At 69.1% G+C, this 57671-nt stretch carries 49 protein-coding genes and 3 pseudogenes (2 of these 52 cut by a window edge); 28 read left to right on the top strand and 24 right to left on the bottom strand.

Annotated features, from left to right (window positions below; translation table 11 throughout):
• The 7 genes from ACTVZO_RS04645 to ACTVZO_RS04615 form a co-directional block, all read left to right on the top strand.
• On the top strand, positions 1-252 hold the 3' portion of the coding sequence (locus tag ACTVZO_RS04645) for a flavodoxin domain-containing protein (protein WP_443297125.1). It extends 249 nt beyond the left edge of the window; only the last 252 of its 501 coding nucleotides appear in the window; its start codon lies beyond the left edge, outside the window; it ends in the stop codon at positions 250-252.
• Positions 253-363: 111 nt separating this feature from the next.
• Positions 364-891: an Rv1733c family protein gene (locus ACTVZO_RS04640; RefSeq protein ID WP_443297124.1), complete on the top strand. Its 528-nt coding sequence runs from the start codon at positions 364-366 to the stop codon at positions 889-891.
• A complete protein-coding gene (locus ACTVZO_RS04635) occupies positions 884-3562 on the top strand; it encodes a cation-translocating P-type ATPase (protein WP_443297123.1) in 2679 nt (892 codons plus the stop codon). Before ACTVZO_RS04640 ends, ACTVZO_RS04635 begins: the two co-directional genes overlap by 8 nt.
• Positions 3563-3580: 18 nt before the next feature.
• Positions 3581-3865, top strand: a complete 285-nt coding sequence (locus tag ACTVZO_RS04630) for a DUF1876 domain-containing protein (protein WP_443297122.1) — start codon at positions 3581-3583, stop codon at positions 3863-3865.
• A gap of 399 nt (positions 3866-4264) precedes the next feature.
• Positions 4265-5413 (top strand): ThiF family adenylyltransferase, encoded by a 1149-nt coding sequence (locus tag ACTVZO_RS04625; RefSeq protein WP_443297121.1) that lies wholly within the window; start codon positions 4265-4267, stop codon positions 5411-5413.
• Entirely contained in the window at positions 5410-6027 is a 618-nt protein-coding gene (locus tag ACTVZO_RS04620) for a GNAT family N-acetyltransferase (RefSeq protein ID WP_443297120.1), read from the top strand. Before ACTVZO_RS04625 ends, ACTVZO_RS04620 begins: the two co-directional genes overlap by 4 nt.
• Positions 6028-6328: 301 nt before the next feature.
• Positions 6329-6724 (top strand): recombinase family protein, encoded by a 396-nt coding sequence (locus tag ACTVZO_RS04615; protein WP_443303045.1) that lies wholly within the window; start codon positions 6329-6331, stop codon positions 6722-6724.
• 1135 nt (positions 6725-7859) lie between these two features.
• Here the strand turns inward: ACTVZO_RS04615 and ACTVZO_RS04610 are convergent.
• Complete coding sequence (locus tag ACTVZO_RS04610) at positions 7860-10220, bottom strand: phosphoketolase family protein (protein WP_443297119.1); 2361 nt, start codon at positions 10218-10220, stop codon at positions 7860-7862.
• Between the two features lie 238 nt (positions 10221-10458).
• On the opposite strand from ACTVZO_RS04610, the gene ACTVZO_RS04605 reads away from it, so the two are divergent.
• Positions 10459-11334, top strand: a complete 876-nt coding sequence (locus ACTVZO_RS04605; RefSeq protein WP_443297118.1) for a universal stress protein — start codon at positions 10459-10461, stop codon at positions 11332-11334.
• 60 nt (positions 11335-11394) lie between these two features.
• Here ACTVZO_RS04605 and ACTVZO_RS04600 read toward each other — a convergent pair whose 3' ends face one another.
• Positions 11395-12102, bottom strand: coding sequence for a response regulator (locus tag ACTVZO_RS04600; protein ID WP_443297117.1), 708 nt, complete (start codon positions 12100-12102; stop codon positions 11395-11397).
• Positions 12103-12356: 254 nt separating this feature from the next.
• Here ACTVZO_RS04600 and ACTVZO_RS04595 point away from each other — a divergent pair, with 254 nt between their 5' ends.
• Together ACTVZO_RS04595 and ACTVZO_RS04590 are read left to right on the top strand one after the other, a co-directional pair.
• Positions 12357-12683, top strand: a complete 327-nt coding sequence (locus ACTVZO_RS04595) for an STAS domain-containing protein (RefSeq protein WP_443297116.1) — start codon at positions 12357-12359, stop codon at positions 12681-12683.
• 127 nt (positions 12684-12810) lie between these two features.
• Positions 12811-13272 (top strand): annotated as a pseudogene (locus ACTVZO_RS04590) (pyridoxamine 5'-phosphate oxidase family protein); the annotation flags it as partial.
• A gap of 50 nt (positions 13273-13322) precedes the next feature.
• Here the strand turns inward: ACTVZO_RS04590 and ACTVZO_RS04585 are convergent.
• Positions 13323-15005 carry a sensor histidine kinase gene (locus ACTVZO_RS04585; RefSeq protein ID WP_443303044.1) on the bottom strand — a complete coding sequence of 561 codons (1683 nt, stop codon included), beginning with the start codon at positions 15003-15005 and terminating at the stop codon, positions 13323-13325.
• 228 nt (positions 15006-15233) lie between these two features.
• On the opposite strand from ACTVZO_RS04585, the gene ppk2 reads away from it, so the two are divergent.
• Positions 15234-16037, top strand: a complete 804-nt coding sequence (gene ppk2, locus ACTVZO_RS04580; protein ID WP_443297115.1) for a polyphosphate kinase 2 — start codon at positions 15234-15236, stop codon at positions 16035-16037.
• Positions 16038-16049: 12 nt separating this feature from the next.
• Here the strand turns inward: ppk2 and ACTVZO_RS04575 are convergent, their stop codons facing one another.
• From ACTVZO_RS04575 to ACTVZO_RS04550, 6 genes are all read right to left on the bottom strand, one after another.
• Positions 16050-17042, bottom strand: coding sequence for an Acg family FMN-binding oxidoreductase (locus tag ACTVZO_RS04575; RefSeq protein ID WP_443297114.1), 993 nt, complete (start codon positions 17040-17042; stop codon positions 16050-16052).
• Positions 17043-17066: 24 nt separating this feature from the next.
• A complete protein-coding gene (locus ACTVZO_RS04570; protein ID WP_443297113.1) occupies positions 17067-17945 on the bottom strand; it encodes a universal stress protein in 879 nt (292 codons plus the stop codon).
• Between the two features lie 34 nt (positions 17946-17979).
• Positions 17980-18654 (bottom strand): CBS domain-containing protein, encoded by a 675-nt coding sequence (locus ACTVZO_RS04565; protein ID WP_443297112.1) that lies wholly within the window; start codon positions 18652-18654, stop codon positions 17980-17982.
• 13 nt (positions 18655-18667) lie between these two features.
• Positions 18668-19300: a CBS domain-containing protein gene (locus ACTVZO_RS04560; RefSeq protein WP_443297111.1), complete on the bottom strand. Its 633-nt coding sequence runs from the start codon at positions 19298-19300 to the stop codon at positions 18668-18670.
• 270 nt (positions 19301-19570) lie between these two features.
• Entirely contained in the window at positions 19571-20440 is an 870-nt protein-coding gene (locus tag ACTVZO_RS04555; protein WP_443297110.1) for a universal stress protein, read from the bottom strand.
• A 33-nt stretch (positions 20441-20473) separates the two neighbouring features.
• A complete protein-coding gene (locus ACTVZO_RS04550; protein WP_443297109.1) occupies positions 20474-21139 on the bottom strand; it encodes a CBS domain-containing protein in 666 nt (221 codons plus the stop codon).
• 251 nt (positions 21140-21390) lie between these two features.
• Here ACTVZO_RS04550 and ACTVZO_RS04545 point away from each other — a divergent pair, with 251 nt between their 5' ends.
• The 8 genes and pseudogenes from ACTVZO_RS04545 to ACTVZO_RS04510 all read left to right on the top strand — a co-directional run.
• Positions 21391-22299, top strand: a complete 909-nt coding sequence (locus ACTVZO_RS04545; protein ID WP_443297108.1) for a universal stress protein — start codon at positions 21391-21393, stop codon at positions 22297-22299.
• Positions 22296-23156, top strand: a complete 861-nt coding sequence (locus ACTVZO_RS04540) for a universal stress protein (protein ID WP_443297107.1) — start codon at positions 22296-22298, stop codon at positions 23154-23156. Before ACTVZO_RS04545 ends, ACTVZO_RS04540 begins: the two co-directional genes overlap by 4 nt.
• 6 nt (positions 23157-23162) lie before the next feature.
• Positions 23163-25739, top strand: a complete 2577-nt coding sequence (locus ACTVZO_RS04535) for a cation-translocating P-type ATPase (RefSeq protein WP_443297106.1) — start codon at positions 23163-23165, stop codon at positions 25737-25739.
• Positions 25740-25741: 2 nt separating this feature from the next.
• Positions 25742-26017: a DUF1918 domain-containing protein gene (locus ACTVZO_RS04530; RefSeq protein ID WP_443297105.1), complete on the top strand. Its 276-nt coding sequence runs from the start codon at positions 25742-25744 to the stop codon at positions 26015-26017.
• A 79-nt stretch (positions 26018-26096) separates the two neighbouring features.
• Positions 26097-27683 carry a GAF domain-containing protein gene (locus ACTVZO_RS04525; RefSeq protein WP_443297104.1) on the top strand — a complete coding sequence of 529 codons (1587 nt, stop codon included), beginning with the start codon at positions 26097-26099 and terminating at the stop codon, positions 27681-27683.
• On the top strand, positions 27670-27954 hold the full coding sequence (locus ACTVZO_RS04520) for a transposase (protein WP_443297103.1): 285 nt from the start codon (positions 27670-27672) through the stop codon (positions 27952-27954). The genes ACTVZO_RS04525 and ACTVZO_RS04520 overlap by 14 nt, the downstream gene beginning before the upstream one ends.
• Positions 27951-28871 (top strand): IS3 family transposase, encoded by a 921-nt coding sequence (locus ACTVZO_RS04515; RefSeq protein ID WP_443297102.1) that lies wholly within the window; start codon positions 27951-27953, stop codon positions 28869-28871. The genes ACTVZO_RS04520 and ACTVZO_RS04515 overlap by 4 nt, the downstream gene beginning before the upstream one ends.
• A gap of 45 nt (positions 28872-28916) precedes the next feature.
• A pseudogene (locus tag ACTVZO_RS04510) lies at positions 28917-29156 on the top strand (ATP-binding protein); the annotation flags it as partial.
• A 14-nt stretch (positions 29157-29170) separates the two neighbouring features.
• Here the strand turns inward: ACTVZO_RS04510 and ACTVZO_RS04505 are convergent.
• From ACTVZO_RS04505 to ACTVZO_RS04495, 3 genes are all read right to left on the bottom strand, one after another.
• A complete protein-coding gene (locus tag ACTVZO_RS04505) occupies positions 29171-29869 on the bottom strand; it encodes a response regulator (RefSeq protein ID WP_443297101.1) in 699 nt (232 codons plus the stop codon).
• An 87-nt stretch (positions 29870-29956) separates the two neighbouring features.
• Positions 29957-30595, bottom strand: coding sequence for a CBS domain-containing protein (locus ACTVZO_RS04500; RefSeq protein ID WP_443297100.1), 639 nt, complete (start codon positions 30593-30595; stop codon positions 29957-29959).
• Positions 30596-30621: 26 nt separating this feature from the next.
• A complete protein-coding gene (locus tag ACTVZO_RS04495) occupies positions 30622-31098 on the bottom strand; it encodes a Crp/Fnr family transcriptional regulator (RefSeq protein WP_443297099.1) in 477 nt (158 codons plus the stop codon).
• A gap of 93 nt (positions 31099-31191) precedes the next feature.
• Here ACTVZO_RS04495 and ACTVZO_RS04490 point away from each other — a divergent pair, with 93 nt between their 5' ends.
• The 3 genes from ACTVZO_RS04490 to ACTVZO_RS04480 all read left to right on the top strand — a co-directional run bounded on the left by ACTVZO_RS04490 (position 31192) and on the right by ACTVZO_RS04480 (position 33880).
• Complete coding sequence (locus tag ACTVZO_RS04490; RefSeq protein ID WP_443297098.1) at positions 31192-31560, top strand: SHOCT domain-containing protein; 369 nt, start codon at positions 31192-31194, stop codon at positions 31558-31560.
• A 55-nt stretch (positions 31561-31615) separates the two neighbouring features.
• Entirely contained in the window at positions 31616-32089 is a 474-nt protein-coding gene (locus ACTVZO_RS04485) for a pyridoxamine 5'-phosphate oxidase family protein (protein ID WP_443297097.1), read from the top strand.
• 87 nt (positions 32090-32176) lie between these two features.
• Positions 32177-33880, top strand: a complete 1704-nt coding sequence (locus ACTVZO_RS04480; RefSeq protein WP_443297096.1) for a SulP family inorganic anion transporter — start codon at positions 32177-32179, stop codon at positions 33878-33880.
• A gap of 42 nt (positions 33881-33922) precedes the next feature.
• On the opposite strand, the gene ACTVZO_RS04475 is transcribed toward ACTVZO_RS04480, so the two are convergent.
• The 9 genes and pseudogenes from ACTVZO_RS04475 to ACTVZO_RS04435 form a co-directional block, all read right to left on the bottom strand.
• Complete coding sequence (locus tag ACTVZO_RS04475) at positions 33923-35032, bottom strand: hypothetical protein (RefSeq protein WP_443297095.1); 1110 nt, start codon at positions 35030-35032, stop codon at positions 33923-33925.
• A 465-nt stretch (positions 35033-35497) separates the two neighbouring features.
• Complete coding sequence (locus ACTVZO_RS04470; protein ID WP_443297094.1) at positions 35498-35761, bottom strand: helix-turn-helix transcriptional regulator; 264 nt, start codon at positions 35759-35761, stop codon at positions 35498-35500.
• Positions 35762-36051: 290 nt separating this feature from the next.
• Positions 36052-37247 (bottom strand): IS3 family transposase gene (locus ACTVZO_RS04465; RefSeq protein ID WP_443296327.1). Its coding sequence is split into 2 segments (ribosomal slippage): positions 36052-36995 and positions 36995-37247, totalling 1197 coding nucleotides; the frame shifts between segments, so codons are not numbered across the junction.
• Positions 37248-38375: 1128 nt separating this feature from the next.
• The gene (locus tag ACTVZO_RS04460) at positions 38376-39554 is read right to left on the bottom strand and encodes a hypothetical protein (protein WP_443303426.1); all 1179 of its coding nucleotides are present in this window, start codon (positions 39552-39554) and stop codon (positions 38376-38378) included.
• 231 nt (positions 39555-39785) lie between these two features.
• Positions 39786-40271: pseudogene (locus tag ACTVZO_RS04455) on the bottom strand (TniQ family protein); the annotation flags it as partial.
• Complete coding sequence (locus ACTVZO_RS04450; protein ID WP_443297093.1) at positions 40238-42154, bottom strand: TniQ family protein; 1917 nt, start codon at positions 42152-42154, stop codon at positions 40238-40240. The pseudogene ACTVZO_RS04455 and the gene ACTVZO_RS04450, both read right to left, overlap by 34 nt.
• On the bottom strand, positions 42151-43413 hold the full coding sequence (locus ACTVZO_RS04445; protein WP_443297092.1) for an AAA family ATPase: 1263 nt from the start codon (positions 43411-43413) through the stop codon (positions 42151-42153). Before ACTVZO_RS04445 ends, ACTVZO_RS04450 begins: the two co-directional genes overlap by 4 nt.
• A complete protein-coding gene (locus tag ACTVZO_RS04440; protein ID WP_443303043.1) occupies positions 43410-45437 on the bottom strand; it encodes a transposase in 2028 nt (675 codons plus the stop codon). The genes ACTVZO_RS04445 and ACTVZO_RS04440 overlap by 4 nt, the downstream gene beginning before the upstream one ends.
• 272 nt (positions 45438-45709) lie before the next feature.
• A complete protein-coding gene (locus ACTVZO_RS04435; RefSeq protein ID WP_443297091.1) occupies positions 45710-46453 on the bottom strand; it encodes a TnsA-like heteromeric transposase endonuclease subunit in 744 nt (247 codons plus the stop codon).
• A 768-nt stretch (positions 46454-47221) separates the two neighbouring features.
• Here ACTVZO_RS04435 and ACTVZO_RS04430 point away from each other — a divergent pair.
• The 4 genes from ACTVZO_RS04430 to ACTVZO_RS04415 all read left to right on the top strand — a co-directional run bounded on the left by ACTVZO_RS04430 (position 47222) and on the right by ACTVZO_RS04415 (position 52322).
• Entirely contained in the window at positions 47222-47620 is a 399-nt protein-coding gene (locus ACTVZO_RS04430; RefSeq protein ID WP_443297090.1) for a DUF4440 domain-containing protein, read from the top strand.
• 150 nt (positions 47621-47770) lie between these two features.
• A complete protein-coding gene (locus ACTVZO_RS04425) occupies positions 47771-48709 on the top strand; it encodes an oxygenase MpaB family protein (RefSeq protein ID WP_443297089.1) in 939 nt (312 codons plus the stop codon).
• On the top strand, positions 48691-50751 hold the full coding sequence (locus tag ACTVZO_RS04420) for a protein kinase domain-containing protein (RefSeq protein WP_443297088.1): 2061 nt from the start codon (positions 48691-48693) through the stop codon (positions 50749-50751). Before ACTVZO_RS04425 ends, ACTVZO_RS04420 begins: the two co-directional genes overlap by 19 nt.
• Positions 50748-52322: a phytoene desaturase family protein gene (locus ACTVZO_RS04415; protein ID WP_443297087.1), complete on the top strand. Its 1575-nt coding sequence runs from the start codon at positions 50748-50750 to the stop codon at positions 52320-52322. Before ACTVZO_RS04420 ends, ACTVZO_RS04415 begins: the two co-directional genes overlap by 4 nt.
• A 24-nt stretch (positions 52323-52346) precedes the next feature.
• On the opposite strand, the gene ACTVZO_RS04410 is transcribed toward ACTVZO_RS04415, so the two are convergent.
• The gene (locus ACTVZO_RS04410) at positions 52347-52793 is read right to left on the bottom strand and encodes a nitroreductase family deazaflavin-dependent oxidoreductase (RefSeq protein WP_443297086.1); all 447 of its coding nucleotides are present in this window, start codon (positions 52791-52793) and stop codon (positions 52347-52349) included.
• Positions 52794-52910: 117 nt separating this feature from the next.
• Here ACTVZO_RS04410 and ACTVZO_RS04405 point away from each other — a divergent pair, with 117 nt between their 5' ends.
• Both ACTVZO_RS04405 and ACTVZO_RS04400 read left to right on the top strand, forming a co-directional pair.
• On the top strand, positions 52911-53573 hold the full coding sequence (locus ACTVZO_RS04405; RefSeq protein WP_443297085.1) for a TetR/AcrR family transcriptional regulator: 663 nt from the start codon (positions 52911-52913) through the stop codon (positions 53571-53573).
• A 298-nt stretch (positions 53574-53871) separates the two neighbouring features.
• Positions 53872-54087 (top strand): hypothetical protein, encoded by a 216-nt coding sequence (locus ACTVZO_RS04400; protein WP_443297084.1) that lies wholly within the window; start codon positions 53872-53874, stop codon positions 54085-54087.
• Between the two features lie 114 nt (positions 54088-54201).
• On the opposite strand, the gene ACTVZO_RS04395 is transcribed toward ACTVZO_RS04400, so the two are convergent.
• Positions 54202-55776, bottom strand: coding sequence for a PKD domain-containing protein (locus ACTVZO_RS04395; protein WP_443297083.1), 1575 nt, complete (start codon positions 55774-55776; stop codon positions 54202-54204).
• Between the two features lie 158 nt (positions 55777-55934).
• On the bottom strand, positions 55935-57671 hold the 3' portion of the coding sequence (locus tag ACTVZO_RS04390) for a LamG-like jellyroll fold domain-containing protein (protein ID WP_443297082.1). The gene runs 2637 nt beyond the window's last position; only the last 1737 of its 4374 coding nucleotides appear in the window; its start codon lies beyond the right edge, outside the window — the gene reads right to left on this strand; it ends in the stop codon at positions 55935-55937.

Below are 57671 nucleotides of genomic sequence, written 5' to 3'. Positions count from 1 at the left end.
TGGATGTTCAGCAGCGGCCCGCTCGACCGCTCCGCCGAGGAACACGACATCCCGCCGGTCTCCGCCGTCGCCCGGGAGATGCAGCTGATCGGAGCGCGCGAGCACATGACCTTCGGCGGCAGCATCACGGCCCACACCCCGGGCTTCCTCGCCAAGGTGCTGACCCGCCAGGGCAAGGGCGGAGACTTCCGCAACCCCGAGCGGATCCAGAACTGGGCCCACCACATCAGCGCCGAGCTCGTCGCCGCCTGAAGGGACGGCCCGGTTCGCCATGGACCAGCACGGAGGCGTGCCATGCACCACCGGACGAAAGGGACTCGGGGCAACCCGCTCAGGCGTGGTGCCGACCGAACCCGGACCCGTATGCATGCCGTCTTCGCGCTGACCTGCCTGCTGGCCGTCATCGCCGGATTCGCCCTCGGGAGGGCCGCATGGACGGACGGCCACCGCAATGCCGAGAACATCGCGCGTCATGGACACTCTGTGACGGCCACCACGGTCGACGAGACCAGTTACCGGGCCGGAGTCCGGCCGAGCAGTGCGCCGGTCACGGTGGCAACCGCTACCTGGCAGTACCCGTCCCGCCGCCCGCACACGGAGACCATCCCTGTTCCGGCAGGCACCCGCAACGGGGACACGGTCCGCGTGTGGGTCGACGGAAACGGCAATGCGGTCGCCGCGCCACCCGGCCAAGCCGAGATCACTCTGAACGCGGTCGGGATCGGCACCGGAACGCTGGCCGGGATCCTGCTCGTCGGCGGCGCCCTCGTGACCCTGCGCCTCCGCCTCGTGAACGCACGCAGCGCACGGGCCTGGGAAGACGAGTGGGCCGACATCGAGCCTCTCTGGTCCGGCCGCCTGCGCCCCGGCCAGGGAGCCAGCGATGAGTGAGATCACCACCGGCCCGGACCTTACACCGGGCAGCGCGCCGGATCCCCTCGGACCCCTTCCCCTGCTCCGTCGCGAACTGCACACCGGCCCCCTGGGCCTGTCGAGCCGGGAGGCGGCACGCCGACTGGCCGTCTATGGCCCGAACGAGGTCCGCCGCACTGCCCAGACCAGCATCCTGAGGGAACTGCTGCGGCAACTGATCCACCCGCTGGCCCTGCTGCTATGGGCTGCGGCGGCCCTCGCCTTCACCGCCGCCATCGCCGTGCTCGGCTGGGCGATCGTCGCGGTCATCCTCGTCAACGCCGGATTCGCCCTCGTCCAGGAACGGCAGGCGGAAAAAGCCGTCGACACCCTGGCCCGCTACCTTCCCGCACAGGCCCAGGTCATCCGCGACGGGCACGCGCAGCACGTCCCGGCCCGGGACCTGGTCCCCGGAGACCTCATCACCCTCGACGAGGGTGACCGGATACCCGCCGACGCCCGCCTGACCGAGGGCGGAATCGAGGCAGACCTCTCCATGCTGACGGGCGAGTCCACCCCCGTCGAGCGTCTTGCCGGCCCGGGGCTGGAAGGCAGTTCGCTGCTGCAGGAGCCCAACCTGGTCTTCAGCGGCACCACCGCCACCGGAGGCCAGGCGCAGGCGATCGTCTTCGCCACCGGAGACCACACCGAGCTCGGCCGGATCGCCGCACTCAGCCAGCGCACCCGCCGCGATCCGAGCCCACTGGAACAGCAGGTCAAAAAGGTCGCCTGGCTGATCGCCGCGGTCGCGGTCGCCATGGGAGCCGTCTTTCTGATGATCGGCGTGGCGGTCGGCCTGCCGCTGACCGACTCGCTGATGTTCGCCATCGGTCTGCTCGTCGCCAACGTGCCCGAAGGGCTGCTGCCCACCATCACCCTCGCCCTCGCCGTGGGCGTACGGGTCCTCGCCCGGCAGGGCGCCGTGGTCAAGCGGCTGAGCGCCGTGGAGACCCTCGGATCCACCAACGTCATCTGCACCGACAAGACCGGCACCCTCACCCGCAACCAGATGCGCCTCCATTCCACCTGGACCCCGCCGCACGAGGCTGCAAGCGGTTCGGAGACCGCCGAACTGGTCCGAGCCGCTGCCCAGTGCACCACCGTCACCCGAGAGAGCGACGGGTGCCTGCACGGTGACCCGACCGAGATCGCACTGGTGGAGGGGTCCGCACAACACGCTGCACCCCTCGACCTGGCCGACCGTGACAGCCGCCGCCGTGCCTGCTTCCGCTTCGACCCGCGCCTGCGCCGCATGTCGGTGGTCCACACCGGTGACAGTGGCAGCCTTCACGTCATCGTCAAGGGCGCCCCCGAGGCCGTCCTGGCGCTACTGGCTGCAGGCGAGCCGACCGGGGAAGTCCAGGATGCCGCCGACACCCTGGCAGCGGACGGCATGCGTGTCCTGGCCGTCGCAGTAGGCGAGCTGCCACCCGGGACCGAGGCGACGCCCTCGCGACGGCAGGACATCGAGCGGGACCTGCACCTGCTCGGCCTCGTCGGCCTCTACGACCCGCCGCGCCCCGAGGTCGCCGCCGCGGTCCGGCGCTGCCACGAAGCGGGGCTCACCGTCCACATCGTCACCGGCGACAACGGAGCCACAGCCGCCGCCGTCGCCCGAGCCGTCGGCATCGGAACGCCGAACCTCCAGGTGATAGCCCAGTCCGAGGCGATCGATGACCACGAGCTCGACCACCTCCTCCGCCAGGACGGTACGGAGATCGTCTTCGCCCGCTCCTCGCCCGAGACCAAGCTGAAGGTTGCTGATGCCCTGCGGGCCCACGGGCAGATCGTGGCCATGACCGGAGACGGAGTGAACGACGCTCCGGCCCTGCACCGTGCCCACATCGGCGTGGCCATGGGGCTCTCGGGCACCGACGTCGCCCGCGAGGCGTCGACCATGGTCCTGACCGACGACAACTTCGCCACCATCGTGACCGCGATCGAGGCCGGCCGCCGCGTCTACGACAACGTCCGCAAGTTCATCGTCTACATCTTCGCGCACCTCACCCCCGAGGTCGTGCCCTTCCTCGTGTTCGCCCTCTCCGCAGGGGCCGTACCGCTGCCGCTCACCGTCCTGCAGATCCTCGCCATCGACCTGGGAACCGAGACCCTCCCAGCCCTTGCCCTCGGACGGGAGCGCGCCGAGCCGGGGATCATGTCCCGACCGCCCCGCCCCAGTTCCCAAAGCGTGATCAACAAGGACATGCTCATTCGCAGTTGGGGCTGGCTCGGCACCGTTTCCGCCGTCCTCGTCATGACCGCCTTCTTCTACGTCCTGTGGCGTGCGGGCTGGCACCCCGGCGACCCCACCGGACCCGGAAGCCCCCTGCACCACGCTTACCTCACCGCAACCACCGCCACCTTCGCGGGCATCGTCACCTGCCAGGTCGGCACGGCCATCGCCGCCCGAACCGACCACGCCGCCCTGCGCGACATCGGCCTCTTTACCAACCCGCTGCTCCTGGCCGGCATCGCCTTCGAACTCGTCTTCACCGCGGCGCTCGTGTACGCGCCGCCGCTCCAGAACCTCTTCGGCACCGCCGCCCTGCCGCTGGACGTCGTCCTCCTCATCGCGGCCTTCCCACCGCTGGTCTGGGGAACCGACGAGATCCGGCGCTGGGCCCGACGCCGACACCACCGCTACTCCTGATCCGACCGGAGGCACACCATGTCGCACACGAGCGAATGGAAGACCCACCTCTACCTCTTCGAGGAAGAGCACACCACCAAGGTCCGGGTCGAACTCGACACCGGAACCACCCGCCTCACGGGTCACGGCACCGCGCGCTGCAACCCGACGGACAAGGACGTGCCCGAGATCGGTGACGAACTCGCGGCCGCCCGGGCACTGGAGAACCTGGCAGAACAGCTCAAGCGCACCGCCTACGGCGACATGGCGGCAGCGGGCGCAGCATCGCACCACGCACCCCTCACGGCCTACGACCTTGGGTGAGCGAGCAGGTCTCCAGCAGCGGCTCAGACTGGACCCATGGGCGACGGGCCGGATGAGGTAAAGGCACGACGTGCGGTCCAGTCACCGCACCTGCATATTGCGCACGAACGTTTCGGCAAGCCGGTAGGCGCAAGGGGGAGGTGCCCGTGTTCGGCTCGGCTCTGCACACCCGCGGCATAGACCGTGACCCCTTCCCGACACGGGTCCGCTCCACCGGCCATCCACCTCCGTGGTGCAGAGGATGGACGGCCACCTCGCAGCCGGGGGCGTGCGCAGCACGATAGGGCGCATTCAAGTAGAAGATCAATTCGAGTGCGCCCCCTAGTGTGACGAAGCCCGGCCCAAGATCTTCTGGTTGCTAGCGTCCTTGTCGTGACACACTCCATGCCCTCCGGCCCGATGAGCCGGACCGGATCACGCTGCCCGGACCCCGTCAACTCGGCCGAATCGTTTCGCCCTGTGCTGTTGGACCCTTCCCGCGCTGCTGACGCGGCGGCGCTGACCACGTTGAGGGAGTCGAACCGTCCGCGCGAGGTCCACGATCGGATCGAGGAGCAGGTCGCCGAGCTGTTGGGTTGCCTGGCACCCCAGGACCCCTTCGGGGGCCGCTCCCGGTCCAGCGCCGTGGCTGATGTCCTGGGGGCCTGCTCCGATGACTACGGCAGGTGGGCCTGGTATCCGTGGTCACGGCGCCTGGTCCACCTGCTGCCCGAGGCCCAGTTCCGCCTGGTGCGCACCGACCGCAATCGCGACAAGATCAGCCGCGAGCAGCAGCAGGGCCTGTTGAGCCGACGAATCGGCGTGATCGGTCTGTCGGTCGGCAGCAGTGCGGCGTTGACTTGTGCCATGGAGGGGGTCGGTGGGGCCTTCCGGCTGGCTGACTTCGACCGGCTCGGCCTATCCAACCTCAACCGGTTGCGCGCTGGGGTCCACGAACTCGGCCTGGAAAAGAGCATTTTGTGCGCGCGCCGCATGTATGAGCTCGATCCGTACCTGGACATCGAGATCCACCGCGGCGGTGTCACCGAGGAGACGATCGAGACCTTCTTCGGCGCAGGTGAGGAGGGCCGGGGCTTGGATCTGCTGGTCGAGGAGTGCGACACCCCCTGGGTGAAGGTCGCCGCCCGCGAACACGCGCGCGCCGGGCGGGTCCCCGTCCTCATGGACACCAACGACCGCGGGGTGCTGGACATCGAGCGCTTCGACCTCGAACCACGCCGTCCGCTCTTCCACGGCCGAACCGGCGACACGACCGCCGAAGACGTACGGAGCCTCACCCGGGACGAAGCTCTCCGCTTCCTCCTCGACGTCGTCGACGAGGAGCGGCTGAGCCCCGCCATGACCGACGCCCTCACCCGCGTCGGCCACACCCTGTCCAGTTGGCCGCAACTGGCTAGCGGCGTCATGCTCGGCGCAGCCCTCGTCACCGACACCGCCCGCCGCATCCTGCTCGGCGAACCCCTCACCTCGGGGCGCCACTCTCTCGACCTCGAAGCACTTGTCCCCGCCCTGGCAGCCTTGCCCGCACCCCACGGAGCTGCCCTGTGAACCGCGTCCCCGAATTGCGCGGCGAGCACCTGCGGCTGCGCGAGCTCCACGCGAATGACCACGACGCCTTCGCGCGGATCCTCACCCATCGCGTCCTCACCCGCTACCTCGGCACCGATTGCATGGACACCGGGCAAGCCCACGACGCCTTCACCAAGAGCCTCGCCCAGCCCCACACCCAACCACGCCGCAAATTCACCCTCGCCGTGTGCGCCCCCGACGACGACACCCTGGTCGGTACCATGGGGCTCCTCGTCGAGGACTACGGCAGCAACGCCATGCTCACCAGCCTCGCCCTGCTGCCCGGCGCCCCCATGCGCGGGCACGGCCATGAAGCCGGCCGGCTGCTGATGGCCTACGCCTTCGGACACCTGGGCCTACACCGCATCTGGGCCGGCCATCGTAGCGACCACCACCACATGCCGAAGGTCATGCATGCCGCCGGTCTGCGTCCCGAAGCCACACTGCGTCAGCTCTTCCACACCCAGGGCTGCTGGCACGACGTCATCACCTACGCCACCGTCGCCCCCGAGTGGAAACGACAAGCCACCGACAGGGAATTGACCGTCCTCGACGGCACACCCGCCTCGCGCAGACCTGAACCCATCCAGTAAACAGAGGCCCGGCAGTGGTGGCTAGCTCGGGTGACGGCCCGTCGCGCGTTGTCGCGAATATCGCCTGTGAGAGTTTCGGGACAGCCACCGGCGCGATCACGATTCCGTAGATCGCGCCCCTTGAAAGTCCTCTCAAAACCAATGTGTTGTGCGACACACTTCTGGGGCCTCGTCCTCGTAGCTGCGCTCCGCGAGGGAAACGAGATATCGGAGGACGCGAGACGTCGTCCGCCCAGCGGGAGATGGCGAGCCAGCGCGAAGCCCTCCAAGGCGCAGATCAGCAACCGGGTAAAGGTGCGGCCTGAACTGGAAAGGGCCGCTCACGCTGGGCCACCAGCTCAAGGAGCCCACCCCCGAGACGCCTGTCATCCTCACGGTCCACGAGCTCGAGCGCCTGGCCAGGAACGCGACCGAGCTGATGTCGCTGTTCGCCGAGCTCCAGGCAGGCGGCATTCAGCTCGAACTCCTCACCGGTCCGCTCATCGGCATCTATGCCCCAAGAGGCGGGGGTGCCATGCTCTTCGCCGTACTCGCCGACGCCGGACAGATCGAACGCAACCACATCCGGGAGAGATCCTTCGAAGGTCAGGTCACTGCCGCCGCGAGCACGACGGATAGTTCCACAGCCTCGCCACCCGAGAACGCGAGGCCGTCCTGGTCCGCGACGCAGTCCACCTCGCCGCCCGCCGCATTCTAGAAGCACCAGCCGCGAGGAGGCCTTCAAGGAGCTCGGGATCCTGCTGGATACCCACCATGCCCGCACCGCCGTGCGCGCCTTCGACTCGGACAGGACGTGGGGGTAACTCGAACGGCCCTGACACCGTTGGATCGGCGTGACCACAACGATGCGGCCCACGTCGGCGACAGGCGTGGGCCACCCCAGAAGTGAAACGGTTCTGCGTCCTGAACTAGAACCGATCTTCAGTGAATTAGCCGAACAATGGGAGAGTGCCGGCCGCCTGGTGCCAGGCAGTACGGACGAGGGATGGACGATCCTCGCCCGCCGCGACCCTTGACCCAGCTCATGACCCCACCACGAGATCTCCGCGGCGGTATCGCCACGGCGCTCCAGGGCTCGCGGACCGGCACCGTGTTTGGGCCCCGGCCCGCGAGCCCCACCAATCCCGGCTCACGCCCCAGTTGCGTCAGCAGGAAGGCACCGACCGCTCGGGGAGAGCAGGACCTTCGACGCGGGGGGAGCTGGCATGGCTCCGACACCGCACAGGAATCGGAGCCGCGGAACGCACAGGACCCAGTGTGGGGGTCCAGTCCCGTGCACGCATCATCCCCCAACGCGTAAGGCCGCAGCAAGGACACGGCCAGGACCAGACTCCGTCTACCGCTTAGCGTTAACCGCTGACCGACGTTCCGACCGAGGCCGCTGGCACCGGGCATCCACCATGCGATACTGCTTGGCGGGGTGCTCGCCACCAGGGTCATGGGCATCGGTTTCGCCCTGTGCCTGGTAAAGCCGGCGATGACCTATCAGCAGCAGGGTGACGGCGGGCCCCGGCGATCGGTGCGGCCATCGCGATCGGGGCTGTTAGGTTCGCCGTCCACTTCATCGCACTGGCCTGGGCGCCGGCAGCCTCGCTGAGGTTCCTCAGCCCGTTTGATTTAGGAGCCTGGCGACGTCCTCACCGCAGGGGGTGCGCTCGGGCCTCGGCTCGGGGTCCTTGACGCAACGGGTGCCTGGGCACCCTACTGGCTCATCTGCTGCTCCACCGCCGAGATCTCGCGTCGTGCGAGCGCAGCCGCTGTCGATCGGCCGTGGCGACACATGCGCCGGGGAAGGGAGCGCGGCTGCTCCGCCTGCCCGGCTGCTCGCGGGCTCAGTACGGCCAGGACCAGTCTGCGACCTCCGGCAGGTCGGTGCCGTGCTCGCGGATCCAGCCGTTGTGGCGGATGCGCTCGTAGGCCATGGCCTGGCGCAGTCCCTCGGCGCGGTCGGCCAGGCCCGGGATGCGGTCGATGACGTCCATGACGAGCCGGTACCGATCGAGGTCGTTACGCACGACCATGTCGAACGGGGTGGTCGTCGTGCCGGACTCCTTGTACCCGCGCACGTGCAGGTTCGGGTGGCCGGCGCGGCGGTAGGCGAGGCGGTGGATGAGCCACGGGTAGCCGTGGTAAGCGAAGATCACCGGCTTGTCGCTGGTGAAGAGCGCGTCGTACTCGGCGTCCGTCATGCCGTGGGGGTGTTCCTCGTGGGGCATGAGCCGGGCGATGTCGACGACGTTGACGACGCGGACGGCCAGTGAGGGAAGGTGCTCGCGGAGCAGGGCCGCTGCGGCCAGCACCTCCATGGTGGGTACATCACCGGCGCAGGCGAGTACGACGTCCGGTTCGCGGGAGCCGTGGTCGGTTCCCGCCCACTCCCAGACGCCGGCGCCGCGCGTCACGTGGGTGCGGGCCTCGTCGAGCGGCAGCCAGTCGAAGCACGGCTGCTTGCCGGCGACGATCACGTTGACCTGGTCGCGGCTGCGCAGGGCGTGATCGGCCACGGCGAGAAGGGTGTTGGCGTCCGGCGGCAGGTAGACCCGAACGACCTCGGGGCTCTTGTTGAGGACGTGGTCGACGAAGCCGGGGTCCTGGTGGGAGAAGCCGTTGTTGTCCTGGCGCCAGACGTGCGAGGTGAGCACGTAGTTGAGAGAGGCGATCGGAGCCCGCCAGGACAACTCGCGGGAGGCCTTCAGCCACTTGACGTGCTGGCCGACCATGGAGTCGACGATGTGCGCGAAGGCTTCGTAGGTGGAGAGGAGCCCGTGGCGGCCGGTGAGGAGGTAGCCCTCCAGCCAGCCCTGGCAGACGTGTTCGGAGAGGATCTCCATGACGCGGCCATCGCGGGACAGGTTGCGGTCCGTCGCCTCCGTCATGCCCTGCCAGGCTTTGCCAGTGGCGTCGTACAGATCGTCCAGCCGGTTCGAGGCGGTCTCGTCCGGGCCGACGACCCTGAAGTCCCGGCGTTCGGCGGTGTCGCGCATGATCCGGGTCAGGAAGCGCCCGAGGACGCGGGTCGGTTCGTGGAGACTGCTGCCTCGCTTGTCGACGGGGACGGCGTAGGTGTCGAAGGCGGGAAGCGGGAGGGGGCGCAGCAGCCGGCCGCCGTTCGCGTACGGGCTGGCGCCCAGGCGGCGTTCGCCCTGCGGGAGACAGGCGAGAACCTGCTCGGAGGGCCGCCCGTCCGCGTCGAAGAGCTCCTGCGGCCGGTACGAGCGCAGCCAGTCCTCCAACTGCCTCAGGTGCTCGGGGTTCTCGCGTACCCCCGCGAGCGGGACCTGGTGGGACCGCCAGGTGCCCTCGACCGGCCGCCCGTCGACGGTCGCGGGGCCGGTCCAGCCCTTCGGGGTGCGCAGCACGATCATCGGCCAGCGTGCGCGCTCGCGCTGCGTACCGGTACCCGCTGTCCGGGCTTCCTGCTGGATGAGCCCGATGCGGTCCAGGGCGTGGTCCATGGCCCGGACCATGGCGTGATGCACCTGGCCGGGGTCGCTGCCGGCCACGTACAACGGGTCGTGCCCGTAACCGCGCAGCAGCGCGTCGAGCTCGTCCTCGGGGATCCGGGACAGCACCGTCGGGTTGGCGATCTTGTAGCCGTTCAGGTGCAGGATCGGCAGGACCGCGCCGTCGTGGACCGGGTCGAGGAACTTGTTCGAGTGCCAGGACGCCGCCAGCGGCCCCGTCTCGGCCTCGCCGTCCCCGATGACGCAGGCGACCAGCAGGCCGGGGTGGTCGAAGGCGGCTCCGTAGGCGTGGGCGAGGGCGTAACCGAGCTCGCCGCCTTCATGGATGGAGCCGGGCGTCTCGGGGGCCACGTGGCTCGGCACGCCGCCGGGGAAGGAGAACTGCCGGAACAGCTTCGCCATGCCGGCCACGTCCCGCGTGATGCCCGGGTAGGTCTCGGTGTACGTGCCTTCCAGCCAGGAGTTGGCGAGGACGGCCGGACCGCCGTGGCCCGGACCCCAGACGCACAGGGCGTCGAGCGAGCGCTCCTTGACCACACGGTTGAGGTGGGTGTGGACGAGGTTCAGGCCGGGGGAAGTGCCCCAGTGGCCGAGCAGCCGCGGCTTGATGTGCTCCGGCCGTAGCGGCTCGGTGAGCAGCGGGTTGTCCATGAGGTAGATCTGGCCGACTACCAGATAATTGGCTGCGCGCCAGTGCGCGTCGAGCTCCGAGATGGGGTACGAGGTCATGCCCGCTCCTGAGTACGACGGTCCGGGACGTTCGTCGACTGAGCCGACGCCTCCACCCTGCCGTCCCCGCGTCGGCGCCGCGAGGGGAGGACCGGCCCTGGGGGAGGGACTGTTGGCCCCTGTGTGCCACGGCGTCCAGCCGGGAGGGTGAGGTCAGCGGTGCCGGTCCCCCCCGGCCGGCGCCGCTCCCCCTGATGACCGACCTCGATGCCCCGGCATCGGTACGGAGGACAGACTCGTGAAGCGCACCCTGGTTGTCGGAGTGGACGGATCTCCTCAGAGCCGGGCTGCGGCGGACTGGGCCGCACGGGAAGCCGTATGGCGTGGCCTGCCCTTGCACGTGGTTCACGCCTGGTTCTGGGCGCCGCTCGCCGACCCGATCGTCCAGGACCGCGACACCGAAGCCAGGCGGGCCGACGACGTCCTGAAGGAGGTCGAGGACGAGCTCACCCACCGGTACCCGGGGCTGGATCTCACCGCGGATGTGCTCGCTGAGGCGCCGGTGCCGGCCCTGCTGCACGCGGCCAGGGACGCGGAGCTGCTGGTCATCGGCACGCGCGGGCACGGAGCCCTGGTCGGTTTCCTGCTGGGCTCCTACGGTCTGCAGGTGATCGCCGCCGCCGAGTGCCCCGTCGTCTCCGTCCGCTCCGCGCACGGCAGGCCGCTGGCCGTGCCGGAGGAGGGAGAGGTCGTCGTCGGACAACAGGGCGGCGTGGAGGAGTCCGTCGAAGTGCTGCGCGTCGCCTTCGAGGCGGCCGCGGCACGGAAGGTGCCGCTCCGTGCGGTCCGGGCTTGGAGCCTGCCCCCGGTCTACGGCTACAGCCCCGGGTCGATGTGGATCGCCGACCAGTTCGGTGGCCTGGAGCCATACGAGAAGGCCGCGCTCGAGCAGGCCCTGGAGCCGTGGCGGCTGAAGTACCCAGAGGTCGAAGTCGTCGCTCACGTGGAACAGGGCAGCGGTGGCCAGGTGCTGCTCAGCGCCGCGTCGGACGCGCAGCTGCTCGTCGTGGGCCGCCGGGTCAGCGAGTGGGCGGTGGGGGCGCACATCGGGTCCGTGGCACATGCGGTCCTGCACCACGCGGTCTGTCCTGTCGCGGTGGTTCCGCACGCCTGATCCGCCCCGGGCCAGGCGGGAGGGTCGGGCACGCGGAGGTACGGCGTTCCCGGCCGCCGGCTATTCCGTGGTCGGGACGGGGTGCTGGCTCGGCGGGATCAGCGTGTGGCTGGCGATCACGGCAGCTTGGACGCGGCGCTCCACACCCAACTTGGTGAACAGGCGCGAGATGATGTTCTTGACGGTCTTCTCGGCGAGGTACAGCCGTTTGCCGATTTCGCGGTTGGTGAGCCCCTCGCTGACCAGGACGAGGATCTCCTTCTCCCGGTCGGTGAAGCCGGGCAGGCCCGGGACCTGGTCCTCCTTGGGCACGTCGCCGCGCATGCGGGCCATCAGCCGGGTCGTGGCTCCCGGATCGAGCATGGACTGGCCGGCCGCGACGGTGCGGACGGCGGTGACCAGGTCGGTGCCGGTGATCTGCTTCAGCACGTAGCCGGAGGCGCCCGCCATCACGGCGTCCAGCAGGGCCTCCTCGTCGTCGAACGAGGTGAGCATCAGGCAGGCCAGCTCGGGCATCCGCGAGCGCAGCTCGCGGCACACGCTCACGCCGTCGCCGTCCTGGAGCCGTATGTCGAGGACCGCCACTTGGGGACGCAGCGCGGGGATGCGGATCAGGGCCTGTTCCGCCGTTCCCGCCTCACCGATGACGTTCAGGTCGGGCTCCGCGTCCAGTAGGTCGTGCACCCCGCGGCGTACGACTTCGTGGTCGTCGACGAGGAAGACCGTGATTGGCGTCCTGGTGAGGGAGGGGGCACCGCTGTCGGTCATGACGCAACTCCTTCGCCTGGCTTCGTCCTGGAAGGCCGAACCCCCGCATCCTGCCTGCCGAAGGGGCCGACCGGACAGGGCCGATCGGCCCTCATTCGACCCTTCCCGCGCGATGGGGCACCCGGGAGCAGGGACCTTCGGCCCTGCGCGCGGGGCATGTGGACCTTCCCGGGGCCGGACCGCATGCGATGAGCTGGTGCCGCACAGGGAGAGGCGCGGCTCGACCGCAGAGCCGCACGCAGCGTGGAGGTTCCATGACGACTACCTTGATCGATCTGAAGACCGCGGTGAGGAGCGACGGCGATGTGCGCGTCACCCTGGCAGGAGAACTCGACTTCCACACGGCGTGGCAGGTGGAACCCCGACTCACCGCCCTCGCCGCGTACGGTCACCGCAGCCTCGTCCTCGACCTGTCCGGGATCTCCTTCTGCGACAGCGCGGGCATCGACCTCTTCCTGCGCGTGCACCACCGCTGCTACTCGACTGGAACCCGGCTCCGCCTGTGCGGCGTGCCGCCTCTGGTGGCCAAGTCGATGCGGGTGCTCGGCGCCGACCGCGAGCTGCGGCTCGTGGTGGCTTGACCAGGGCGGTGTCCGAAACCGGTGCCTGGTTCAGGACCGTTGGGCCCTGGTTCTCGTGGTGATCGAGAGAGAGGCTGGTGACTCGGAAGCCCCAAGATTCGATCGATACCGGATGAAGGTGCGCAGCATGGACCAGGCCGGCGGCATACGGCGCACCGACGGTCAGGCCGACGACGTGACGGCCACCCGGCGCATGCGCGAGCTCGACAGGGCCGAGGCGCTCCGGCTCGTGGCGACAGTGTCCCTGGGGCGCATCGTCTTCACACAGCAGGCGCTGCCCGCCGTGCGCCCGGTCAACCATCTCGTCGAGGGCGGGGACATCATCGTGCGGATCCACGACGACGGGGCACTCGCCTCCCTCTCGGCCCCGGCCGATGTCCCCGGTGTGGTCGTCGCCTATGAAGCGGACGCCATCGATCCCGTCACCCACCTCGGCTGGAGCGTCGTCGTCACCGGCTACGCGTGCCCGGTGACCGACGCCGATGAGGCGACCCGGTTCGCTTCCCTGCTGCGCCCCTGGGTGGGACGCCCCATGACCCGAGCCCTGCGGATTCGCCCCGACCTCGTCGCCGGATTCCGGCTGAAGGCGGAGCGGACGCTGCCGGAGCCGACTGCCGGGGGAGCATCGCGTCGGGGCCGTCAGCTCCCGGTGGGGAGTGGCGCCCGCCAGACGAGCCGACTGCCACCCTCGTCGGGGGTGTCCACGGTGAAGGACCCGCCCAGGCTCCGTGCCCGGTCGTCGAGGTTGAGCAGGCCGCTCCTGCGGCCCTGGACCGGGATGCCCCTGCCGTTGTCGGAGACCGTCAGCACGACCTCGCCTGGTTCGGCCTTGAGGGCCACGGCGACCCTGGTCGCCCCCGCGTGGCGTGCGGCGTTGCTCAGGAGCTCGCCCAGCACCGCCATGACGTGGTCGGCCACGTCGGACGGGACGTCCGTGTCGAGCAGGCCCTCCATGTTCAGGCGCGGCGGATGGCCGAGGGTGGTGGCCGCGTCGCCGACCGCCCGGGCAGCGCGGGCCCGCAGACCCTGTCCGCTCTCACGGTCCTTGGTGCGCAGACCGAAGATCGTCGATCGGATGATCTTGATGGTTTCGTCCAGGTCGTCGACCGCACGGCTGACGCGTTCGGCGGCCCCTTCGTGCTCGACGAGCCGTGCGGCGCTCTGGAGGGTCATGCCCGTGGCGAAGAGCCGCTGGATGGCCAAGTCGTGCAAGTCCCGTGCGATCCGGTCCCGCTCCTCCAGCAGCGCTATCTGCTCGGCGTCACGTCGCCGTTCCGCCAGTTCCAGGGCGATGGCCGCCTGACCCGCAAAGGCGACGAGTGGCTCCAACTCGTTCTCGCCGAAGACTGGCTCGCCGGCTGCGCGCACGAGCAGGAGCACGCCCCTGCTCTCTCCGCCGGCGGTGCCCAGCGGGACCGCGACGGCGGGGCCCAGCCCGCCCTCAGTCTGGGCATCGTCCGGGTAGCGGTCGTCGTCCGAGGCGTGCACGACCGTGACGGGTTGCCCGGTCCGGTGGGCTGTCCCGGAGAGCGTTCCCGCGATGGGCACGACGAATCCCCGCCTGGCCTTGCCGTCCGCACCCGCCGCGAACTCCACGAACAATCCCTCGGCGCCGGGAACCGGCACGCAGATGTCCGCGATCCGGGCCCCCGTGATCTCCTGGGCCCGCAGAGCGATGAGCTCCAGCACCGCCGGACGGGAACTGCCCGACAGCAGGCTTTCAGTGATTTCCGCGTTGGCCTTCAGCCACCGCTGCTGGCGCTGTGACCCCTCGTAGAGCCGGGCGTTGTCGATCGCCACGCCCGCCGCCACCGAGAGGGTGGAGATCACCGATTCGTCCTCGGTGTCGAAATCGAACCCGCCCCGCTTGTCGGTCAGATAGAGGTTCCCGAACACCTCGTCCCGCACCCGGATCGGCACACCGAGGAACGTGCGCATGGGCGGGTGGTGCGGCGGAAACCCGTACGACGAGGAGTGAGCGCCGAGATCGGTGAGGCGCAAAGGCTCCGGGTGATGGATGACCTCCCCGAGCAGACCGTGACCGGCCGGCAGGGGACCGATTTGGGCGATGGCCTCCTCGTCGAGCCCCACGGTCAGGAACTGCGACAACGTGCGGCCGTCAGGGCCGATGACCCCCAACGCCCCGTACTCGGCGTCGACGAGCAGGGCCGCGGCCTCCACGATCCGCCGCAGGACCTGGGCCAGATCCAGCTCCCGGCCCACCGAGACGACGGCCTCCAGCAGACTGTGCACCCGATCGCGGGTGCCACGTACGGCGTCGATGCGTACTTGGAGCTCGTCGAGCAGCTCGTCCAGCCGCATCCGGGGCACTTGCGTCAACGGATCCCCCACACTCACGTGATTCCCCTTCGCTGCCCGCCCCGTCCGGAGCCAGCGTATCGACAGCCCGGCCTTGCGGGGCGGGGAGCGGGAACGTCGGCAGGACGACGGGATCGCGACACGCCGAGGCGTGAGCGGCGTCGTTGCGTACGGCCGCTGGCCGTGACTGACTTGATCGCAGAGTCGGACGGCAGAGGGGCGGAGACGGCCATGGGCCTCAAGAAGGCGGTCTACGAGAGAGAACTGCTGCGGCTCCAGACGGAGCTGGTCAAGCTCCAGGAGTGGACGCGCGCGGAAGGCGCCCGCTTGGTCGTCGTCTTCGAGGGGCGTGACGCCGCGGGCAAGGGGGGCACGATCAAGCGCGTTGCCGAGCACCTCAATCCCCGTGTCGCACGCATCGCGGCGCTGCCCACGCCGACGGAGCGGGAGCGTACCCAGTGGTACTTCCAGCGGTACGTCGAGCATCTGCCCGCCGCCGGCGAGATCGTCCTGTTCGACCGCAGCTGGTACAACCGGGCCGGGGTCGAGCACGTCATGGGCTTCTGTACGCCCGCGGAACACCAGCTCTTCCTGCGGCAGTGTCCGGTCTTCGAGCGGATGCTGGTGGAGGACGGGATCCTGCTCCGCAAGTACTGGTTCTCCGTCAGCGATGCAGTGCAGGAGGAGCGGTTTCGCGCCCGTGCGAAGGACCCGTTGCGCCGGTGGAAGCTCTCCCCGATGGACCTGGAATCCCTGACGCGCTGGGAGGCGTACTCGAGGGCCAAGGACGAGATGCTCGTCCACACGGACACGCCGGATGCCAGATGGTTCGTGGTCGAGAGCGACGACAAGCGCAGCGCGCGGATCAACATGATGGCCCACCTGCTGTCCTCGGTTCCCTACGCGGACGTGGCCGTACCCTCGCTGACCTTGCCGCCGAGGCCCCGCTCAACGGGCTACGAGCGTCCGTCCAAGGAGTTGCAGACCGCCGTACCCGACCATGCCGCCACCCTCGGGAAGGCTGAACCGCAGTAGGCGCCTGTCGGTCTACTCCCGGATTTCCAGGACCTCGGTCAACGGGCGGCGCGGCGTGTCGGGGCCTGCAGGGCCGTAGCCGAGGCGGAAGACCATCTGCACGTGTCCCATGGCCGCGACGGGGTCGCGGGTCGTCCAGCGCAACTCCGGCCATTCCAGGGGATGGGACGTCATCGACGTGGCGAGGCCGTCGGCAGTGGCCTGCAGAAGGACCCGCTCCATTGCCTGGCCGGCGCGCAGCCAGTCTGCCCTCGTGTCCTCCGAGGTGCTCAGCAGAGCCAGTTGCGGCCGCTTCTCGAACACGGCCCACCCGCGATCCGGTATCGGGTTGGCCCAGCCGAAGTCGCGTACAGGGGTGCGGCCGCCAGAACCCTTCGGTCCGAATGCGGCGGCGGGAATGCCATCACTACGCGTGCCCGCAGCATCCTGCGTGTGGGAGGTCCAGGCCGCGGTTTCCTCTTGGGCAAGCGGATCGATCTCCTCGCGATGTTCTGCGTCCCGTACCAGCCCGAGCACGGTGTCGACGTGCCAAGTGTCCGGGACGGTCAGCATGCAGCCTTCCAGGTGGGCAGCAGCCCACAGACCGTCCAGGAGCGCGGTCGGTACCGGCTCCTCGCTGAAGGGGTACCGGCTGGTGTGCCGACGCGGGATGGCGTCGTGCAGGGAGGCCAGCTCGCGGTCCGCGCCCGCAGTTTCGTCGATGGTCACCGTGGCAAGCAGCCATGGTTCGGCGTCGTCGGGCAAGAGCTGCACGCGGACCGGGAGACCGATCCAGGCGGCGGACACGCGCAGGTTGAACAGGGCCGCAGCGCAACCGAGGTGGAGGCTGCGGTGAACCGGGTCGGTTCGGGTCATGGCGCGTTCCGGATCGCCGTACAGGGAAAGTGCACCCGTGCCGACATGGAATACGAACTTCCACGGCTGGGCGTTGTGCATGGACGGGGCGGTGACGGCGTCGCCGACGAGCTGGATGACGGTGTCGGGGTCGAGGTGTGGTGCGGTCACGGGACTGGTCCTGTCTGTGCGGCCTCAGTCGTGCGCCACGACGGCGACCGGTGAGGTGGCGTGGTGCATCACCGCGTGGGTGATGGGACCGATGCGGGCACCGAGTGCCGGACGGCGGATGCGCCGGCCGACCACGACGAGTGCCGCGTCGGATGCGGCGTCCAGGATCTGGATGGCGGGCTGGCCGATGACGATGCGTGCGTCGACGGCGAGTTGCGGGTACTTCTGCTCCCAGGGGCTCAGCAGCTCGCGGAGCATGGTCTCGAGTCCGTCGGCCATCTCCTTCGCGACGCCGGGATCGAGGGCGGGAGCGTAGGAGAAGATCGGCGGAAGCGACCAGCCGTGTACGACGACGAGGGGGCAGGCCCGCCGGTCCGCTTCCTCGCAGGCGAAGGCGAGTAGCCGGTCGCAGTTGCTGCGCACGTCCACTCCGAGCACCACCGGCCCGGCATCGTCCGCGTGCCCGGGCGGACGGTCTTCGCCGTCGATCGAGCGCACGAGGACGACGGGCGTCTCGGTCTCGGGGATCGTCGCCGATCCGGTCGAGCCCACGATGAACCCTGCGACGGTGCCGAGACCGCGTGAGCCGAGGACGAGCAGGTCCGCATCTGCTGCGGCCGAGGCGAGGGCCTTGGAGGCCGCGAGGCCTTTGGCGCAGTGGGTGCTGATGTCGAGCGTGCCGTGTTCGCGCAGCAGCCGGTCCCGGGTGAGCGAAAGGAGGTCCTCGGCCCACTGAGGACGCGGTTCGGGGGGCGGCGCGGCGAAGGGCCCGTACTGTGCCCAGTCCTCCGCGTGGATGAGTTCCAGATCCGCGCCGCGTAGTTCGGCCTCATGGGCGGCCCAGTCGGCTGCGGCGCTGCCGGCGCTCGACCCGTCCAGACCTACCGTGATCAGGTTCGACATGGTGTTCCTCCCGGGGTCGAATGGTCGGCTTCTCTCAGCCTCTTCCGCTTGCCGTGCCCTTGGGAAGGTCCGAGCGGCCCAACCGGGGACCGTTCGGCCCCTCCTCGCCCGGTCGGCTCTGTATGACCTCAGCGCAGGTGAGTCTGTTGTCGACGTCGACGACCCCGTCGACGCTCTGGCAGAGGCGGACCACGACGGGCAGCAGTCCCGGCTGCGGCACGGTGCCACTGAGCGTCACCAGGCCGTCGTCGACTTCGGCGGTGATGGCCGAAGGCGCGAGGTGGAGTGTCCGGGTGAGGACGTCCTCGAGGATCTCTTCCTGTATCGCGTGATCGTGGCGGAGGAAGAGCTGGATCAGATCGCTGCGACTGAGGATTCCGACCAGGCGGCCTTCCTCGTCGACCACCGGCAGCCGCTTGACCCGGTGCCGCTGCATGATGCGGGCCGCGCGGACCACGCTCCACTCGGGCCGGGCTGTGACAGTCGGGCTCGTCATCAGTTCCTGGGCTGTTGCCGCACCACCTGCGGGCCGCCGGCGGAGAAGGTCGGCTTCGGAGACGACGCCGACCGGATGCCCGGTTTCGTCGATCACGGGCAAGGCGGTGATGTCGAACTCCTTCAGCAGCCTGGCTATCTCCTTGAACGCGGTCGTGCGCCGGACGGTGACGGCGGTGTGCGTCATCAGGTCCGCGACACTGCGGTGCCTCATGGCGGTGATGCCCTCATGCGGAGAGGAGGACGGTGAAGTCCGCCTTGACGTCGACGACGCCCGGTACGGTGCCGGCGGCGCGTACGACGACGTCTTCCATCGCGGGGTCCGGCAGAGACCCGTTGAGGTAGGCGATGCCGTTGGCGACGTGGACGTGCACCTCGACAGGACCGTGCGCGTGGACATGCGCCTCACCGGGAACCTGCGGGAGCAGCTGGTACATGATCAGTTCGCGGATCTCGGTGCCGATGTCCTCGTCCGGGCGCAGGAAGACCTTGAGCAGGTCGCCGCGGCTGACGACGCCGACGAGGCGGCCGTCGGCGTCGACCACGGGAAGGCGCTTGAGGTGCCCGCGGGCCATCAGACGCGCCGCGGTGGGGATGGTGGCGTCCTTCGTCACGGTCACGGCCGGGCGGGTCATCAGCTGCTCGGCAGTGGTGTCGTGGGCCGTGTCGGTGCCTTGGGGCTTGAGCAGCAGGTCGGCTTCGGAGACGACGCCGACCACCTGTCCGTCCCGGGCCAGGACGGGGAGCGCGCTAACTTTCCACATCCGCAGCGCTTCCACGATGTCCTTGAACGCGGTTCCTTCGTCGACGGAGATCACGGCGTGTGTCATGACGTCCTCGACGTTGCGCAGGTGCTTCATGGTCTTCCTCCTCGATGCAACGACAGCTACTCGTGATGGTCTGAACGGCGACCCGTCCGCGGGTAGGGCTGTCCGGGGCCCGAGGAGGTCCGGCCGGCTCTGGTGGGCTCCGCCTCGGGGTGGTTCCATGGAAGTGCGGAAAGGGTCCTTGCGAGGATGCGGAGAAGCGGCCGAGCGCCGTGCACCGCACAATCGGGATCCGCGAGAAGCGGGCGGACTCTTTCCGCCCTTGCTGTGTGCTCGCACGGCCGTTCACCGGTTTTCGGTCCTTCAGTCGTGGGCGATGACGGCCACGGGGGCTGCTGCGTGGTGCAGGACCGCGTGGGCGGCCGAGCCCAGGTGTGCGCCGAGGGGAGAGCGGCGTACATGGCGTCCCACAACGACGAGTCCCGCGCCCTGCGAGGCACGGACGAGATGTCCGCCCGCCGATCCCATGAAGACGTTCTGGCTGACGTTCACGTCGGGGAACTTGTGCTGCCAGGGCAGCAGCATGTCGTCCACCATGTGTGTGACGCTCCTGCCGATGTCCCGTTCGTTGTCCGGGTCGAAGAAGGGGACGTAGCTGTAGGCGGCCGGCATCTTCCAGCCGTGGACAGCCCGCAGCGGGCAGTTGCGCCGGGCCGCCTCTTCGAAGGCGAAGGCGAGTACCCGGTCGCAGGCCTCGTGAACGTCGACCCCCACGACGACCTCGGCTGCGAATCCGGTGCCCGGGCCGTCCGGGTCGTCGGCGACGCGAACGAGCACGACCGGCGTGTCGGTCCCGACCACTGTGGACATCGCCACCGAGCCGACGATGAATCCGACCAGGCCGCCCAGCCCGCGCGATCCCAGAACCAGCAGCCCGGCGTCGGCGGCCTCGGCCGCGAGGGCGGCGGCCGGCCGTGCTGTCAGGCAGCGTGTCGTGATCTCCAGCTGCGGGTGGCGCCCGTGCAGCTCCTGAGCGGCTTCGGTCAGGGCCTGATCCGCCCAGCGATCTACGTCCTGGCGGCCCACACCGGGGAACACCGGGTCCAGGGGCCAGTCAACGGCGTGCACGAGACGCAGGGGCACCTGCCTCAGGATGGCTTCCCGCGCGGCCCAGCGTGCTGCTGCCCGGCTCTCCTCGGAGCCGTCGACTCCGACGGTCACGTGGTTCTTCATGGCTCTGACTCCCTTCGTGCGGTCCGGCGCTCATCACCACGGCATTGCGTGCCGGGCATGGTCCGCGTGGGTTGCCGTGTCGTCGGTGCGGGCGGTGACACGAGATGCCACCGCGACGACCCCGTCGAGCCGTTCGACGAGGCTGAGAAGTGCGGGGAGCTGACTCCGGCGCTCGACCTGGCCGTCCAGGGTGACGATGCCGTCCACCACGTGAACGTCGACGTCACCGGCTGGCACACCGAGCACGTCCGTGAGGACGTCGTCGGTGACACGCCGGCGTATCTCGGAGTCCGGGCGCAGGAACACGCGCAGCAGGTCCCGGCGGGTGACGATGCCGACGAGCCGGTCCTCCACGTCCACGACGGGGAGGCGTTCGATGCTCCGGCGGGTCATCAGCCGCGCGGCGTCAGCCGCTGTCTCTTCGGCATGGACGGTGACCGCGGGCGCGGACATCACCCCGCCCGCGCACGGCGGCCCAGCTGCCGTGCTGCTCTGCCCGGCGGAATGGGAGCCCGACACCGTGTGGGCGAGTAGGTCGGTCTGCGAAACGACGCCCATCACACGATCCTCGTCGTCCAGGACAGGGACTCCGGAGACGTCGTACTGGGCGAGGAGCTTCGCGACGTCCTTGAAGGCGGTACCCGGGGCCACGGAGACGACCTCGTCGGTCATCAGGTCCGCCACCTTGAGATGCTTCATGAGGCCCTCCTGCTCCGCCGTGTCACGCGAGGCTGATGTCCGGTGTGGGGTGTGCCCCCACCATCCACCGGTGACCGCTGGTGAGCGAGGGCCGAACGGCCCCGTTCAGGGGCCCTTAGGGGTCCGGGGTGCCGGGTCGCGACGTTGGGGACCTTTGGTCCCATCTGCGGCCCCGGGCGGCCCTCTTCCCAGAGCGTCGACGCTGCCAGCGTGAGGGGTGTCCCTCATTGGCTTCTCGGTTGGGAGGAATCGTGGAAAGTACGTTCCGCACCCCGGACACCAGCTCGGTCACGGTCGGCGTGGACGGCTCGGAATCGGCGCGCTTCGCCGCCCTGTGGGCGGCCAAGGAAGCCGTCCGCCGTGACCGTCCCCTGCACATCGTCTACGGCGCCGACACCGACGGCAGGGCCTTGTACCTGTCGGCGGAGACCATCGAACGGGTCCGCGTCAACGGCCGGGCACTCCTGGACGATACGGCGAAGGCTGTGTCGGCCGAGTACCCCGGGCTGACCGTGACCACCGAATTCAGCCGTGCGGGCGCCGTGGACACCCTGCACCGGGCCGGCGGGCTCCACGGCACGGTCGTGGTGGGCAACCGCGGCCTGGGCGGTTTCAACTCCCTCATGCTCGGGTCGGTCGGGCTGGGCACCGCGGCCATCGCCATGACGCCCGTCATCGTCGTCCGCGGCATCGACGGGGCCGATGAGACCGGCACGGTCCTCGCGGCGATCCGCGATGAGCACGACCTCCTGATCGCCCGGTACGCCGCCAAGGAAGCCGAGCTGCACAAGGCCTCCTTGCGGCTGCTGCACGTGTGGAACGTGCTCCAGTCCGTCGGTGAGGTGGTCAGCATGCTCGACGGCGTGGACGAGATCGCAGGCGGGCACGCAGAGACCCTGCGGGCCGTCGCGGACGTGGTCCGCGGTGAGTTCCCGGACCTGGAGGTTCAGGCCGATGCGGAGAAGAGCATCTCCGTGGCCGGTGTCCTGGTCGAGGCGTCCCGGCACGCCGACCTGCTCGTCATGGGCGGGCGCCGGGTCCCAGGGTCCCTCGGACTCGCCCCCAACCTGAGCAAGGCCACGCACAGCCTGCTGCACCACGCCCACTGCCCCGTCCTCCTCATTCCCCGGACCGGCAGTGACTTCGGGAGCCAGTCATGACCATCCACCCCGCAGGAAGCCACATCGTCGTGGGCATCGACCCGGTCAGGGACTGGCACCTTGCCCTGGCCTGGGCTGCGGACGAGGCACAACGGCGCAGGCTCCCGCTGCGCCTGGTTCTCGCGGTACCGCCCCAGCACGACACCCATCACGTCGATGACACCCCCGGCCAGACGGCCCTGCGGCAGGCCGGCTCAGACAGGCTCGAACAGGCGTGCAACTGGGTGCGTGACCGCCACCCGGAAGTGAGCGTCACCGGCGATCTGCTCGGCGGCTTCCCCGTCCCGGTCCTGGGCGCCTCAGCGAGAGAAGCCCGCATGATCGTCCTCGGATCCCGGCACCTGAGCCGCACCGCCGAGTTCTTCAGTGCCGGCTCGCTCGTGGTCCCCATCACGGCTCAGGCCCATTGCCCCGTCGTCGTCGTGGGCGACGCCGAGCACATCAGCCAGCAGCCGCCCTACGTCGTCGCGGGAATCGACGGCAGCGCGTCCGCCACTGCCGCGCTGGCCTTCGCCTTCGACGAGGCCGACCTTCGGGGGGCAGCGCTGCGGGTCGCCTGCGTGTGGCAGCCGTCGCTCATCATGCTCGACGACGAGGAGGTGGCGCTGCAGGCCCAGCGCACCTTGCTCTCCGAAGCCACCGCCGGCCTGTCGGAGAAGTACCCGGACGTCCATGTGACGCATGAGGTCCTCACCGGCCACCCGGTCGAGGAACTGGCCCGCGCCGCCGAACACGCGCTGGCCGTCGTCGTGGGCCGCCGCGGCCGCGGCGGATACACCGGCATGAGGATCGGATCCGTGGTCCACGGCCTGCTGCACCGTGCGCACTGCCCGGTGATCACCGTCCCCACCGGCTGACCCGCCATGACCAGCCGCGCGATCGACATGCCGTCCGTCGGCTCCTCGGAGCCGGCGGGGCTGACGCAGTCCGAAGCCGAAAGCCGACTCGCCCGGTACGGGCGCAACGAGGTGGCCCCGCCGCGGCCGACACCCCTGCACCGTCGGGTGCTGGCGCAGTTGCGCGATCCGCTGATCATGGTGCTGCTCGGTGCCGCCCTGCTGACCATCGCGATCGGTGACCACCCGGACGCCGTCGTCATCGGTCTGGTGGTCCTCTTCAACACGACCGTGGGAGTGGCCCAGGAGGTCCGGGCGGACCACGCGGTCGCCGCCCTCTCCGCGCTCTCGGCCCCGCACGCCCGAGTGCGGCGCGACGGTTCCGCCCACGAGGTGCCGGCAGCGCTGGTGGTGCCCGGTGACAGCCTGCTCCTGGGCGAGGGAGACATCGTCGCCGCGGATGCAGACCTCACCGAGGCGTCGGCGATCCTGCTGGACGAGTCCATGCTCACCGGCGAATCGGAACCCGTCGCCAAAACTGCCGGTGACACGGTCGGCGCCGGCACCGTCGTGGTGCGCGGTCGGGGTACCGCGACCGCCACGGCCACCGGATCCTCCAGCGCCCTCGGCCGGATCGCGGCGCTCCTCGGCGGGGAACACGAGCCGACCCCGCTCCAGCGCCGCCTCGCTTCCCTCGGCCGCGTTCTGGCTGCCGTCACCCTCGCCCTGTGCGTGCTGTTCTTCGCCCTGGGCCTCGTACGCGGTCTCGGCGTGAGCACGATGGCGGTCACCGCCATCAGCCTGGCCGTCGCCGCGGTGCCCGAATCCCTGCCCGCCGTGGTCACCCTCGCCCTCGCCCTCGGGGCCCGCCGCATGGCGGCCCGGGGTGCTCTGATCCGGCGCCTGCCGGCGGTCGAGACACTCGGCTCGGTGAGCGTGCTGGCCACGGACAAGACCGGCACCCTCACCGAGGGCCGCATGGTCGTCCAGCACGTGTGGACGCCGTCCGGAGCCGCCGACGTGTCCGGCAGCGGATACGAACCCCACGGAGCCCTGACCCGTTCCGGACGCTCCCTGACACCCGAGCAGCTCCGCCCACTACAGGAGCTCCTCACCACGGCGGCACTGTGCAACGACGCAAGCCTGAAACCGCCCCAGAGCGGATCCGACATGTGGACGGCCGTGGGCGATCCCATGGAGGCCGCACTGCTGGCAGCCGCTGCCAAGGCCGGCTGCCCCGACCCTGCCGAGCTGCACCGGGACTGCCCCCGGATCGGAGAAGCCCCCTTTGACAGCCTGCGCAAACGGATGACCACCCTCCACCACCTGCCGGACGGCAACGTTCTGGTCTGCCTCAAAGGGGCGCCCGAGGCCGTCCTGGCTCCTACGGTGCTCGCCGAGCCGCCCGAGATCCTGGACCAGGCCCGCCGACGGGCAGCCGAGCTGGCCTCGCACGGATTCAGGGTCCTGGCGGTGGCAGGCACCGAACGGCTCCAGTGGAATCCGCCCGCCACCGAGGCGGAATGCGGACTGGGCCTTCTCGGCCTGATCGCCATCAGCGATCCGCCGAAAGCGGCGGCCGCGGCCACCTTGGCCGCCTGCCGCGCCGCCGGCATCACCCCGATCATGATCACCGGCGACCACCCCGCGACGGCCCACGCCATCGCCGTACGCATCGGCCTCGTAGAGGACGGGCCGGCCGATGCAGTGGTCACCGGCCCCGAGCTGGCCGCAGCACCGGACACCGACCTGACCGCGGTCCGGGTCTTCGCCCGGACCGATCCCCAGCAGAAGCTCGACATCGTCCACGCCTGGCGGGCCCGCGGCGCAGTGACCGCCATGACCGGGGACGGCGTCAACGACGGCCCAGCCCTACGCCAGGCCGACATCGGCGTCGCCATGGGCGCCCGCGGCACGGAGGTGGCCCGCCAGGCCGCCGACCTCGTCCTCACCGACGACGAGCTCTCCACCGTGATCACGGCTGTCCAGGAAGGCCGCCGCGTCTACGACAACATCCGACGCTTCCTCGTCTACGCCATGGCCGGCGGAGCCGCCGAGATCCTCGTGATGCTGGCAGGTCCCCTGCTCGGCCTGGCCCTGCCGCTGCGGGCGGGGCAGATCCTGTGGATCAACCTCCTCACCCACGGCCTGACCGGCGTGGCCATGGGCGCGGAACCCGCCGCACCGGAAGCCATGCGGCGCCCGCCCCGGCCGCCCGGGCAGCACATCCTGGCCGCAGGAGTGTGGCAGCGCCTGCTCGTCCTCGCCGTGGCCGTGACGGCGTTGAGCCTGATCGCCGGCATGGGCGCGCGCGCCATGGGCCTGCCCTGGCAGAGCGTGCTCTTCCTGTCTCTGCTCGGGGCCCAACTGGGCGTGGCTCTGGGGTTGAGGGCTCGGTTGTTCACCCGCCAGAACCTCTTCCTCCCGGCCTCCGTGGCGGCCTCCGCCCTCCTGGCGATGGCTGCCCTGCACGTTCCCGCTCTGCAGTCGCTGCTGGACACCCAGCCGGTCGGCTGGGCCGGCGCGGGGCTCGCCACGGCGGCAGCCCTCGCAGCATTCGTCACGGCCCGGCTCCTGCGCAGCGCATTCCACAGAAGGGCATGACCATGAACGCCTATTCACCTGCCGACGGCCATGGGATCCACGCCATGGTGGGCGACCAGATCGTCGTCGGCGGCCCCACCATCGGAAAGCCCGGCCGTGACGGCGAAGTCATCGCCCTGCACCATGACGACGGAACCCCGCCGTACGACGTGCGCTGGTCCGACACCGGCCGTACCAGCGTGTTCTTCCCCGGCCCGGACGCCCACGTCCGGCACCTGCACGACGACGGCAGGACGCGGTACGAGGAGAGGCCGAACAGCGCAACGGCCTCCCACTGAGTGGGAAGGCCGGGCCCTCCGGCCGGGGATACCGTGGAAGTGGTGGCCTTCTCGCCATCACTTCCGGCCGGAGGCGGGCATGAGCACAGGGGAACAGCCCACCGGCAGCGGTGTTCCTCGACTGCGGCTCGACGAACTGCTGGACGAGCTGCAGGTACGGATCGACGAGGTCAGAGGCACGCGGGACCGGCTGAACGGTCTGCTCGAAGCCGTCATGTCCGTGGGCCGGGAGCTGGACCTGCCGCAGGTCCTACAAGGCATCGTCGAGGCCGCCGCGGTGCTCGTGGACGCCGAGTACGGGGCCCTCGGAGTCATCGGGAACGACAAGAAGCTGGCCGAGTTCCTGCCCGTCGGCATCAGCGACAGCCTCCGCGCACAGATCGGAGACCTGCCCTCCGGCCACGGCATCCTCGGCGAGCTGATCCGCCACCCCGAACCGCTGCGACTGTCGGAGCTGTCTGAGCACCCCGCCTCGTACGGGTTCCCGGACCACCACCCGCCGATGCACTCCTTCCTCGGTGTCCCGATCCGGGTCCGCGAGGACGTCTTCGGCAACCTCTACCTGACCGAGAAGCGCGGCGGAGCCGAGTTCGATGCCGAGGACGAGGCGGTCCTGTCCACCCTCGCCGTCGCGGCCGGCATCGCCATCGAGAACGCCCGGCTCTTCGAGGAGGTCCGGCTGCGTGAGCGCTGGCTGGAGGCCAGCTCCGACATCACCAGCGCCCTGCTCTCAGGAGCGCCCGAGGAGGAGGTCCTCGAGGGCATGCTGGAACGGGCCAAGGACATCACCGGCGCCGACATGGTCGTTTTCTACCTGCTCGGCTCCGCCGGTGAACTGCGAGGCTCCCTCGCGCTCGGGGAGGGAGCCGAGGCGCACCGCGGGATCGTCCTGCCCAGCACCCAGGGCACTCTCGCCGAGGCCGCACTGGCACGCAACGGCCTCATCACGGTTCCCAACGTGGCGACCGACGAGCGCGTCACTGTGCAACCCGAGCGGTGGACGGGCTTCGGCCCGGCCGTGGCCGTCACCGTTGGCACCAAGGAAAAGCTCAGCGGCGTCCTGATGCTCGCCCGGCGGCACGGTCGCCCCGTGTTCGCCACTACGGAGGTCGCCCCGCTCCCGGGGTTCGCGGGCCAGGCCGCCCTCGCGTTGGAGCTCGCCGACCGGCGCCGCGACACCGAGCAGATGAGCCTGCTGGAGGACCACGACCGCATCGCTCGCGACCTGCACGACCTGGCCATCCAGCGCCTCTTCGCCACCGGCATGACCCTCCAGAGCGCCCAGCGCTTCGTCGACCATCCCCAGGCGTCCGAACGCCTCGCCCGCGCCGTGGACGACCTCGACGCCACCATCAAGATCATCCGATCGACCATCTTCGGACTCCGCGAGCACGAAACCCCCGGGGAGGCGTCCAAGCTGCGCTCCCGCGCCGTTCAGGCCCTGGACGGGGCGGCCGCAGCCCTCGGCTTCGCGCCGGCCCTCAGAATGGAGGGTCTGATCGACACCGACGTACCGTCCCCCGTCGCGGACGAGGTCCTGGCCGTGGTGGGGGAAGCCCTGAGGTTCCCCCGAGATGCGGGGATGGGTGACAGGGGGTCAGATGGGTCTCATGAGAGGAACCCGGACGATGTCCGCACCGAGGAAGTATCCGTTGGAGTTGCGTGAGCGTGCGGTGCGGATGTATCGCGCCGCGGAGCCGAAGCCGGTGATCCGTCGTATGGCCGAGGATCTCGGTGTGCATCACGAGGCTCTGCGGAACTGGATCCGTCAGGCCGAGGCCGACGCCGGCGAACGGGGAGACCTGCTCACCACCGCGGAGCGTGAGGAACTGGCGGCCTTGCGGAAGGAGAATGTCCAGCTCAAGCGGGCGAATGAGGTTCTGCGGACGGCGTCGGCTTTTTTCGCGGCGCAGCTCGACCCGACCCGGCCCAGGTGACAGGACTCCTCGACGAGCACCCACACCTGGGGGTCGAGCCCGTACTCCGGGAACTCTCCCTCCCCTCTTCCACCTACTACCGTTGGCGCCGGGCGGAGAAGGAGCCGTGCGAGCGGCGCCGCCGGGACATCGAGCTGACGGACCGTATCCGCCAGGTCCACGACGCCTCCGGCGGGATCTACGGCTCACCGCGCGTCCACGCCGTCCTGCGGCGCGAGGGCACCCGAGTCGGCCGCAAACGCGTCGAACGGCTCATGCGCCAGGCCGGCCTCCAGGGCCTCAGTCCCCGCAAGGCCAAGGGCTTCACCCGCCGCGACCCGAACGCCGAGCTCGCCCCGGACCTGGTCGGGCGCGACTTCACCGCGACCGGGCCGAACCGGCTGTGGGTCACCGACCTGACCATGATCGCCACACTGGAGGGCCCGCTGTGGCTCTCCGCGATCCGCGACGCCTTCTCCCGCCGCGTCGTCGCCTGGGAAACCTCCGCCCGCGCCGACGCCGACCTGGTCCTGACCACGCTTGAGTACGCCCTCGCCTCCCGCGAGCCCATCACCGGCGAACTCATTCACCACGCCGACCACGGCTGCCAATACACGTCCGTGAAGCTCACAACACGCCTGCTCAGAGCCGGGATCCAAGCCTCCATGGGCTCCGTCGGCGACTCGTATGACAACGCCCTCGCCGAGAATCTGTGGATGCTTGTCAAGACCGAGTGCGTCCGCGGCCGCGTCTTCGCCACACGTGCCGAGGCGAACCTCGCACTCTTCAACTACATCGACGGCTTCTACAACCCCCACCGCATCCAGGAACGACTCGGCTACCTCAGCCCCATCGAGTTCGAGGAGAAGCACTACGCCAACCAGGCAGCCACCGAACAAGTGAACCTGAAACCACGTCAACCCGCCCTGACCAGCTAGTCAACCACTCCCGCACAGCGGGGGAACCTCACCCTCACCAACGTCGCCCGTCATGCCGAGGCCACGCGCGTCGAGGTCTCGATCGTTGCGGCCGACGGGAACCTGACCCTCACCGTGACGGACAACGGCGTCGGCCTGCCCGCGGGCGGTCGGCGCAGCGGACTGCGGAACCTGGCAGAGCGTGCCGAAAGGCTCAGCGGCCGGATGGACGTCGTAGCGCGGGGCAACGGTGAATCGGGCACTCGCCTGGAGTGGCAGGTGCCCCTGGTCCCGCCCCCGCAGTGACCGTCGCCGACGTCCTACTGCTTTGCGGTCCCGACGTCGTGCTCGTGCACCTGGGCGGCGATGACGGCAGCCTGGACCCGCCGCTCCACGCCGAGCTTGCCCAGCAGCCGGGAGATGTGGTTCTTGACCGTCTTCTCGGACAGGTAGAGCTGCTTCGCGATCTGCCGGTTGGTGAGGCCCTCGCCGATGAGCTCCAGCACTGCCCGCTCGCGTTCTGACAGAGCCGCCAGGCGGGCATCCTCCGGTTCCTTGGCGCTCTCAGGGTCCCGCAGGGAGCGCATCAGACGGGCGGTGGTGGCCGGGTCCAGCATGGACTGCCCGGTGGCCACCGTCCGTACGGCGGAGACCAGATCGGAACCCTTGATCTGCTTCAGCACGTACCCGGCGGCGCCCGCCATGATCGCGTCCAGCAGCGCGTCCTCGTCATCGAACGACGTCAGCATGAGGCAGGCAAGGCCGGGCATGCGAGAGCGCAGCTCGCGACAGACGGTGATGCCGTCGCTGTCGGGAAGCCGTACGTCGAGCACGGCCACGTCCGGGCGCAGTGCCGGCCCGCGGGCCAGCGCCTGCTCGGCCGTGCCCGCCTCGCCCACGACGGTGATGTCCGGTTCGGCGTCCAGAAGGTCCCGCAGTCCGCGCCGGACCACTTCGTGGTCGTCGAGGAGGAACACCTTGATCGGCGCCTCGGCGGATGCCTTCGGGTCATCGGACATGATCGCCCCTGGTTCGGTCCCCATGACGCTTCCCATCCGCATTGTCTCAGGAAGGCGTGCAACGCACCCCGTGGCCGTGAGAAGGCGCTAGGCAGCGACGGCGCCGTTCAGCTCCATCCGGACGTCCACGACACCCTCGACCGCTCGGATCGCCCGCGCGAGCAGGGGGACCAGGGCCCGGTCCCGCAGCGGGCCGCGCAGGATGACGACGCCGTCTCGTACGGCGAAGTCCACGTTCACGCCGGGTGTCAGTTCGGTGAGCACGCTCTGGCGGATCTCCTCCTCGAGTTCCTCGTCGGGCCGCAGGAACACCTTCAGGAGGTCGCTGCGGCTGACCACACCCTCCAGCATGCCGAGCGCGTTCACCACGGGCAGGCGCTTGACGTGCTTGTGCGCCATGATCCGGGCGGCTTCGGCGACGGGCGCGTCGGGATGCACCGTGATCGCCGGGCTCGACATGAGCTCCTCGGCCAGCACCCCGGCGGCCTTCGACGCCTCCTCCAGCTGACCGGGCAGAGAGGGATCCGTCCGCCGGAACTCCTCTTTCGGCAGCAGGTCCGCCTCGGAGACCAAGCCGACGACCCGGCCCTCGCCTTCCAAGACGGGGACCGCGCTGACCTTCCACTGGTGCATCAGCTCGACGATCTCCTTGTAGGACGCCTCGCGGCCGATGGCGATGGCGGTGTGCGTCATGACGTCACTGACGGTGTAGCGGGATGCGGGCATGACCGGCTCCTTTGCCGTGCGGACGATCAGAGGAAGCTGCCGCTGCCGTAGGGCGCGTACAGATCGAGAAGGCGCACGCGGGCGGCCTGTAGCCGGTTGGCGAGGACCTGCCCGACCCAGTGGCCCAGGGCCGAGCCGAAGGCGGCGTCGGCGTCCATCAGCGTTCGTACGCGCTCCGCGTCGAACTCGTATGCGCGGACGGGCGTCATCGCCTCGGCACCCAGACGCCAGGAGTACGGCTTGAAGAGCCACGAGCACCCGACCAGCTGACCGGCGCTGAGGCTATCGATGACCGCGGCGCGTCGACCGGGCACATGGACTTCCAGGGTCACGGTGCCGGACCGGACGATCCAGAACCGGTCGGCGTGGCCACCTTCGCGGAAGAGACGGGTCCCTTCGTCGAAGTTGACCTCTTGAGCCAGTTCCATCAGACGGGAGCGGCAGTCGGCGGGCAGCGCGTCGGAGATACGGGTGGGTGAAGGGGTGTTCGAAGGGGTGTTCATGAACGGCCTCCTGTTCGAGTCCGTCTTCAGTCTTGGTGTTCCTGCCGGTCCCGGGCATGGGCCCTGTGGCCCCGTCTGTGGGCCGACCGGCCCATGCCCAGGGTTGGTGGAGCCGGAGATCCTGGCAGCAGATGGCCGGCACGCGGCCATCGACCCCGTCCACCCGGTAGGTGCGCGATGTACTGGAATGGCCATGGAATGGGGGCCTGGGGATGGTTCGCCATGTCCCTCACCACGCTGATCGTCTGGACCCTGATCATCGCGGCGACCGTCCTTGTGGTCCGTGCCCTCAGGCGAGACGGTGCGGACGGGCGCACAACACCCGCGCCGTACCCAGCCTCCGACAAGGGGGCAGAGGGACTTCTCGCGGAACGATTCGCCAGAGGCGAGATCGACGACGAAGAATACAGTCGGCGGCTCGCGGTGCTGCGAAGCCATGCCCCAGGGCCCATGCCCCTTTGAGGAGCCGACAGCGGGCAAGGGCACCGGCGTCCCGCCCGCTTGGCCAAGGATGCAGATGATGAAGAGAGACCCGGCCGTTACGACCACCAGCTCGCCTGCCGTCAGCATGCCGGGACGACAGATGGAAGAGCTCAGCGCGGACGAGGCGCTGCAGTTGCTGGGCACCGTCGAACTGGGCCGGATCGTGTTCACCCGTCACGCGCTGCCCGCCGTGCGTCCGGTCAACCACCTTCTCGACGCCGGCGACATCATCGTCCAGGTCGAGGACGTCTCGACGCTGGCAGCCTTGCTCGCGGCACAGGGGGATGCGGGCGTGGTCGTCGCGTACGAAGCCGACGTCATCGATCAAGGGGAACGCCTGGGGTGGAGCGTGGTCGCCACCGGTTACGCCACCGCCGTCACCGCCCCCGACGAGGTCGAACGCTACGCGCATCTCCTGCAGCCTTGGGTCGAGGGCACCGCATCGGGCGCGATCCGGATCAGGCCCGACATCGTCACCGGCTTCCGTCTGCGAAAGAGCAGCACGTAGCGGTCGGCCCACTCGCGCGCTTCACCTCCTTGCAGCCCTCTGCCGGGCACGATGTGACCACAGCCCGAGCGGAGTTCCGGAGGTGCCATGCCGAAGCACGGACGGCGCACTGCGATCCCGCCCGCCTTCCGCGGCTACCGGACGAGCTGGCTACGGGGCGACGTCCTGGCCGGGATCACGGTCGCCGCCTACCTGGTGCCCCAGGTCATGGCTTACGCGGGTGTGGCCGGCCTGCCGCCGGTCGTCGGCCTGTGGGCCGTCCTGCCGGCCATGCTCCTCTACGCCCTGAGCGGCACCTCGCGCCTGCTGTCCGTCGGACCGGAGTCGACCACCGCACTCATGACCGCTGTGGCCGTCGGGCCGCTCGCAGCCGGCGACCCCACGCGCTACGCGGCGCTCGCCGCGGCTCTGGCCCTCGTCGTCGGCCTGCTCTGTCTGGTCGCTTGGGCCGTCCGGCTCGGCTTCCTGGCGGACCTCCTCTCCAGGCCCGTGCTCATCGGCTACCTGGCCGGAGTCGCCTTCATCATGATCGTGGATCAGCTGCCCCGCCTGACCAGGACCAGTGGCAGCGGATCGGGGTTCTTCCCCCAGCTGCTCTCCTTCCTCCACCACATCGGCGACCTGCACTGGCCCACGACCCTCATCGCCGCGGGCTGCCTGCTCCTGCTGTTCACCCTGCCTCTCCTGGGGCGGGCTCTGCCCGGACCACTCCTCGTCCTCGTCCTCGCCACGGCGGTGGTGGCGGTCTTCGGGCTGGACGAGGACAGGGGAATCGCCGTCATCGGCGCGGTCCCGACCGGCTTGCCGGGTTTCGCCCTGCCCCGGCTGACTGACCTCGCCAACCTCGTCCTGCCCGCTCTCGGCGTGCTGCTGGTCGGCTACACCGACGTCGTCCTGACCGCACGCGCCTTCGCCCGGCACGACGACCCGCACCCCCTGGACCCCAACCGCGAGCTGCTCGCCCTCGGCGCGGCGAACATCGGCGCCGGAGTCCTGCACGGCTTTCCGGTCAGCAGCAGTGCCAGCCGCACCGCCCTCGCGGACTCCTCGGGCGCCCGCACCCAGGCGTACTCCCTCGTCGGTGCCGTCTGTGTGGCTGCTGTCCTGCTCTTCCTGGGCCCACTGCTGGCCCACACCCCGTCCGCCGCCCTCGGCGCCATCGTCGTCTACGCCGCCGTCCGCCTGATCGAGGTGGGCGAGTTCCGGAGGCTGGCAGCCTTCCGCCGCCGTGAGTTCCTGCTCGCCCTCGGCTGCGGTCTCGGCGTCCTCGCCCTCGGCATCCTGTACGGCGTCCTCCTCGCCGTGGCGCTCTCCGTCGCCGAACTGCTCACGAGGGTCGCACGCCCCCACGACGCGGTCGAAGGCATGGTGCCCGGACTGGCCGGCATGCACGATATCGACGACTACCCGACCGCCCGCACCATTCCCGGCCTCCTCATCTACCGCTACGACTCACCGTTGTTCTTCGCCAACGCCGAGGACTTCCGCCGCCGGGCGCTGGCCTCGGTCGCGGCCCAGAACGAACCCGTGCACTGGTTCGTCCTGAACACCGAGGCCAACGTCGAGGTCGACATCACCGCCCTCGACGCCGTCGAGGCCCTGCGCTCCGAACTCGCCCAACAGGAGATCGTGTTCGCCCTCGCCCGCGTCAAGCAGGACCTGCGCCAACCCCTTGACGCCTACGGCCTCACAGCAAAGGTCGGCCCGGAGCGCATCTTCCCCACGCTTCCCACAGCCGTTGCCGCTTACCGGGACTGGCAACGCGCCACAGGCCGCCCTCCAGCGCTCTGAGCATGCCCGCGACCGAGTAAGCAGACGCTGAGCACGGGAGGATCAGCATCGGACCTGCCTCGGAGCCGCTGCGGCCCCTTCCGACTCCAGGAGCGCCAGCATGACTTGTCCACGCACTTGCTGTCTGCCTTGAGAGTTCCGTAGCCGCAGCCGTCCGTACCGCGTCAGATGTGGTTCGAGGAGATTCCGGATGATTTTGTAAAGATCGGGGTGCCGACGGCCGAGCTCCTCGCGGGCGTCGCGCGCCGCTGCCATAAGGAGCGGCTTTTCGGGATGAGCGTGCTCGGCGATGCTGATGGCATCGTGTACGGCATACCGAAGGCGCCGGTTCTCCCCGTACCGCTGGAGCAGGTTCCCGAGGAGGCGCCGTCGGCCCATCAGTTCCCTCACCTCGTGGAGCGACTGTGGGCGCAACTCCTCCCAGGCCAGGGGAGCGAGGCTTTGGGTGGAGGAGCTGAGTGCACCCGGTGCCACATCAGTCTGGAGCTGCTTCAGATGCTGGCGCCAGCGGTGCAGGAGGAGCGGATGACAGAGGGCGTCATCGCGGTCGGCCTGCGTACTGGCATCGTGAAGCACGCGGAGCCGGAACTCGCCCTCGCTCATGCCGTGGACGTGCAGGGCATCCCCATGAAGGGGAGCGTGAATCAGGCCACGTGCCGTGGCACGCTCGATGGCGCCGTGTCTGGTCCGGACGGCCGCTGACGCTTCCGGTGGCAACCCCGCGGCCGCCGCGTATGCGGTGAACAGCCGGCGAAATTGCGGTTCGAGGTGTTGGGCGAGCCAGAGGAGTGCCTGCTCTCTCGGATCATCCGTGGCCGGGGGTCCGGGCAGGACCCCGGCGGCGGTGAGGTCCTCCGTACGGTGTCGCTGAAACTCCTTCCGGGCTTCCCGGGCGCGTTGCGCTACGGCCGTGTACTGCCAGTCGAGGTGTTGCGCCTCTTGGTCCCACAGGCCGACGACAAGGCATCGTTCCTCGCGACGGATCTGCAGGTCGTGCTGGGCGTACGTCAAGGCGTCGGTGGAAGCAGACAGCCGATCGCCGTCGTAGAGCAGTTCGGTCAGACCGGTCCGCTCGACTCCACACGCCTCGGCAACCACGACCTTGGCGTGGTCCAGGAAGCTGAAGGTGATGAGGTCGGCCAGTTCGTTCAAAGGAAGCCGCCAGGGTTCTCTGTGCGCTACCGGGACGGCCCGCAGCGCCGGGCCGGTCAGCGGATGAGCAGTCGCTTCGGGCCCACCTCTCCTGGGCCTGGTCGCGCGGAGGCCGAAGCGGAGATTCAGGTAGCGCGACGAACGCCCACGATGGAGAACGTTCAGGGGGCGATTGCGCAGGCTCAGGCAGGGCTGGCCCTTGGCCGCGTCACAGGTGGGGCAGTCCACCGACCGGACGTCGGTGGAAGAGAGATGCCAGGCCGACTGGGTTGGCGGCCGGGACGGCGGAGAGGTGGTTGTGTGCATGCCGCGACCCTGGCAGCGCGAGCACGAGGCGACGAGGTTGCGCGAGACGTACACCCCCGCACGGCCGAACCGGGTCGACCGGCATTACGAGATGTGTAAAGATGTGCGATTTCATTCACTCGTGCGGGTTGAAGCGGGAAGTGAGGTATCGGCGACCTATTACGAGGCTGGAGGGATGGGGGGCTCATGCCCCTGACACATCAAGCCGAGGATGTCGCCGAGAGGCGTGCCGAGCGCGTGCGCGATGGCATGCCAGGTTCCCAGACTGCCGATGGTCCGCCCCTGCTCGATCTCGATCAGCGTGCGGCGCGCAAGTCCACTGCGCTCGGCCAGCTGGTCGTAGGTCAATCCCCGCGCCGCCCGAAGGCGAGACAACTCCAAGCGGAGGGCCTCAAGGTTCGGGTCCGGCGGAAAGATCGTCACCTGGCTATCGCACGGTTCCGACCCCACATCTGTCAGTGCAGACCTCTGCCCTATTTGGCAGTATCCGCGCAGCCGTGACGTTGCTGCGGAGCGTTCTGCTGGTGCGCGCGCCGGCGTTCGGGGTTTGGGAGGAGGAGAAGTGTGATGAAGCAGGTGTGGTCCGTGGCCATCCGGCCCGGGGACTATGGGCCGGTCCTCAGCTGTCACAGCTGCGGCAGCGTGAAGAGTGCCGGTCGAGACGTGCGGTCTGAGGGGCCCCGCGTTTTCCGGACAGCTGCTAATTAGCAAATTCAGGCTGCGAGCTGCTGGTTCAGGTACTCGTCGTGGACCTCTCGTGGGGTCCGGTACCCGAGTCCCGAGTGACGGCGCTTCGTATTGTAGCGGACCTCTATGTAGCGGGCGATGTCGCGGTAGGCGTGTTCTCGGGTGGGGTATACGGTCCGGTGGACACGTTCATTTTTCAGGGTCGCGAAGAATGATTCCGCCATGGCATTGTCGTAGCAGATCCCGGTCCGGCCAACGGATTGCCGGATTCTTAGCCCGGTCAGTGTATTGGCGAACTGGGTCGAGGTGTAATTGCTGCCGCGGTCCGAGTGAAAGATGGCGTCTTCGGCGAGTGGGTGGTTGCGTGCTGCCATTTTGATGGCTGCTTCGATAAGTGGGGTCTTGTAGTTGTCGTCCATGGCCCACCCGATGACGGCTTTGGTGTGGCAGTCGATGACGGTGGCGAGGAATACCCAGCCTTCCCAGGTTGGAATGTATGTGATGTCGCCGACCATTTTGCGGCCGGGTGCGTCGGCGGTGAAGTCGCGGTTCACGAGGTCAGGGATCGGGCCGGCGGAGCCGTCGTTCTCGGTGAGGCTGTGGCGCCACGGTCGTGGCTGACACGCCTGGAGGTCCAGTTCCCGCATGAGGTCACGCACGAGCTCGGGTCCGCAGGGGACGCCCCACGCGGACAGGTCGGCGTGGACCCGACGGTAGCCGTAGGTTTCGTCAGAATCCTCGAACGACTTGGTGATCAGCAATTTCAGATCCTCCCGTCGCCGGGCAGTCGCTGAAATCGGCCTGCTCCGCCATTCGTAGAAGCCGGAGCGGGATACTTCCAGCCAGTCGCACATCTTGGCAACCGGCACCGTGTCTTCAGTGTTCGTGGTAAATATTGCGTACTCTGCATCGATGAACTCGAACTTGTCGCTCACCGAGGGTCCTTGGCGAAGTACGCTGCAACTTTTTCCAGGAAAGCGACTTTCTGTCGCAGCTCGCGCAATTCTCGTTCCTGCTCCCGCAGGCGGGCGCGCTCGTCGAGCGTGAGTTCCGGCTCCTCGCCATCATGCTCACGACGGTATGCGTTGACCCAGTTTCCCAGAGTTCCTTCAACGAGTCCGAGTTCCCGGGCGACCTGGGCGACCGGACGCGACGTCTCGATCACCATCTTCACGGCCTCTTCCCGATACTCCGGGCTAAATTTCCTGCGTTTCTGCGACAACCGACTTCCCTTTCCGAGTGGTCCCACCGTAGTGGGACCACTGTCCGGAAGGTTCGGGGCGCCTCAGTCCGCGGCCTTCGGGCATCTGGCGGAGCATGCCCGGAGAGAGGCTCTGCCGCAGCACCTGCGCATCTGCCGATGCTCCGAGCAGGGTTGCCGTTGGCACCGCAGCCGTCGTGGGTGTCATGGAGCCCTCGAGCTCGTCCTCGTCAGAAGTGAAGGCGGGCGCCGCTGGACGCTAGCCGAGGCGTGTCTGGCGTGCGCTCGGGCGACGGAACAGGCCGCGGTTGTCCCTTCGACCGTTCTGGCGGTCCGGCCCTTGCTCAGGCCCGGCGCCACGGTTCCGGCCGGGTACTGCCATGGTGACGCGCAGCGGCGACGGGTGGCCTACCTACTCAGTTACCTGGCATCGGCGTTGGATCCGGCTGTGGGCGCGCATGCCCGTCTGGTGGCCGTGCAATGTGCGCTACGTGCTTCGCGGGCGGGCGGAGTCCGGCTCCCCGGAGGTCTCTTGCGGGGGATGGGTGTGCACAGCCGTGTGAGTTTGTGGCGGGAGCTTGAGTTCGAGGGATGGCTGCGATGGTCCGGATGCTGGTCGGGGGCCAAGCGCAGTTCTGCTGTGGAGGCTCAAGTACTCGATGGCGTGGCGCTCGTGCAGAGTCCAGGGCGGACCGACCGCGCTCGCGCCGCCGACTGGGCGTTGCGAACGACTGCAGAGGCACGGCACCTGGGCGCATCGGCCTCGGAAGAGCTGCTCCTACTCGTGTTGGCGGCCCATGTGCCGCCCGCAGCGAGGACAGGTGTTGCCGAGCTCGAGCAGCTAGCCCGCTGCTGCGCGCTCCCGGCAGTGTCGTTCCCGCACGCGCTGCGTGCACTGCACGGGAAGGGAGCAGCAATGTCGTGGTCGATCACCTCGGACATGCAGGACGTCAGCTGGTCATCCCCGACCCCGGTGACTGTGGCGTAGCCGCGACCGCTGGTGCCGCTGCGCTCGTACAACCTCCCGTTGATGGTGAAAGAGCGTTCACCGTGCTCCGCGCGGCCGGAATCCTGGTGGCCGCTCGACGAAGCGCGAGTCTCCCGAGTTCGAGCGGACACTCAACACAGCCGGCGTCGCAGCGGGGGTGCCTATGGTCCCGAAACGAGGCCATCAGCGTAGTCGTTGATGCGCAGGAGGAAGCGGAGCCTGGCTCCTCTGCGGTTGCTCGGGGTCTGCAGCTGTCCGATGGCGGCGACCACCCGCCTGGTGCTTTGCTGTGCTTGGCGAAGTGCCTCGACCGTCGGGCTGTGCAGGTAGTCCCCTTGGGTGACGCGAGCCCACACGAGCGCAGATACAACGGCCTGAATCAAGAGGGAATCCACCTCGGCGAGGTGGGCCAGGCCGACAGTCAGCGCTTCGAGATCATCCGCTGGGATCTGCCAAGTGCGCAGCGTTCGCCGGCGCGCGGCGAAGTCAACGCGTAGCGCGGTCGTGTCCAATTCCTTGGCAACAGTCTCGACCGCCACGTCGAGCAGCGGCCAGAGGTCGCCGGGCAGCAGGCTTCGCTTGATTACGGTCAAACTACGTTCGGCGGTGATTCGAGGAATTCCCAGGGTCGTGGCGCATTGTGGCCAGGTTCCGCCGCCGGCCATTTCGGCGAGCTTTAGCGAAGCAACTCGGCGTAGGTGCCTTAGATTCCAGACACTCTTGATGTTCCTCTGGGATGCGAGTTCAGTGAAGGGCGCGCCGAGCCATGCCTCCGGCAACAGGGCAGGTACATGCTCGATTCCGAAATGACACTTGCGTGACGGAAGGAGTTGTCCGGCGTGGGGGTGGCCGCCAGCGCGGTTAAACCCTAGGGATCGCCGGACGAGGGCCTTTGCCAGGTCTGTGGAGATGTCCATGCGCCGGAAGGCCGCCCCGATATTTGCCCCGTTACGCATGAACGCCGTGTCGGCGAGGGGCTGGATCCGCTCGCGCAGGGCTGTACCGTCTTGGCCCCGATCGCCGAGCAGAGTTTCCGCAGCAAGCAGAAGTGCTCCGCACTCGGCCGGGTCTTCGGGCGCGGCCCACGCGTCACGAACCCGCTTGCCCGGGCCGCACCTTTCGCGGAGGGTGGTCCAAATGGCCACGTGGTCGGCGATCCGGTCGGCGAGGGCGGTCGAGGCGGCGAAGCGTGCGCTGTCAGGCCAGCTGAGCCGGATCAGCTGAGCGGCAGCGATCAGGTCGGGAAAGAAGTACTGCTCTGATGCCGAGTAGTCTTCATTTTTCGCTGGTGACTGCCTGGGCATTAGGCATCGGTCGATACGACCCTGCAGTGCGAGCATAATGTCGAGGTCGCTGTCCGGTCTCGTGCCCGCACAAGCCACCCGGTCAAGACGTGCTCCACACACTACTGTCTGGCTGCCGGTATCGGCAGGCCTGGAGACGAGATGACGGCACTGCGCGGGGTGCAGGCCAGTGACCGCGCGCTGTGTGATGAGCCCTTGGCGCTCAGTATTCGAGGGCAGGTTCTGACGACCTCCGCACTGCGGACACCCCTGCTCCAGAAGGCGACGGTGGGCAGTGCACGCGAAGGAGACCGGGAGATGCCAGCGCAGTTTCCACGGGCCGCCGTACGCGTTTTGGACATTGCTCCCGTCCCCGGTCAGGCAGATAGGGCAGTAGCGGCTGGACAGGCTGAGGGCCCAAGTACGTCGAGCAGAGCTCAAATTGCGACTGCCGTCCAGACGCAGGGCAGCCAGCGGTGCATAGGAGGTTGCCATGGCTGACAGGGTGAGTGAATCGGCCTCACCCACGCGTAAAGATGCGGTGGCTTCAAGAGACTTGGCAGCCTCTGAAGGCAAGGTCAAGAAGTACTGGGCAGGAAGCCGATGCTGAAAGTGGCTCAGACCGCACAGCGTGGCGATTCTGGCAGGTGAGCGATCCAGGCGGTAGGCCAGTCGCAGGAGCAGACCCGGCAGAGACTCTTCCGGCAATGGAGCGAGGCTCCGCGCGAGCGGACGTGTTGTCAAAGGATATGATCCAGCCTGCGTGTGGCACACGGGGTAACCCGGCTCGGCACATCGAATCGCAAGTCCGCCCCGTCGTCACAGGCTCGGGCGAGCTGTCTGGCATAGGCCACGAGCCGCTGGCGCAGAGCGACGTAGGAGGGCCTGCGTTGTTTCCTGTTCGCGAATAGCCCGGCCTGTTCGGTCAGCCGATGCGGAGAGGGCGAAGTGGAGCGGCGTTGAGTTACCGCCGGGCTGTGAAGGTAGCTGGACTCATTGACTACGCACCAGATCACGGCCTCGCCGACTAGAGGGTCCCCGGTCGCCTGACGTTGTTCGAGGCCGGGGATCCCCTCGCACAATGTCATCCAAATTGCGGGCGAAAGACGCCAGTCTGCTGTTGAAAGGCGCCGGCGGGCGTAGTTGATGCGACGGTCCTGTGCGTTCAGGTGGTGCGCGACCTCGTCGACCACATTCTCGAATACCAGCCAAAGGCCCGGGGTCGTCAGTTCTTTCCCCAATACGTTCATGGTCCGGTTGGCGCTGCTTCGAGGAATGCCCAAGGTTTCCGCGCATGCTCGCCAGGTACCACCGCAGATCAATTCGGTGAGCCTGAATGAGGCGGCCCACCGCAGATGGCGCTCCAGGATAGTGGTCATCGGGGGCAGCTGGTGCAGCAGAGGCTTGAAGTATGTGTCGAACCAGTCCTCAGGAAGGAGGGGAGGGATCTCGGAGGCGCGGAAATGGAAAGACTGCGAGCCGGCCCGCGACGTGGAGCGTTTCTGGAACCCGTAGATGCGCGGTGCGGTGGCACGGAGCAAGGTGGTAGAAACGTGGCTGTCTTTCAGAAGCTTGTCGCCAATGGAGGCTGACCGGCGGTGTACCTCGCGGGTCAGTGGCTCGATGCGCTCGCGCAGGGGTACGAGGTCCCGGTCGCCGAGGATGGTCGCGGATGCGAGCAGCAGGGCGGAGGTCTGGGCAGGACCTCGGGGTGCGCTGCGCTGGATCTGAACCCCGCGGCGGGCCGGGTTGTGGACATAGGGCGTGGCGTACTCGTCCACGAGGTCCATGAGTGTGGTGGAGGGCAGGAACGTGGCGCCCATGGGCCAGCTCAGGGTGATCAGGCGTGCGGTCGTGATCAGGTCGGCGAAGTAGGTCTGCGGCCCAGCCTCCTCGGCCGCACCGTGCAGCCGGCCAGGCGCGAGACGCAGGTTCAGGGCGTGTTGGAGATCGAGGACGCACTGTAGGTCCGGTGGTGGCAGCGGGGTGGCGGCGTTGCCGGGGGCATCCAGCCATGCGCCGCATGGTGTGGCGCGGGCCCGCGGTTTGGGTGGCGGTCTGGGAGCCGGGTTGCGGCACTGGGACGGGTGGAGGCCCGAGACATGGGGGATCCGCACAAGGCTGTATCGCCGGACGACGCGTCCGCTGAGTGGCTGTGCGCAGTGCGGGCAGGTGCTTTCGAGGAGACACGAGTGCTGGGTGCAGGCGAATGTGACGGGCAGGTACCAGCAACGTTGCCAGGCGCCTCCGAATGCCCGTTGAACGGGACTGCCGTCCCCTCGCAGGCAGGCAGGACAGTAGCGGCTGTCTGGATTCGTCGCCCAATTGATGAACGACGTGGAGCCGATGTCGGACCTGCCGGTACGGAGCCTGGCAAGGGGCGGGTAGGCCTTGGTGAGTTCCAGGAGAGTCAGGGCCTGAACCTCGGGCGTGCTCAGGTGCGCGACCCAGGCCAGTTGTTCGGTGGCTTCCGGGCTCAGTCCGCGGAGCTGTTCTTGGGGGATGCTGTCGCTCCGGCAGGCCAGACCACACAGCATCGCCAGGCGGTGCGGAGTGACGCCCATCCGATAGGACAGACGCAGGAGAAAACCGGCCAGGGATTCGCCGGGCAGCGGATCGAGGCTGCGTGCGAGTGGACGGGGAGTCGGTTGAGTCATCCTGTGGACTCCGCTGCTGGCCCGGCGTCGTCGTAGACAGTGTTCCTGCTCCTCTGTCTCTTCTTTGGCGAAGGCTTGACCGGCGGGATCAGCGGCTGCTCACCGGAGTCGGCATCCAGGTGGGGAAGATCGGTCGGACTGACAGCGCAGCGGCTCAGCAGGTCTTTGCTCAGCCGCTCGCTGCCCTCCTCGATCGCGACTCGGCAGCCACGCTGCACCAGCTTCTCCAGGAGTCCGACCACTCCGTTGGTGCGCTGGAACAGATATTCCGGCATGGATCCTGAGGTGAGTACGCCCTCAGTGTCGTGGAGGAGGCGCAAACTCTTTTCCAAGGCCGCCAAGTGGTTGACCCAGGCGGTGATCCTGCCGGGGGTGTCGTAGCTGAACGGCTGCAGGTCGACCATTTCGAAGCGTCGCTCATGCTGGGTGGCAGCGTGCGGATTGGGACTGCGTCCGCGATCTCTGATAGGGGGGATGACCCACTGCTTGGTAACGGCATCGAACGTGCCGCGTCGCAACAGCCCCGAGGTCGGGATGCCCACGCCTACGAGAATGAGGGTGACGGACATGCTCATCAATTCCAGCAGCAGGTCCAAGACATCCTGGTCGCGCTCGCGATGGAGCTTCAGGCGTGTGATGTCGTCGATGACAAGCGCTTTGGTCGCGTGTGCGTAGATGGCGGCGTTCACGGTCCTGATCAAGTCTTCCTGGCGCATGTTCTTGTAGTCCTCGCCGTAGAAGTCGAGGATGCGCTGGCAGGCGGAGACAGGGGTCGCCTGGACCGGGCAACGCACATACGCGACGGGCGCCAGCAGATCCCTGGTGCCTGCCATAGCCTCCGGATTCACGTACTCGTTCACCTCCAGCCAGTTTTCCTCGAACGCCGCCAGCGCCGCGCAGACCGTCTCCGTCTTTCCCTGGGCGCCACCGCCGTTGACCATGACGCCAGTCCGGATACCGGCCTTGTGGCTGTACGCGCCATCCTCGATCCGTGCGTTCACCAGCCAGTCCACCGCCTCGCTCATCGGGGTGGACTGCAGGGGCAGGCTGCTGTGGGTGGCCAGCCGATGCAGGTCGTGAATGCGGCGTCGACGGGGCGTCAACTGCAGGTATTTCTCCATGCTGAGCACGGGTGCTGGCACGAAGAGATCGCGGGTACGCACCCACCGCTGCCAGCCCTCCACACGGGTCCGGTCGACCGGCGGCCCAGGCAGGAACGAGGCGACGGCAGCTCTGGGAGGCTTGACGGGCTCGCTCACGGCTGGCCTCCGGGTTCGGCAGCGGTCTCGTCTTCATCGTCGGGTAGATCCATCAGGCTGCGCCCGCGCAATCGCTGCCCAAGGGTGGACATCGCGGCAGGCATCTCAGGCGCCGCCTCACGGCGGCGTCGACGCTCGCCGTCGACCGCCGCCTGGCCTTGCTCGGCGCGTTCACGCCATCGCAACGCGACGACGTTGTCGGGGTTTCGACCCTGAATCGGCATAAACGGCGCAACCTCGTCAACGCAGGCAGCGGCAGGGGAGGGCTTCGGTCGGTCGGCTGCCGCCGCCGCGGCCTGGGATTCTTCACGGGCGTGCTCGGTCCGCTGCGCTTTCGTCAGACGGGTCGGCCACTGCTCGACGGGGATGTTCCCCCCGATCAGGTCCAGCAGCAGTGGCAGTAGATCCTTGTCCGTCTTCGGCGTCAGCCCTTGGTGGCGCAATTCGCGCATCACCTGCCGGACGCGGGCGTCGCTGAAGGCAGGCATTCGGCCCTGATCTGGAAGCCCCACCCAGCGAAGTCGATGCCATTCGTGTGTGAGCGGATCCTGAAAGAACACGAAGCACGGGTCTCGTGGATCCCGATGGAAAACGTACTTGTTCCTCGCCGCCCCACCCCGGCCCGAGAGGCGAAATCTCCATTCGTCCAGCGCCTCTCCGTCGTACCAGAGATTTCTGATCTTCACGCCTCGTCGCCCATGAATCATCACCCGATGGGTAGGGAGAAGCTGGTAGTACAACTCCGCCGGTGGGATCTGCAATGCGAAACCGCCCTGCGCCATGGATGCTGCGAAGAGTGTGTTCGGACTGTGATCACCTGCGGGATCCCAACTGGGCGCGTAGGAACCGAATCTGCGGTTCTGCCAGATCTTGACGACCCAGGTCGCGATCAAGTGCTCCATCTCCGCAACGGTGAGGCAAGCGTCCCCTTCCGGATCGGTTCCGCGGTCCGAGCTGTCGATGCCCTGGTAGCCCGGAAGGATTCTGAACAACAGCGATTGGATCGCGCCGAAAGCCCGCTCCACCGCCTGCTTGTCGGTCGGTCGCAGCACGCGACTCGGGCGGATCGTCGCGCCGATCACCCGCTGCACCTCGATGAGGTGGTGATTCTTGTAGACGGAGCCGTGGTCGGTGGTCACGGTCTCGGGGGCGAAGAAGGGCAGTCCTGCAACCTTGCCGCCGGTGAAGCCTGCGATCACGGTGCCGGGAACACCGGGGTAGGCCCACTCCATCTCCTCGCCCCAGTCCGGCCGCATGGGTAGCGGCATCATGACGTCTCGCAAGATCATGGCGACGTCGACCGAGGTGTCCGAGACCAACGTGAGGCGGAAAGCGACGATCGAATGCGTGTATACGTCCAGAGCGAGCGTCAGATGCACCGAGACCGGATCGCCAAATACCTGTTCGCGGACCTTGACCGGAAGCACCGTCGTGTCGAGCGCCACGACCTGGCCGGGCCGGCTCACCACCACGTGGCGACCTGTCGCCACCGCTTGAGCTCGAGCAGCTGAAACCGCGTAGCGCTGACGAACTCCGGACGAGCCGAACCACTCCTTCCAGACCACCCGCAGGGTTTCGTAGCTCGGGACTGGCTCGTCCTTCCCGAACTCCTCGCGTACGTACTGATGGATCAGCCGTTCACGGTCCTTCGCTGTCAGCTTGGAACGGTGCAGGGTCTCATGGCGCACCGCGAAGATCGCCTCGCGTACTGCTGTTGAGATCCGGCGGCCGGACGCCTCCCGCAACCACCGGTCGTCCGCACACCCCACTGGACCGTACCGCCGACGGTCCAGATCCCAACGGATGAGTGTGCGGTAGCTGACCTTGTCCAGACCGTGGGCGGCGGCCAGATCCGGATTGCGTACCGTGTCCTGCCGTAGTTCCCGTACCTTCGCAAGCCGGCGCTCGGTCAGCGTGGTGGAGTGCGGATCGTAGTGCGGCTTCGGCTCTCCAGGGAGAGCGTTCAGAGGATCACCGCTGCGAAAACCGCTTTCCACTTCCCGCAAGTGGTCCACTCGCAGCATCACCAGAGGCCGCTTGTCCGGAGGGAGATCGAGAAACCCCTTCGGTTGCCTGCCGCGACTGGCAGCCGGAAGGTCCTTCCTCGTCCGTGTCGACAGTCGGATGTCCGGATGGTGCATCAACTGCCGTACAGACGTTCTCCAGGGCTCGTGGTCGGGCCTGACCAGCACTACCTTTCCCACTTGCGGCTCAAACGCTTGCACAGTCCATGGTGCGCCGTTCACGACGAACTCATTCCCCGGCGAGAGGTCCCAGGCGACTGCATCAATCACGGCTACCAACGCCCGGCAGCGCGGCGTCGAGGAGCGGAGAGGCGGACTGCGCTGGCGTCGGTAAGAGGGCCTGAGATCTGCAGGCCCAAACGCCGATGCCACAGAAGATGGATGGCATGTGCCCGTGCCACGGCTTCGAGGCTGCAGCGCTGCACCAGGGTCCCGAATGGCTGGGGACCGTCCTCGGCCGCTAGAAGTAGCTGCTCCTGCACCCGCAATGGGTCGCTCATGGGCCTGCGTCCGGCCGAGAGGGTGTCGATCAGGCCCACGACGTGGTCGTGCCAGCCAGCAACCACTGAATAGTTCCACCCGGCCGCCAGGGCGACCTCCGCGGCAGCGGCGAACTTCACCTCGTCCTCGGCTTCGATCCGTTCCGCCGGCCGCACGTCGATCAGCCACGGCGTTCCGTCGGTGAGCAGAAGGTAGTCCGGGGTGTGCGAGATGCTCCCGTTGACGCTCTGGAAGCGTAGACGGAACGGTTGAGCGAGAGCCTCCACGAGGGATCCTGAGAAGTCCGCTGCCAAAAGGAGGAGTTCCTCCTCGAAGCTCTCGAAGCCATGGTGACGGCCAGTGCTGACCAGATAGCCAAGGCCCGGACGATGCCACTGATCGGTACGCCAAGTGAAGCGGCGCACGGGAACACTGGAGGTCATGTCAACCTCGCCCAGGTCCTTAACGGCATAACCAGTCGCTGTCCGCCCAAAACGCCAGGCCGTCGTCCACCGGGCAGTCCAATCCGACCGCATGTCCAGCTGGCTTGAAGCGTCAGCTGAAATGTCATGTACTCGGGCGAGATCATGCAGTGTCGATGTGTCCGACCAAGGGTCAGTTGCCCTCGGTGCGCAGACTGGCTCGCGATCGAGAAGCAGGGCCTGAGGAGCCACGTCTCCGCCTTACATGCCGTGAGTACGGTGAAAATCGCGAAAATCATCGTGATTGTCTTCTGACTTTCGCAACTCGTCTCATCACACCGAGATGTCAGTGGCCCAGCCTGTGGTAGGCGTCACGGCAGCCTTGGGGGCGCGCTTCAGAGAGCGTTTCGGCGAGGTGTTTTTCAGGGTTCAGTCCCGCAATAGCTGACCGCGAACGGCTGTGAGCCCGTACGTGGTGGAGCGAGGCGGCGTACGACAGTGGCGGGGTGGGGGCTCGGCAATGTGCCCCAACAGCGGGCCTCGTCGGTAATCAAGCCGCCGAGGACGCACTTTCGAGGGAATGGCCCGGCGGCGGTCTGGGAAGGAGTCGGGAGTGACGCAGTGGTGGGAGGGTGCATCTTGAGGCTGCCGGAGGGGGGAAGTCGCGTCTTCGTCAGCACAGCGGCCGGAGGGCCTGAGTGTCTGTACCGATGTGCCAAGAACCCTCGGTAGACAGCTCCGCATCGTGCCGAAGCTGGTTGGCATAAGTGCTGGTCAATCGGATGGGCTGGGGACATCTAGCGGCTGTGGTCACACGGGCCCGGCCGTGCGGGAGGCGCCTCCGGGAACTCCCGCACCCGGACCGGGTGTTACCGTCGCGCCATGCCCAAGAACGAGATCGACGCGCTGACCGCCGAGTTCTTCGGCGCCTTCGACAACCGGGGCGGCAAGACCGCCGACGTGGACCGGATCCGCCGGCTCCTCGTACCGGGCGGCGTGATCGTCAAGACCGGTCCGGAGTTCACCGTCTACACGGTGGACGAGTTCGTCGAGCCCCGCCGGCGGCTGCTCGCGGACGGCCGGCTCCTCGAGTTCGCCGAGTGGGAGACCTCCGAACGCACCGAGATCGCGGGCGACATCGCCTCGCGGTTCGGTGCGTACCGCAAGTCCGGGATCCTGGACGGCGAGCCCTTCGAGGGAGGCGGGACCAAGACCATCCAGTTCGTCCGCACCCCGGAGGGCTGGCGGATCTCGGCCTTCGCCTGGTACGACCGGCCCTGACGGCCGGCGGACACCCGGCACCGAGCCCCCGCTCCGGGCCCCGGCTCCCCGCCCCCGGCTCCCCGCCCCCGGCTCCCGGCGAGCGCCCCGCCCCGCCTCCTGGCCGCCGTGCCCGCAGCCCCCGTACGCTGGAACCAGGGAGGTACCGGGATGGAAAACAGCGCGGCCGTCCCCGACCCGGGGCTGTACGGCCCGGAGTCCGTCACCTGGCAGTGCCACGGAGACCCGGTGATGTGGATCGCCGGCGTCCGGGCCCTCTACCTCCAGGCCCTGCACCCGCGCGCCGTCCGCGGGGTCATGGAGAACAGCGACTTCCGGCACGACGCCTGGGGGCGGCTGCTGCGCACCGCCGATTTCGTCGGCACGCTCACCTACGGCACCGCCGAGGACGCCGAACGCGCCGGGGCCCGCGTCCGGGCCATCCACCGCAAGCTCTCCGCCACCGACCCGGCCACCGGCGAGCGCTTCCCCGTCGACGAACCGGCCCTGCTGCTCTGGATCCACTGCGCCCAGATCGACAGCTTCCTGCACGTCCTGCGCCGCTCCGGCGTCCGCCTCACCCCCGCCCAGGCCGACCGGTACGTCGACGAGAACCGGGTCAACGCCCGTCTCGTCGGACTGGACCCGGCCGCCGTCCCCGCCGACACCGCCCAGCTCGCCGCGTACTTCGAGAAGGTCCGCCCCGAACTCGCCGCCGGACCCGACGCCCGCGCCGTGGACGACTTCCTGCGCGGCCCGCCCGTCCACCCGCTCCTCGTCCCTGGCCGAAACCTGCTGTGGCGTCCGCTCGCCGGACTCGCCTACGGGTCCCTCCCCGGCTGGGCGCACCAGCTCTACGGTCGCCCTGCACCCGCCCCACGCAGCATCACCCGTCGCTTGCGCCTCACCGGGCACGTGCTGCGCAGCATTCCCGCAGGTCTGCGCTGGAAGCTGCCCCCAGGTCACATCTTGAAGGCGATGCGCCGCATGGGCCCCGGGAGTCGCCCCTCCCCGTACACACTGCGTACATCAGCGGCCATACTGGACCGGCCGGGGAGGGCGAGGCACGACAACGGGGGCGACTTCAAGACATGGCGGAGTCCAGACTGATCCAGGGCCGATACCGGTCGCTCGACCTGATCGGTCGTGGCGGCATGGGCGAGGTGTGGCGGGCCCGGGACGAATCGCTGGGCCGGCAGGTCGCCGTGAAGTGTCTCAAACCGATCGGCGCGGAACAGGACGCCCACTTCACCCAGGTGCTGCGCGAGCGGTTCCGCCGCGAGGCGCGCGTCGCCGCCTCCCTGCAGCACCGGGGCGTCACCGTCGTCCACGACTTCGGCGACGACAGCGCTGCCGGCGGCCCGCTCTACCTCGTCATGGAGCTCCTCGAAGGCCGTAACCTCAGCCAGCTCCTGGAGGACAACGAGACCCGCCCGCTGCCCGTGGACGTGGTCGTCGACATCGCGGAGCAGATGGCCGCCGCCCTCGGCTACACCCACGACCAGGGCGTGGTTCACCGCGACCTCAAGCCGGCCAACATCATGCGGCTCACCGACGGCACCGTGAAGATCTGCGACTTCGGCATCGCCCGCCTCGCCCACGACATCGGCTTCACCGCCAAGCTCACCGGCGGCGGCATGGCCATGGGCACCCCGCACTACATGTCGCCCGAGCAGATCGCCGGCGGCGAGGTCGACCACCGCAGCGACCTCTACTCCCTCGGCTGCGTCCTCTACGAGATCGCCACCGGCGCGCCGCCCTTCGACCTCGGCGACTCCTGGTCCGTCCTGGTCGGCCACCGCGACACCGCTCCCGTCCCGCCGTGCGAGCACCGGCCCGAACTCCCCGACTACTTCGAACGAGTGGTTCTGGACCTCCTGGCCAAGCGCCCCGAGGACCGGCCCGGCGACGCCCGCCACCTGCACCGCAGGCTCGTCGAGGCACGCCTCGGCCCGGGCGGGCTGCCCGGCGCCCAGGCCCCCCTCCCGGCCTGGGCCCGGGGGATGACCGCCGGGCGCAAGGCCGGGACCGAGGCCCGCCGGGCGAGCGGCGAGTGGGCCGTGCTCACCGGTGCCTGGACGGCCGTGCGCCCGAGCGGCGCGCAGCGGATCGGCCGCCCCGCGCCCGCCGAGGACCCCCGCCTCACCGCCCCGTACGGGGCTCCGCGCCTCCCCGGCCCGCGCGAGAGCGGCCCGGGCGCCCTCGCCGCGGGCCACACCCGGGCCTTCGCCCTCAGCCGGGCCGGCCGCCCCGAGGAGGCCCTCGCCGTGTACGAGGCCGTGGCCGAGGGCCGCGCGCGGGTGCTCGGCCCGGACCATGCCGACACCCTCGCCGCGCGCCAGGAGGCGGCGTACGAACTGGGCAGGCTCGGGCGGCACCAGGAGGCGTACGCGATCTACCGCGCGGTGCTCGTCGCCCGCGAGCGCACCGCGGGCCCGCTCCACCCCGACACCCTGCGCTGCCGCCACAACCTGGCCTGCGCCCTCGGCGCGCTGGGCCGCTTCGCGGAGGCCCACGCCACGGGCGCCGCGGTCGCCGCCGACCGGGCGGCCGTCCTCGGCGCCGAGCACGCGGACACCCTGCTGACCCGCTACGAGGTGGCGTACGCGCTCGGCCGCCTGGAGCGCTGGCAGGAGGCCCTGGCCGCCTTCCGCGAGGTGGCCGCCGTACGGGAAGGGGTGCTCGGCCGCGACCACCCCGACACCCTGGCCGCGCGCTACGAGGCCGGCATCGCGCTCGGCCGCACCGGGAACAGCGCACAGGCCCTCGACCTGTTCCGGGCCCTGGTCCGCGACCGCACCCGTGCGTACGGGTCCGCCGACCCCGAGACCCTGCGCGCCCGCCACGTCGTCGGCGTCAACCTGGGCCGCCTGGACCGCTGGGAGGAGGCGGTGGCCGAGGCCCGCGAGGTGGGCGCCGCCCGGGCCTCGGTGCTCGGCGCCGAGCACCCGGACACCCTGGTCAGCCGCCGCGAACTCGCCGCGGGTCTGGGCCGGCTGGGCCGCTGGGACGAGGCGCTGCCCATCTACCGGGACCTGGCCGGGATCCGCGAGCGGTCCCTGGGCGACGAGCATCCCGACACCGCCCTCGCCCACGCCGACGAGGCCTACTGTCTGGAGCGGCTGGGCCAGGTGTGTTACCAAGAGCCATGACTGCCACGCGGGGCTCCAGCGGGTTCGGACACGACCTCTATGACGCGGTGATCGTGGGCGGCGGCCACAACGGCCTGGTCGCCGCCGCCTACCTGGCCCGGGCGGGCAGATCGGTGCTGGTCCTGGAACGGCTCGGCCACACCGGCGGGGCGGCCGTCTCCACCCGCCCCTTCGCCGGGGTCGACGCCCGCCTCTCGCGCTACTCGTACCTGGTCTCCCTGCTCCCCGCCAAGATCGTGCGCGACCTGGGGCTGCGGTTCGCCGTCCGCAAGCGCACCGTCTCCTCGTACACGCCGACCCAGCGCGACGGGCGCCCCGGCGGGCTCCTCGTCGGCGGCGGCGAGGAGCGCACCCGCGCGTCCTTCGCCCGGCTGACCGGCTCGGACCGGGAGTACGAGAGCTGGCGCGCCTTCTACGCGACCACCGGCCGGGTCGCCGGGAAGGTCTTCCCGACCCTGACCGAACCGCTGCCGACCCGCGAGGCCCTCCGCGCCCGGATCGACGACGAGGCGGCCTGGCGGATGCTGTTCGAGGAGCCCCTCGGGGTGGCCGTGGAGCGGCACTTCACCGACGACCTGGTGCGCGGAGTGGTCCTCACCGACGGGCTGATCGGCACCTTCGCGGACGCGCACGACCCCTCGCTGGCGCAGAACCGCTGCTTCCTCTACCACGTCATCGGCGGCGGCACCGGTGACTGGGACGTGCCCGTCGGCGGCATGGGCGCGCTCACCGACGCCCTGGCCGACGCGGCGCGGGCGGCCGGGGCGGAGATCGCCGCCGGGCACGAGGTGCTGCGGATCGACACGGACGGCACCGGGCCGGCCGAGGTGCTCTTCCGTACCGCGTCGGGGGAGGGGCGGGCCGTCGGCCGCACGGTCCTGGTCAACGCCTCCCCGCGGGCGCTGGCCGAACTGCTCGGCGAGGCACCGGCGGAGCCCGCGCCCGAGGGTGCCCAGCTCAAGGTGAACATGCTGCTGCGGCGGCTGCCCCGGCTGCGGGACGGCGCCGTCGACCCGCGCGAGGCCTTCGGGGGCACCTTCCATATCGCCGAGGGCTACGCCGAACTGGCCAGGGCCCACGCCGAGGCCGCGTCCGGGGAGCTGCCCTCCGCACCGCCGTCCGAGATCTACTGCCACTCGCTGACCGACCCGACGATCCTCGGGCCGGAGCTGGTGGAGCAGGGCTACCAGACGCTCACCCTCTTCGGCCTGCACACCCCCGCCAGGCTGTTCGGCCACGACAACCACCAGGCCCGCGAGGTGCTGCTGACCGCAACCCTCGCCCAGCTCGACGCGCACCTGGCCGAGCCGCTCACCGACTGCCTCGCCTTCGACGGGGACGGCCGTCCGTGCATCGAGGCGAAGACCCCGCTGGACCTGGAGCGCGAACTGCGGCTGCCCGGCGGCCACATCTTCCACCGGGACCTGTCCTGGCCGTACGGGGACTCGGGGCGCTGGGGCGTGGAGACCGCCCACCGCAACGTACTGCTGTGCGGTGCGGGGGCGGTGCGCGGCGGAGGGGTCAGCGGGGTACCCGGACACAACGCGGCGATGGCGGTGCTGGGGCACTGACCCCGCTCCCGCCTAGCCGGCGGCTTAGACCGGCTCGATGACGACGATCGGGATCTCACGGCTGGTCTTGGTCTGGTATTCGTCGTACGAGGGCCAGTGCTTCACCATCAGCGGCCAGTACGCGGCGCGCTCCTCGGAGGTCGCGGTACGGGCCCTGCCCTGCATGATCTCGGGGCCGACCTGGATGCGGACCTCGGGGTTCTCGGTCAGGTTCCGGTACCACAGCGGGTGCGCCGGGTCGCCGCCCTTGGAGGCGACGATGAGGTAACGCCCGTTGTCCTCCCCGTAGATGAGGGGCGTGCGCACCGGGTTGCCGGAGACCCGGCCCACGGTGGTGAGCAGCAGGGTCTGGGTGCCGTTCCAGAACTGGCCCTCGGCCCCGTTGGAGCCCACGTACTGCTTGACGTGGTCGAGCTGCCAGCTTCCGGGCTTCGGGTCGGTCGGGTGGTCCCAGTCGATCTCGGTCGTCATGGCGGTCTGCCTGCCTTCGTGTTGAACGGTCAACGAACCTCAACAACGAGTCGCAACGCCTGTGGGCACGGTGTCATTCCGTGCCGGGCGGTCGCTCTACATCTGTAGAGTGACCGCATGCCCACCCCGGACCGAGCCCCCGACCGCAGAACCCTCATCGCGGACACCGCGATCGGCCTCGTCGCCGCGGGCGGCCTGCGGGCCCTGACGCACCGGGCCGTCGACGCGGCGGCGGGGCTTCCGGCGGGCAGTACCTCGTACTACGTCCGTACGCGCACGGCGCTGATCGGCGCCTGCTACGCGCGGCTGGCGGAGCTGGACCTCGCGGACCTCGCGGACCTCGCGGACCTCGACGCGGACGGGCCGCCGCTGCCGCCTGCGCCGCCGTCCGTTTCGCCGCTCGGGACGCCCGTACCGCTCGGGCCGCCGGGCCGAGAGGACGCCGCGGCGGCTCTCGCCGGGCTGCTGTACCGCTGGCTGACGGCGGGCCGCGAACGCCAGCTGGCCCGCTTCGAACTCAGTCTGGAGGCCGCCCGCAACCCGGAGCTGGAGAGCGATTTCCACCGGGCGGGCCAGGGCGCGCGGGCCCGGGCGGCGGCGGTACTCGCCGCGCTCGGCGCGGACCGCCCCGAAGAGGCGGCCGACCTGCTGGTCGCCTGGGCCGACGGGCTCCTCTACGACCGCCTGGCGGGCGCCTCCGCCCGCTCCCGCCCGGCGCCGGACCTCACCGAACTGACCTCCGTCACCCGGCGGATGATCGCCGCGGCCCTCTCGCCCTGATCCCCTGAGATCCGGCCGTGACCGCTGAGCCGCGGTGCGCGGTCGGTACGGCCCAGGTCTTGCTCTGCATGTCTATTTGTGCCCCGTGACTGATTAGCTGGCCCCGTCTCGCCGCACCCTCCATCCTCGCGACGGCTGCCCCTGCCTTGAGTAGACCGACAGGCTGCCGAGCTCCGTCTCGGGACACCGAGCCACCAGCAAGCGGATCCCTCCGCTTTCGGCGCGCTCCACAGCCAATACAGGCTGGCTCGCCGGACTGCGTCCAACGGCCACGCAACCCACGACCACCGCGCCTGATGTGCACGCGGAGTACACAGAGCCGGTCTGGGCGCTCTGGGTGCTGAGCATGTTCCTCTTCGCCCTGGTCATCGCCCTGTCCGCAGGCCTCGTGGAGAGCCTCGTGGGCGGCGGCCTCCCCACGGTCGTCCGCTCCGGCGGCACCGGATTCGCCACGGCGGTGGCGCTGTGTCTGGCAGCGGTACCTGCGGTTCGGGAACTCAGGAAACGCCGCTAGCCACGATGCAGGTGGCGTGATTCGGCCAGTGGCGTCGGGGACGGACGTGGCACCAGCTTGGGTCCTGTGCCGGCGGCGGGGCGGTGCCACGCCCCGCCGGTGGGCATCCGGAGATCACCTGGATTCGTAGAAGCCGTAGTAGTCGACGATCAGGTCGGTGTTCTCCCAGCCCTGGTTCCAGAAGGCGACCATGCCCTTGTCCGCCGGGGTTGCCTGGACCAGGTTCGCTGCCGTTTTGCCCGCGGTCCAGTTGAGAGCGGAGGAGACGGGACGGGCGGGCGGTGTGGCGGTGCCGTTCTCGTACTGTTCGGGCGAGTTCGGGTCCGGGGCCACGGAGAGGAATCCGACGCCGGTCGTGTTGGTGACCGTGACGTTCACGGCGTGCGCCTCGATATCGGGTGCGGCCAGAAGGTGGGCGTAGTCGCGCGCCGCGAGCGGGCTGCCGGTCTGGCGTGTGTCGAGTATGCGGTACGACCCTCCCAGGCTCGGCACGTACGCAGCCTGGCTTCCGGGCGCGTAGTAGCCGTTGACGTCGATGACTACGCCGGTGCCCTGCCAGGACCCATTGCGGATGATGATCCGCCCATCTGGTCCCACGGGCACGATGACCGAGTTGGGGACCGTCTGACCGGCGGTGAAGTTCAGGTTGGAGGCGGTCGGCGCTGCCTGCCCGCTGGGGTGGACGGTCAGGTGGCCGGCCTCGCGGGGATCGGTGACCGTCACGTTGAGGGACACGGCGGTGGCGCCCTTCGGAACGCCGCCCACGCCGGTCATCTGCACGCCGAATGAGCCCTGGCCGGCGACCTGCGCCTTTGCGCTTCCCTGCCCCGTGCGGGTGTCGACGAACCGGGTGGGTGGCAGGGAGGTGTAGCCGCTGGACGCGGATGTGGTGAAGTATCCGGTCACGTCTGCGATGAGGTCGACGGATTCCCAGCCTCTGTTGTCGAGGTTCACGTACCCGTCTCGGCCGACCGGCATGATCACCAGGTTCGGCACGGTCTCACCCGCGTCGTAGTTGACGCTGGACGTCCTGGGTCTGTCGTGGCCAGTGCCCCAAGCAAGGATGTGGCCGCTGCTGGTGGTGTTGGTGACCGTGAGGTTGAGGACTACCGCGGTGACGTCGTCGGGGATCGAACCGTTGCCCCTGATCTTGAGACTGGTGGAGCCGTAGGCGTGCAGTTTGCCCTTCTCCTGACCGATGCCGTTGCGCGTGTCCAGGAGCCGCAAGGGGGCGTGCGGGGTGAAGTCCGAGCCCATCGTCTTGACGGTCACCTTGTTGACGGCCTGCGTCTTGGTCGTCGTATCGGTCACGGTCACCGTGATCGTGTACGTGCCGACTTCGGCGTACGCGTGATTGCTCACCAGCGGTTCGGTGGGATCGGCGGTGACGGTGTCCGTGGTGCCGTCGCCCCAGGAGATGGTGACGGCGAGCGGGCCTTCTGCCCCGCTGAAAGTGGAACAGGCGAGCATCCCGTGGGCGGAGGTACTCCAGCTGTCCAGCTTGACGGCGAGATTCCGAGTCTCGGCGGCCGATGCCGCCTGGTTCTGCGCGGACGGCAGTGGGCTGCGAACGCTCTGGTCCGGGGAGCTCTTGAAGACCTCGGCACCGGATGCCTCGGCCGTAGCCGGGTCCATGTCGGGAGAGGTGGCCTTGTGGGGTTGCGGTGCTGCCGGCTGGGCCTGGGCCATGCCGGGTATGAGTCCAACGCCTGCTGCGAGGGCAGCTGCGGCTATGACGAGTCGGCGCTTCGGCACGGGTTCCCTGTGTCTCTCGGTGTTGGGCGTACGGATCTACGGGCCCGCCACCCGGTGCGGGGCGACGGGCCCTTGCTCGGCTGGTGGGGGTGCTACGGGGTGGGCAGGCCGGGTACCGGGACCGGCAGCGGCAGCAGAGCCGTGCCCAAGCTGGGAATGGTCCAGGTCTGAGCCGGCGAGCGGTTGCAGTCGAAGAGCCAGAGCTGGTGGCCGGGAGTGGTGTCGTAGTTGCCGAGGTCGATGCAGCGGCCGGAGGCGGGGTTGTACAGGGCTCCGTTGGCGCGGGGAAAGAACTTCTGGCCGGCGCTCGAGTCGCAGCTGCGGAGCTCGATCAGCGTGGTGTTCGCGGTACCGGAGCCGGCGGCGTTGAGGCACTTGCCGTTGGTCTGGATGGTGCCGTCGTTGCGGATCTGGAACTGCTGGGCGCTGGTGCCGTTGCAGCCAGCGATCTGGATCTTGTTGCCGTCGGTGTCCCGGCCGTAGTCGTTGTCGATGCAGTGCGCTGCGGCGCCGGCGAGGTGGATCGGGCTGGACGTGCTCGGCGCCGTGAGGGATTCGGCGTACGGGTAGACGGCGAGGTTGCTGACGCCGCCGCTGAAGCCCTTGTCCGTCAGGTGAGCGGGCTGGCCGTCCTTCTTGTACCGACCCATGACGAGCGGGCCGGTGGGGGCCTGGCTGAGGGCTGCGGTGTGGTGGCCCGTGCCCGCCAGAGTGCCGTTGACGTAGAGGCGCATCAGGCCGGTGGTGGCGTCGTAGACGGCGGACAGGCGCGTCCATGCGCCCGGAGTGAAGCGAGCCGTGCTGTTCTCCGCGAGGTCGGTCCAGTCGTAGTCGAGGCCGTCGACGTCACCGCGGGCGATCGCGAACCGCCACGCCTGGCCGTTCGGGTCGGCGAAGAGGTAGAACGCGCTGCTCCGAGTTCCGTCCTGGCTGACGACGACACCACCCTCGGCCGTGTCGGCCTTGGCCCAGGCGCTGATGGTGAAGCTCTTGGTGGTGTCGACGGCCTTGGTGTTGCTGGTGATGCTGGAGGCCTTGCCGTTGAACGCTGCGTAGGTGGTGGCGCTGCCGCCGATCGCTTCCTGAGCGAAGGTGATGCCTGCGGGAGTCGCGGGGTTGTTGCCAGCGGGCGCCGTGACGGCTTCGAAGCCGATCTCGTCGCGGGCCTTGCCGACCGCAAGGCCGGTGAGACCCCATTGGGCGGCTGGCCGGTTCAGGTCCGCAAAGCCGACGGAGGAGGTGTCGACACCAGTGACAGTGGGGTGGGAATTCGAGCCGTCGAGAGGGGTTCCGATGCCGGAGAAGGAGACGAGTTGCTGGTGGGTGTTTACCGCCCACATATCTGGAATTTTGTCGCCGCTGATGTCGCCGTTGGAGCCGACGCGGGGGTAGATCTTCGGGTCGACCTTGCCCGCGATCAGTCCTGCGGCTGGGTCGGTGAACCCGGTGAGGTCGGTGGCGCTCTTGACGGTGAAGGCGTGCAGGGTGCCGCCGTCCGTCTTGGAGCGGGCCCACAGCGTGGGGTAGGCCGTGCCCTGGGCGCGGCCGGGTGCGATCAGCTCGTAGCCGTCCCACTTGGTGTCGTTCCCGGAGAGCAGGATCGCCTGCGGAGCCAGCTGGCCGTTGGTGCCGGCGGTGGCGAGCCAGAGCCGTCCGTTCTCGACGAACAGTAGGGATGTCTGGGGGAGGGTCCCGCCGGACTCGCCCGCCACCCCGCCGAACGCCGCGATCTGGGTCACCTTGGTCCAGTCAGTGCCGAAACCGTAGGTGGCGCAGGGGATGACCGTGGTCTTGTCGGACTTGACGCAGCCGGTGGGCTTGTCGATCTT

The organism is Streptomyces sp. IBSNAI002 (assembly GCF_052244475.1).
In the GTDB taxonomy this organism is placed as follows: domain Bacteria; phylum Actinomycetota; class Actinomycetes; order Streptomycetales; family Streptomycetaceae; genus Streptomyces.
The sequence above is the reverse complement of the archived record's forward strand: the minus strand, read 5'-3'. Positions and strand labels throughout refer to the sequence as shown.

Coding starts and splice junctions, on each gene's coding strand:
- ACTVZO_RS04495 (WP_443297099.1), bottom strand. CDS start 31,098: ATGAACACCCCTTCGAACACCCCTTCACCCACCCGTATCTCCGACGCG.
- ACTVZO_RS04430 (WP_443297090.1), top strand. CDS start 47,222: ATGCCCAAGAACGAGATCGACGCGCTGACCGCCGAGTTCTTCGGCGCC.
- ACTVZO_RS04490 (WP_443297098.1), top strand. CDS start 31,192: ATGCCCAGGGTTGGTGGAGCCGGAGATCCTGGCAGCAGATGGCCGGCA.
- ACTVZO_RS04595 (WP_443297116.1), top strand. CDS start 12,357: ATGACGACTACCTTGATCGATCTGAAGACCGCGGTGAGGAGCGACGGC.
- ACTVZO_RS04570 (WP_443297113.1), bottom strand. CDS start 17,945: ATGTCGAACCTGATCACGGTAGGTCTGGACGGGTCGAGCGCCGGCAGC.
- ACTVZO_RS04410 (WP_443297086.1), bottom strand. CDS start 52,793: ATGACGACCGAGATCGACTGGGACCACCCGACCGACCCGAAGCCCGGA.
- ACTVZO_RS04565 (WP_443297112.1), bottom strand. CDS start 18,654: ATGAGGCACCGCAGTGTCGCGGACCTGATGACGCACACCGCCGTCACC.
- ACTVZO_RS04525 (WP_443297104.1), top strand. CDS start 26,097: ATGAGCACAGGGGAACAGCCCACCGGCAGCGGTGTTCCTCGACTGCGG.
- ACTVZO_RS04635 (WP_443297123.1), top strand. CDS start 884: ATGAGTGAGATCACCACCGGCCCGGACCTTACACCGGGCAGCGCGCCG.
- ACTVZO_RS04505 (WP_443297101.1), bottom strand. CDS start 29,869: ATGTCCGATGACCCGAAGGCATCCGCCGAGGCGCCGATCAAGGTGTTC.
- ACTVZO_RS04555 (WP_443297110.1), bottom strand. CDS start 20,440: ATGAAGAACCACGTGACCGTCGGAGTCGACGGCTCCGAGGAGAGCCGG.
- ACTVZO_RS04480 (WP_443297096.1), top strand. CDS start 32,177: ATGCCGAAGCACGGACGGCGCACTGCGATCCCGCCCGCCTTCCGCGGC.
- ACTVZO_RS04415 (WP_443297087.1), top strand. CDS start 50,748: ATGACTGCCACGCGGGGCTCCAGCGGGTTCGGACACGACCTCTATGAC.
- ACTVZO_RS04435 (WP_443297091.1), bottom strand. CDS start 46,453: ATGCGGTCGGATTGGACTGCCCGGTGGACGACGGCCTGGCGTTTTGGG.
- ACTVZO_RS04540 (WP_443297107.1), top strand. CDS start 22,296: ATGACCATCCACCCCGCAGGAAGCCACATCGTCGTGGGCATCGACCCG.
- ACTVZO_RS04450 (WP_443297093.1), bottom strand. CDS start 42,154: ATGACTCAACCGACTCCCCGTCCACTCGCACGCAGCCTCGATCCGCTG.
- ACTVZO_RS04630 (WP_443297122.1), top strand. CDS start 3,581: ATGTCGCACACGAGCGAATGGAAGACCCACCTCTACCTCTTCGAGGAA.
- ACTVZO_RS04530 (WP_443297105.1), top strand. CDS start 25,742: ATGAACGCCTATTCACCTGCCGACGGCCATGGGATCCACGCCATGGTG.
- ppk2 (WP_443297115.1), top strand. CDS start 15,234: ATGGGCCTCAAGAAGGCGGTCTACGAGAGAGAACTGCTGCGGCTCCAG.
- ACTVZO_RS04500 (WP_443297100.1), bottom strand. CDS start 30,595: ATGCCCGCATCCCGCTACACCGTCAGTGACGTCATGACGCACACCGCC.
- ACTVZO_RS04425 (WP_443297089.1), top strand. CDS start 47,771: ATGGAAAACAGCGCGGCCGTCCCCGACCCGGGGCTGTACGGCCCGGAG.
- ACTVZO_RS04395 (WP_443297083.1), bottom strand. CDS start 55,776: ATGGCCCAGGCCCAGCCGGCAGCACCGCAACCCCACAAGGCCACCTCT.
- ACTVZO_RS04550 (WP_443297109.1), bottom strand. CDS start 21,139: ATGAAGCATCTCAAGGTGGCGGACCTGATGACCGACGAGGTCGTCTCC.
- ACTVZO_RS04440 (WP_443303043.1), bottom strand. CDS start 45,437: ATGCTGCGAGTGGACCACTTGCGGGAAGTGGAAAGCGGTTTTCGCAGC.
- ACTVZO_RS04585 (WP_443303044.1), bottom strand. CDS start 15,005: ATGCGGCTGGACGAGCTGCTCGACGAGCTCCAAGTACGCATCGACGCC.
- ACTVZO_RS04625 (WP_443297121.1), top strand. CDS start 4,265: ATGAGCCGGACCGGATCACGCTGCCCGGACCCCGTCAACTCGGCCGAA.
- ACTVZO_RS04420 (WP_443297088.1), top strand. CDS start 48,691: ATGGCGGAGTCCAGACTGATCCAGGGCCGATACCGGTCGCTCGACCTG.
- ACTVZO_RS04405 (WP_443297085.1), top strand. CDS start 52,911: ATGCCCACCCCGGACCGAGCCCCCGACCGCAGAACCCTCATCGCGGAC.
- ACTVZO_RS04485 (WP_443297097.1), top strand. CDS start 31,616: ATGATGAAGAGAGACCCGGCCGTTACGACCACCAGCTCGCCTGCCGTC.
- ACTVZO_RS04535 (WP_443297106.1), top strand. CDS start 23,163: ATGACCAGCCGCGCGATCGACATGCCGTCCGTCGGCTCCTCGGAGCCG.
- ACTVZO_RS04610 (WP_443297119.1), bottom strand. CDS start 10,220: ATGACCTCGTACCCCATCTCGGAGCTCGACGCGCACTGGCGCGCAGCC.
- ACTVZO_RS04560 (WP_443297111.1), bottom strand. CDS start 19,300: ATGAAGCACCTGCGCAACGTCGAGGACGTCATGACACACGCCGTGATC.
- ACTVZO_RS04460 (WP_443303426.1), bottom strand. CDS start 39,554: ATGCTCGCACTGCAGGGTCGTATCGACCGATGCCTAATGCCCAGGCAG.
- ACTVZO_RS04640 (WP_443297124.1), top strand. CDS start 364: ATGCATGCCGTCTTCGCGCTGACCTGCCTGCTGGCCGTCATCGCCGGA.
- ACTVZO_RS04600 (WP_443297117.1), bottom strand. CDS start 12,102: ATGACCGACAGCGGTGCCCCCTCCCTCACCAGGACGCCAATCACGGTC.